This is a genomic window from Heyndrickxia sp. NPDC080065 (assembly GCF_050281185.1).
Lineage (GTDB): Bacteria > Bacillota > Bacilli > Bacillales > Bacillaceae_C > Heyndrickxia.
In genome coordinates, this window is record NZ_JBNNWS010000001.1 from 318,106 (window position 1) to 375,776 (window position 57,671).

Below are 57,671 nucleotides of genomic sequence, written 5' to 3' on the forward strand. Positions count from 1 at the left end.
AAAGTTGGTGCTCCTTCAGTATCAGATAACCGAATTCCGTGGATGTATGTATTCATTCCGTCAAAAGGTTCCTCTGGATCAATCAGTGAATAAACTGTATCTACAATTTTATTCTTTTCTACAAACACCATTCCTACTGCACAAATACTATGTCTATTACGATTGGCTGTTTCGAAATCAATAGCTATGAAATTTTTCATGGATAACTCCTTTCAAAACATACTTAATCTAAGTGGTATTAGGAATCAAATTAATGAAGATATCTAGCAGTTTTACTCGTGGGGATAATATCCCTATTCTAACATATTTCATTCGGATTTTCTGTTACATTATTTCTTTACAACATTCATAATTAATTGGATGACACCAGTTTTAATAGTTAAATTATTTATAGCTATTTAAATATAGGAAATTTGTACTATTTTTTGAAAAAGTGATAGGATATAATGTTTTATGAATACATTAACCAACAATATTTTAAAAAGGATCCTATGAAAATATCAATTGTATTCGGCAATCCATTACTTGTATTCAAGTGATTGCGAATGTAATCCTTATCGATCAGAGTAAATAAAAAAGCACAACTACTCTTATAGGTTCCTTAGTATTATTTTAATTCTAGTAGGAGGATAGTTAATTTAGCCACTATGGAAATCTCAAGTAACTATCATTTACCACTTGTTTTTCTATCAATTATTATTGCGATAATCGATTCTTTTGCAGCATTAGATTTAGCCATTCGAATCGCAAAAGCAAAAAAAGGTATCTCACGCAACATATGGTTGATATGTGGTGCATTTGCTATGGGCATGGGAATTTGGTCGATGCATTTTATCGCGATGCTGGCGTTTCATTTATCCATTAATGTTTCCTATAATTTAGTAGTCGTTATTGTATCCATTGTTCCTGCTATTCTAGCATCATGGTTAGCTTTAAGAATTGTAACCAAGCCTTCATTGAAAACGGCACAAGTTATCATCGGTGCTTTTTTTATGGCTATAGGAATTGTTTCAATGCACTATATCGGGATGGAAGCGATGGTGATGAAAGGGAATATTACCTATAATCCTTTTTTGTGGGGGCTTTCCGCTGTCATTGCTTTTATTACGTCATTAGTAGCTTTATATCTATTATTTTCAATCAGACAAAATTCCGAAAGACCAAGAGTCTGGTTACGAAAAACAATAAGCGCGATTATTATGGGGTTTGCTATATCTGGTATGCACTACACTGGAATGGCAGCCGCTACGTTCAACCACGATTGCAATCAAATGAATATGTCTGGCGTTTCGTTCGATAGTACGTTTTTCGCCTATGTAATAGGTTTAGGGATGTTAATCATTTTAGGTGTAGTGTTTATTAGCGTTATTGTCGACAAACGCTTTGAATCACAAGTTGTAGAGTCGGAAAGGAAATTTCAATCCGTTATAGAGTCAGCCAATGATGCGATTATTATTATGGATAGTGAGGGAACCATTATTTCGTGGAACAACGGTGCACGGAATATTTTCGGCTATGAGGAAAGGGAAATTATCGGTAAAAATCTACAAGTTATTATGCCCAATTCATATAGAGTCACACATCAAGAGGGAATGAAACGCTTTATTTCCACAGGTCAACCTCATGTTATTGGAAAAACAGTCGAACTAGAAGGATTACATAAAGACAGCAGCGTCTTTCCGATTGAACTTTCTCTAGCGACATGGGTAGAGGAAGGAAATACATATTTTAGCAGCATGATAAGAGACATAACAGAGAGAAAAAGAACGGAAGCGAAAATTAACCAAATGGTTTATCTCGACCCTTTGACCGGATTGCCGAACCGCCGTTTATTAAATGACCGGCTCAGTCTAGCATTGGATCAAGCAGAAAAAAATAAACAAACCATAGGTATTATGTTTATCGATTTGGATCGTTTTAAATATATAAATGATACACTAGGACATGCGATTGGTGACAAATTGTTAATAGATGTTGCCAAGCGAATACAAGCATGCGTGAAGAAAACAGATACGGTTTGTCGCCAAGGTGGAGATGAATTTATCATACTTTTCCCAAATACAACTACCGATGAAATAACAAAAAAGGCTCAAAAAATAATCGATTTAGTTGGTCAATCGTTAATGATAAATGAGCATGAAATGTTTGTCACTCCTTCAATCGGTATAAGTTTATATCCGACTGATGGCTGGGATATAGAAACGCTTATTAAACATGCAGATACGGCGATGTACCGTGCAAAGGAACATGGAAAGAATAATTTTCAGTTTTATACACCGGATATGAATGAAGCAGTAACAAAGAAAATGCAACTCGAAATTGGAATGCGTAAAGCATTGGAACGCGGGGAATTTAAGCTTCATTATCAGCCACAAGTAGATGTCAAAACAGGTAATATCATCGGGGTTGAAGCGCTTATCCGTTGGCTGCATCCGGAGTTGGGGCCAATCTCTCCTGCTGAATTTATTCCTCTTGCTGAGGAAACAGGACTAATTATCCCTATCGGAGAATGGGTACTTTATGAAGCATGTCGCCAAAATAAAGCTTGGCAAAACATGGGGTATCCCCCAATAAGAGTAGCTGTTAATATTTCATCACGTCAATTCCAACAACCAAATTTAGTCGATGTCGTAAAGCATACCTTAAATGAGACAGGACTCGATTCTGAGTATCTTGAACTTGAGTTAACGGAAAGCATCATCCAAGATTCAAACTACGCTATTACAACCATGGAAAAATTAAAAGAAATGGGAATTCGTCTATCTATTGATGATTTTGGAACGGGATATTCCTCTTTAAGCTACCTTAAACTTCTACCTATTAACAGCTTAAAGATTGATCAGGCCTTTATAAAAAACATCTTTACAGATGCAAAGGATACTGCTCTAGTTCAAACAATTATCGACATGGCTCATAACTTAGACTTAAAAGTAATCGCCGAAGGGATTGAATCGAGCGAACAGCTTTATTATCTTCAACAAAGACAGTGCAACGAGGGACAAGGATACTTTTTTAGCCGTCCTATACCTGCTGAGGAAATGTTGAGAGTTTTCGATAGACAAGTCTTGATTATTGATTATTAACAAAATCTAACCGGACATTAAAAGGGTGATCCACAAAGTTTTTCAACTTTATGGATCACCCTTTTTTATCGTTTCGGAAATTATAAAATATTCGCACTGTGGATATCTTTATAAAGAGCGAGGATTACGTCTAGCGCAAGCAGCCGTCGGCTAGAGGATTTCTCCGTCTTCTCCCTACGATAAGTCAACATCAGGTGAAATTTGAAGTGCCAATTTCACTAGCTCGTGAACTACCTCACCGTGTTTCCTTTATCTCAGTCGAAGACTACAAAATCCGTACGCCGATGATCAAGGCGCTTCCGCTTTTGTTCCTACTGTACCTTTTTCATTTGTTTGCTTCGCAGTTGTCCACATGCTGCGTCGATATCTGTTCCGTGTTCCTGGCGTACGACACAATTGATTCCATTCTTCTTCAATGTATCATAAAAGGTCATGATGGATTCTTTTGTACTTCTTTCGTATTGAATATGCTCACTAACAGGGTTATACGGAATTAAGTTCACATAGGCTAAATGACGTTTATTTTGCAGAAGTTTTGTAAGCTGCAGAGCTTCCTCTTTATGATCATTAACATCGTTTAGCAAAATATATTCAAATGTGATTCTTCTATTCGTTTTCTCTAGATAATAATCAATTGCCGGCATTAACTTTTCTAATGGGTAGGCACGATTGATTTTCATGATTTGCGTACGTAGTTCATTATTTGGTGCATGTAAGGAAATCGCTAAGTTTACTTGTAAATCCAGGTCAGCGAATTCATAGATTTTAGGGGCAAGGCCACTCGTTGAAACAGTGATATGTCTTGCTCCAATAGCCAAACCTTTTGGAGAATTAATGATTTTTAAGAAGGAAACTAAGTTCGTAAAGTTATCAAATGGTTCACCGATCCCCATGACAACGACATGACTGACTCTTTCACCTTTTCCAACTTCATCTAAATGTAATTGCACGTTCATAATCTGATTAACGATTTCTCCACTCGTTAAATCGCGATTTTTTCTTAATATTCCACTTGCACAGAAAGAGCAGCCAATATTACAGCCTACTTGGGTTGTTACACAAACCGATAGACCATACTTTTGTCTCATTAGGACGGTTTCAATTAGATTTCCATCTGGTAATTTAAATAGAAATTTAACGGTTCCATCCTTTGATTCTTGCTTAATCTGTTGATCTAATACATGGGTATCAAAATGCTCTTCTAATAATTGAATACATTCCTTATTAATATTAGTCATTTCAGAAAAGCTCTTTACCCGTTTCTGATATAACCATTCCCAGACTTGTTGAGCCCGGAATTTCTTTTGACCATGTTCTAAAAACCATTCTGTCAATTGCTCTATTGTTAATCCATAGATGGATTCCTTATTCATTCGTTACCCTCTTTTCAAAGCAGTACTTTTTACACATAATTTATATTTTACATCAATATGTGATGATTTTCTATCACTATCTCTTTGGTACCTTATTGTTCCAATATAATAGAAAGAAAATACATGCTATGCTTCTTCCGATACTTTCTTTGCGAGTTCTGTAATATAATCAAAGAATTCATCACGATTCGCATCATAAACCACATTCACTGGACGTTCTTTCCGCGTGAATTTGACTCCGCTACATCAAGACCACCATTTCCAAATCGATCTATAATTTTCCGACTAGAAAATACGGCCGGTTCTAAATAACAATCTGCAGGAATAACCGATATTCCGGTTAATTCAACTGAGAATAATATAGCAATTATCAGCGATGACAGAGCTATATAAATCTGTTACCTAACATAAATTTTTTATAGTATTTATATCTGAAGTTTAGCCACCACTATTTTATCATGATCATTATCTTAGACAACTTGATTATAGCCATTTTTTACAATCAGGCGTATAATTTTCCTTAGTTGAATAAAGGAGGGAACAATGATGGGGGAACTTTCCCGAACCCGCACAGCGCTTTTAATAACATTTCTCGTACTCGTGTGGGGATTATGCTGGCCCATTTATAAAATTGCTCTAAATTATACACCGCCCATTTTATTTTCAGGAATGAGAACATTATTAGGCGGAATCCTGCTTCTAATCATATCAATTCCTCGCTATAAACATATCCATTTCAAAGAGACTTGGTATATTTATTTAATATCGACTGTTTTCAATGTGATATTATTTTTCGGATTGCAAACGGTAGGACTGCAATACCTGCCATCAGGATTATTTTCAGTCATTGTTTATTTTCAGCCGGTATTAGTCGGAGTTCTAGCTTGGTTATGGCTCGGTGAGAAAATGTCTGGGTTGAAAATTCTTGGCCTTATTCTTGGCTTCCTTGGTGTTATGGTCATTAGTTACAAAAGTTTTAGTGGACAATTATCAATAACAGGAGTGGTAATAGCACTCATTACCGCTTTAAGTTGGGCTATTGGGACTGTTTTTGTGAAAAAAGTCGGAAATAAAGTCGATGCTCTTTGGCTTATCACTATCCAATGTTTCATTGGAGGCATGGTAATGACTGGTATTGGATTTGGTACAGAAAGCTTTGCTGCAATCGAATGGTCAGCACCTTATGTGTCAGGTTTATTATTTGGGGCGATTTTCGGTATCCCTTTAGCATGGCTTGTTTATTTTATCCTAGTCAGATCTGGTGAAGCGAGTAAAATCGCAACGTATACTTTTCTCGTTCCATTAATTGCCCTTGTGCTCGGAACAATCTTTCTCCATGAAGCAGTTACGATCTATTTAATCATTGGACTTATCCTTATTGTTACTAGTATTTACTGTGTTAATCATAAACCGAAACATCAATACGTCTCTGCTTCACACATACATTCGGCAAAATAAATTTAGTAAGGCTCTTTTCTTAAACTTTGTTGCTATTTGTAAATAGAGTAAAAATCGGTAGAGATTTTACACAGTAAATATCTAGTAGGATTTTTACGGTTATTTTCCGCTATCAATATAAAATATAGGATGTAGAAAAGAGCACGACACTATATTTATTCAGGCTTCACCACTATATGCGAAAAGCAACAATCTATGCGGAAACAGCCTTTAATAAAAAACACCCGATTTACCTATTTAGGATAAAATCGGGTATTTTACATATAACTTTTCCATATATATATCAATCAAAAGTAATTTTGCGTTAATATGTTTTGTGTGTACCTGCAGTGGACTTGTCTTTTACTAATAATTGACCAGCAGAAAGCAGCTTGCTTCCATTAATAGCAAGGAATAATGAAATCGCTAAGAAAGCAAGATCTAATTCATAGCCTGCCATTTTGCCATCGCCTAAGAATCCAACAGCTAATTTCACTTTTATTATTGCACCAAGCATTACAAGTACAAACAATACTGAAACAACACGCGTTCCCAATCCAATAATTAACGCGATTCCTCCAACCAGTTCAATACTAGCAACTATATAAGCCATAAATCCTGGTATTCCAATACTATCAAACCAACCGGCTATATTTTCAATTCCTCCTTGAAACTTTACAAATCCATGAACGAAAAAGATTATCCCAATGATGATTCGTAAAATAACTGCACCAACTTCATTTTTAAAATTCATTCATATTCACTCCTATTTAATTGTATTGTTTTCCATATCTCCGAGATAAACAGAGAAATATATATCAGGATTACTTAACGTTTTGTCTTTTACTCATTGGCACACCAGCTATACCCCAATTTTCTTGTGGGACGTCATGTAATAAAACTCTGATTGTTTCAGGTGAATTCCCTAATGTCCTGCTAATTGCCTCCGTAATCTCTGAAATCAATTGATGTTTTAATTCTTTAGATCTTCCTTCAAGCAAGTGTACTTGTACAATTGGCATTTTAATCCCTCTCACTAATTATCTGACAGTTAAATCAATTGTAGCTAATTGATCAAATTCAACTTCAATGAAATCCCCGGTCAAAACATGAATTGCTTCCGTTATTCCTCCAGTTAGTACAATCATTCCAGGCTCAATACAAAGTCCTGAGGAATTTAACATCTTAACCAATTCAACTACCGAACGTACAGGATGTCCCATAACAGCGGACCCTTTTCCTTCTTGAATTACTCTACCATTCAACTTCATTCGGACATTGATGTTTTCCCATTGAAACTGATCAGGCGTATATTTTTGTTTTAGAATCAAAAATTTTGCACTAGAAGCATTATCAGCAACCACATCAATCAGATTAAAAGAAAAATCCCGATAACGACTGTCAATCACTTCAACTGCTGGCATAATGCATTGAGTAGCCTGCCAAACATCTTGCTCAGTGACATTATTTCCTTGGAGTTTTTTATTCATTATAAAAGCAAATTCTGGCTCCACTCGTGGATGAATCAATCCATCTAAAGATAATTCCTCCGTAGAGATCTCCATTGACTTTAATAATCTTCCGTAAATAGGCTGATTGACTCCTACTGATTGCTGCTTTGCAAAACTTGTTAGCCCCATTTTCCAGCCAACAAATTGGACGCCATTTTGTATTTCTTTTTCCATGTTCATTTCTTGAATCTTATAAGCATCCTCAATAGTAATATTAGTATATCGTGATGTGATTTTATCCATTTCTACAGCGTTTTTTTGATGATGATAAATTTCATTAGCAATGCTATTTAGATTCATGTATTCTTTCCCCACTTTTACTAAAATCCTTTTAAATTATCCAAATTGCCAAACACTGTGACTAAGGTTTCCATATCGAAAACTACGATGAAGTAATGTCGATTTTGGATGATTGTCGGCTGCACCCATTGCATAAAAGATTGGAATGAAATGCTCGTTCCCGTATGGTGGAACCGCTAGTGGTGCATTGGGAGCAAGTGAATTATAGTTAAATAGGGTTTGTAAATCCCAGTTTTCAAGGTTTTTTGCTAACCAATCATCAAATTCAAGCGCCCATGGATCAACCTCTCCATTGTCAGCCCACTTTAAAGCTCTTAAATTGTGAACAGTCCCTCCGCTCGCGATGATTAATATATCCTTTTCTCTTAATATCGATATAGCTTTTCCGATCTTATATTGCTGCTCCGGAGTAAGGTTCGGATTCACCGACATGGCGATTACCGGAATTTCCGCATTCGGATACAGCATACGAAGAACGATCCATGCCCCGTGATCCAAACCACGAGTTGTTTCATTCTTAAAGGAAATACCATTCTGGGTGAGTAGCTCCTCTATTTCTTGTGCATGATCAAGATTCCCATGAGCAGGATACTTGATAGAGTATAAGGCAGGATCAAACCCGCCGAAATCATAGATCGTACTATATTGATCAACTCTGCTTACTTGTTGAACCTCGGATTCCCAATGAGCAGAAAACAATACAATAGCTTTTGGGCGAGGTAAACTTTGACCTAATTGATTTAAAAATTTTGTATAATCGTTATTCTCAATTGCAAGTAATGGTGAACCATGAGCAATAAATAATGATGGTAACATCTCTATTTCCCCCCTATTTTCTGTATTTGAGATTGTTTATCTTTGTAAATCATTTAAAATCCATGATTGATAATCTTGAAGATTATTTTCGGATACTGTGTGCCCTACTGGATAAGATTTAAACGTTACAGGAACACCAAGTTTAGTAAAATAATCTACATTTTCTTTTCCCCATTCATATGGCAGGACCTGATCGTATTCACCATGTGATATAAACACTGATAAATGATTGCCAAGGTTTATCTTGTATTCTTCCTTTACAAATTGAGGAATATAACCACTAAGTGCAACCACACCTTTAATTTTGTTACCAAATTTGAGGGCTAATGTCATTGATACAATAGCTCCCTGGCTAAAGCCCATCAAGTATATCTGGTTTAAATCAAGTGGATAGTTTTCGGATGCATAATCAATAAAGGTTGTTAATTTATTGATCCCCTCATCGAATACTTCTCGGTGAGGTTTGCCATAGCCTTGGATTGTAAAATAAGCAAATCCCGGTCCATGTGATAGATGTCCCCTGACACTAAAGATATAGAAGAAGTCCTCTAGACCATTAACTAGTGAAAGAATATTGTGTTCATTACTTCCAATACCATGCATAACAAACAGTGCAGGATACTTTTTCCCAGGAACAATATCCTTGGGACGGCGAATTTCATAAATCATTGGTGTTTCCATGAGTTTAACCTCCTTGTCAATAACAAATGATATATAAAAATAAAAAGTCTAATTTAATGGGATATAAAATGTTTCGATCCACAAAGTTTCTTTATATGAATCTTTGTTCTTTTATAGAATACAAAACTAAATATAGCATGTCAACGATTTTTTTGTTAATATGAAATTAAATTCACTATTAGAAAACATTTGAGGTGATAATTATGGATATCGGTTCTAAAATACGAGCGATTAGAAATAGAAAAAAAATTACGATTGCACAAATGTGTGAAGAGACAGGGCTTTCGAAGGGATTTATAAGCAATGTAGAAAACAACAACACTTCACCATCAATAAGTACATTACAAACTATTGCTGCTTTCTTAAAAGTACCATTACCCTATCTTCTTTTAGAAAAAGATGAACAAATGACGGTAATAAGAAAAAACGAACGTGAAGTAACGACCTCAAAAGAACTCGATTTAAAGGTTGAGCATTTAGCAACTAGAGGAGGATTAAGTGTTAGATTGGTGGAAATCCCATCAGGAGCTTCAACAGGTGAAAAAAATGCACATGAAGGTGAAGAATGCCACTTAGTTCTCAAGGGGAAAATTCTCGCAGAACAAGGAGAAGACTCCTATATATTAGAAGAGGGAGATACATTTAGTTGGTGCGCCAGTGTCCCTCATTACGTTAAAAATATAGGGGATGAGATTGCTTCAATTTTAATTGCTGTATATACCGAAGGATCGGAATAAACAGCAATGAAGGTTAAGTTTGTTTATTTGAATTTTATTTAAAGGCCTTTTTAAGCAATGCTGTTGTTTCTGATAAAGTTCTGGAGGGGATTATACTCCATATAGAAATCGCTCATGTGACTCTCCAGGTAATTTTATCAACAGTAGCCATTGACAATGACAATCAATAGGCACACTCCATTATTCAAAAGCAGGAGAAATTTTTATTTTTCGTAATCTTAAAAAATTCCACTTTCCTTTTGGTAGTTGTCCATATCTTTTTTTCGCATATCACATATCATATTATACGAGCTAACCTCGAAGCACCCATCCATGGAGCTCATACCTGAATCACCTCTACGGAAAGGTAGTGATATCATTATTGCTACCTTTTTTGGTGTTATCTAATTTTTATTTCCTAAACGAGAACAAAGAATTCCCGATTTTTCTTACAACTAATATTGTCAAAAGCAATTACGATAAACACATATTACTTGCTTAAATGGGAATTTTATTAATATCTTTAAAATTAGGAGATTAACAAAATGAACATAAAAATATTTAAGGTAATTAATCAGTTTTCTGGACGCTGTTCTCCAATCGATTTACTGATGATATTGATTTCAAATAAGATTCGTTATGTGTATATTTTTGTATTAATTTTTATGTGGTTTAGAAATGATTTTTATAAAAAAGTGTCTTATAATGCTGTAATATCTTCAGGAATTGCATGGTTTATTTACGCAATGATAAAATTGTTTTATTTTAAACCACGTCCTTTTGTGAAGCATCATGTCGGAATACTTACTCCTTCCAAAAAAGATTCTTCCTTTCCAAGTAAGCATACTATGCTAGTGTTTGCAATATCTACTTCTATCTTTCTTTATAACCGTATTCTAGGTTCAATTATGTTGGCATTATCAGTATTGACGGGCTTCTCTCGTATTTGGGTGGGACACCATTATCCATCTGATATTATTGGAAGTGCATTTGTCGCCTCCACGACCAGCACTATATTGAACTGTTGGAACTTTTTCAACAAAACTAAGGGGAGGCTGAAGAGGCTCCACTAAGTGAAGCCTCACTATATATCTTTGGTATAGGATTTTTTTAGATACTAAATCCTTAGAACATTTTTTAAATTTGATATAAAAAAAACGCATTTTCTATAGGAAAGAATGCGCCTGTATAATGTTATTAGTTTTCTCCTCCCCTTCCTATTCACAATTTCCTCACAATAAATGTATCCGCAAGAAGTTCCCAATTCTGAGGGAAAGGATAGCCGAGTACCCAATAACTAACGCCTCTTAGTCCATAGTTCTTTACCAAATCGAACTTTGCTTCTGCGCTTCTTGCGTCCTCAAACCAAACCTCATGTGTACGTCCTTGGTTGTCCTCGTACCGAAAATATGGTGACTGGGTTGTCTCGTCATATTTAATGTCTGCTTCATGTTGAATAGCACGTCTGATTGCTTCTTGCATGTCGAATGTCTCTGCTTCCTGTCCTTCCTCATGTGGAACAAGCCAGTCTCGTGCGTAGACTTGGAAGCCCATAAAAATTTTGTTTCTTGGAATCACAGTAATTGCATAATCTAGGACACGCTTGATTTGATTAATTGGAGAGATCGCCTGTGGCGGACCCTTACGATACCCCCATTCATATGTCATGAGTACTACAAAGTCGAGGAGCCTTCCGTGAACAGGATAATCATGTGCTTCGACTAACAATCCCTTTTGACCGGAGCTTGTTTTTGGGGCAAGTGAAGAGGAAACAAAATAGCCTTCACGATGCAGCCTATCTACTGCTCTTTCCAGAAAACGATTATAGTGTTCACGATCCTCAGGTGATACATTTTCAAAATCTATGTTTAATCCACGGTAACCTTTATTTTTCATCGTATTGATGATCGTTGTTAATAATTTTTCTACTAAGCCAGAATTAGAAAGAATTGTATGTGCCAGATCAGTTCCTGCTTCTGTAGGGGAAAAATTCGTTATGCACATCATCGGGACAACCCCAGCGGATTGTGCTGCTCGAATAGTCGGGGTGTCATCAATCACTTCAAGAGTGCCATCTTGCTTCATCCTGTAACCAAATGGACTTACATATGTTAAATCATATGCTACTTCACGGACATGCTGTGCACCCGTTTGCCCATATACATTTGTAAAACCGTTCACATCAATGATTGGCTTTGGTCTCTGAGGAATCCTTAAAACTTGACCGATAGTAATACTCGAAGGATCAGTTATTCTATTGGTCTGCATTATTGCTTGAACAGTCGTTCCATATTGTCTTGCAATATTATAAAGGGTATCATGTTCTTTTACTGTATAATAAATAACTGGAAGAGTGAGCCTTTTTCCTGGATAGATGTTGGAAGGACTTGTTAGGTGGTTTGTTTGCATAATTTCCTGTACAGTTGTTCCAAAACGAATAGCGATATTTCCAAGAGTATCTCCTGGACTTACTCTATACTGTAGATACGGTTCAGGAATCAATAGTGCTTGGCCGATTACTAAACTATTCGGATTTTCAAGACCATTAACCTTAACAATTTGGTTGGTACTCACACCATATTGCCGGGAAATCTTCCACAAGATATCCCCCTTACTTACCACATGGATTTTCACATACTAACCCCACTTTCCCTTATTATTCACTTCATTATATTCTACGAAACACCCCTATATGTTTGGCTTTATTATTGATTAAAAACTCGTATATCTTATTTTCCTTGAGCATAAAAAGATTACTAATTAAAATCATCCATACAATTTTCTAAGAATATACAGAAATTTTATTATTACTATGAATTAATAAGAACTCTATTGTAATTTTTTAGATACTTCTGTAATACAAATGTAATATTGTAACTCTTTTGTAACCATTTTGATTGGTAAATAATTTATGATGTTTTTAGTTGATCAAAACCATATTAAAAATCACTTCTCTTTTTTATAAATATTTTACCTAACTAGTCATTTTTCAGGAGGAATCTTTAAATGAAAAAAATCTTTACTGCTATCATAATCGGAGTGATATTTTTATCATCAAGTTTAGCTGCCTATGCTCAAATGTCATCAGAGAGTCTCACAGCAAGTAAAGCCTTATCGATTGCCCAGAATGCTCGTACCCAATATTGGAGTGCATTAAATGGATATGATATTAAAAGCAACAAAACATGTTTTCAAAAAACATTTACATATAAAAAGACAGAATATCGATATTTATGCAAAGAATTTAATACTAAGAAAAAACTAGTCAATTACTTAAATAAAGTTTTTACGCAAAATGCAATTGAAAAAGGCTTAAAGGATTATCGTTTCATTAAATATAAAGGAAAATTAGCACAACCAGTTGGTGATGGTGGAAGTGCATTAAATTGGAATAAAGCGAAAGGAAAAGTCATTTACAAGAAAAAAGGGGTTCGATTATTCGAGTTTTCAGTACCAAATGAAGAAACAGAAAAAACTGTAAAAGTGAAAGTAACCTTTGTTAATGTTAAAAATAAATGGTTAATTAATGCATTGGATAGTGTTAGATAATTAAACAATGGGACAAGGGACCAGGCCCTTTGTCCCTCGATTTTTTCGCGAGAAATCTAATTGATTCAACGAACCCAAGTTTCTTTTCGAAAACTCAGACTCTATCTGCGCGAAACATTGTATGAACTGCACAAATATTAGTTAGAAGTGCTCTAGTTTGGTCCGAACTGCACGAAATAGAACTTTTTCCTATCATGCATTTCGAAAGAAGTTTGATACATATGTTTTTACCAGTTATATTTACAAAAAAAGCTACGAATCAATTTCGTAGCCTTTTTTCCTATTTTTACACAACTAATGCTTCATTTACGATAAATTCAGCTTCTGTATTTGCCTTAACTTTATCTAATGTAACTCCTTCTTGCAATTCGACTAATTCCATACCGCAATCGGTAAATCGGAATACAGCTAGGTCGGTTATTAAACAATGAACAACCCCTTTTCCTGTTAGTGGAAGGGTACAGGTTTTTTTAACTTTTGATTCACCATATTTATTCACATGATCCATAATTACGACGATGCGTTTAGCACCTTGGACAAGGTCCATTGCTCCACCCATGCCTTTTACCATTTTCCCAGGAATCATCCAGTTTGCTAGATCTCCAGTTTCAGACACTTCCATTCCGCCTAAGATAGCGAGATCGATATGTCCACCTCGAATCATCGCAAAGGATTCTACGCTGTCGAAATATGATGCACCTGTTTTAGCGGTAACTGTTTCTTTCCCTGCATTAATGAGATCGGGATCTACTTCATTCGGATGAGGATAATTTCCAATTCCAAGTAAACCATTTTCAGATTGAAGCATGACATTAAAATCACTTGGAATCATATTCGCAATTAAAGTAGGCATTCCAATTCCTAGATTCACACACATTCCATCTTCAATTTCTTTTACTGCACGTTGAAGAATTTTTTCTCTTCCGTTACTCATAAGATCACCTCCAAATTATGCTTCACTCGTTGTAAGTTTTTCAATTCGTTTTTGATACTCTTCTCCTACATAGACGTGTTGAACATACACACCTGGAGTATGAATTTCATCTGGATCTAGTTCTCCCATTCCGACAAGCTCTTCTACTTCAACAATGGTAATTTTCCCTGCCGTTGCAACGATTGGATTAAAATTACGAGCCGTTTTACGGAATACTAGATTACCAAAAGGATCTGCCTTCCACGCTTTCACAAATGCGTAATCTCCTACAATTGCTTTTTCCATAATATAGGTTTTTCCATCAAACTCTTGATGCTGCTTCCCTTTCGCTACTTCTGTTCCAACTCCTGTAGCTGTGTAAAATGCCGGGATACCTGCACCACCTGCACGGAGTCGTTCTGCTAATGTTCCTTGAGGCACAAGTTCAACTTCAAGCTCTCCACTTAAAAATTGCTGTTCAAATAACTTGTTTTCCCCTACATAGGACGCCATCATTTTCTTAATTTGTTTATTCTCAAGCAATAGGCCAAGTCCCCAATCATCCACTCCGCAGTTATTGCTGACAATTGTTAGATCTTTAGCTCCATGATTTCGTAACTTGCTAATTAATTTTTCTGGAATGCCGCATAGTCCAAAGCCCCCAACAACAATGGTTGAGCCATCTTTGATATTAGCCACAATACCATCTAATGACGATATGACTTTTCCCATGTAATCCATCTCCTCAATAATTCAATTGGCTCTTTTCGATTTTCACTTGATTTTACAAAACGAAAAGAGCCCTTCAATTAAATAAATAATGTAGCTGCAAACGCGATAATAAAGACCGTTGCAGTTTTTAAAACGGTTAAAGCAAAAATATCTTTATATGATTGACGATGTGTTAATCCTGTGATCGCTAATAATGTTATAACTGCACCGTTATGCGGTAAGGTATCCATTCCACCTGAAGCCATCGATGCGATTCTGTGTAGCATTTCTGGAGTAATTCCTAGATTACTAGCGATTTCTAAATAGTGTTTTCCCATTACTTCAAGAGCAATCGATAAACCACCCGAAGCAGATCCAGTCACACCCGATAATACGTTAACCGCAACAGCCTCGGACACTAATGGATTACTGCTAGCATTAAACACCCAATCCTTGATTACTGAAAATCCTGGTAGAGTTTTAACAACATTCCCGAAGCCAACCTCTGAAGCTGTATTGAATATAGCAAGTAAAGAACCCATAGCAGCCGCTGTTAACCCAGTAGCTAGGTTCAACTTAATTCTTCTTACATTTAAAAGCATAGCTGCTAAAATCCCAATCGCAAGGGCAACGATTAAAGACCATGAAGATGTTACAGTACTCACATCGGCAATATTGTAATTATCTGCTAGTAATTTTGCATTATACCAATGCTTAACAGACCATCCAGTCCTGCTAAAGACAAAGTTCAAGGCGATGACAACAACGAGTGGCACAATAGAAAGCCAGAAATTTGGAAGACTTTTTTCATCGATTGCATCTGGTTCGTTCTTATGCCCAGTTCCGTACCCTTCCCCTTTTGCTAATGCTTGCTTACGGCGACGTTCAAGCCAGAATAAACCACCAGTAAACACAATAATTGCCCCAATGATTCCGATGACTGGAGCAGCATACGTATCTGTTCCAAAATAGTTTGTAGGAATAATATTTTGAATTTGCGGTGTCCCAGGAAGGGCATCCATTGTGTACGTAAATGCTCCAAGGGCAATCGCTCCTGGAATTAGTCTTTTGGGAATATCTGCTTCCTTAAAAATGGCAGCTGCGAATGGATAAACAGCAAAGGCAACGACAAATAATGAAACACCACCGTAAGTTAATGCCGAACAAGCGATTACAACGGCTAAAATAGCATGCTTAGCACCTAAAGATTTAACAATAGTTCGTGCAATTGAAGCGGCAGCTCCACTCATTTCCATTACTTTTCCGAAAATAGCTCCTAGTAAGAAAATTGGAAAGAAAGATTTAATATAATTTGCTGCATTTGACATATATGTTTCCGTATAACCTGGGAGTAGATGTCCACCTGACATAATAATTGCTAACAATGTTACAATCGGCGCGATAATAATAACTGGATAACCGCGATAAGCTAAAAAGATTAATAAACCAAGTGCTAAAATAATTGCAAAAATTTCAATGAACAAATAAATTCCCCCTGTTTATTTACTAATGGCTTTTTCGCAAAGATTGTCAAAATTCTAGTCGATTTTTACTCATTTTATTAGCAACAAAGTTTACGAAAATGCCCCTGCTACTACAAATCCCATCCACATCTCCCCAGAATTGACGGAACGTAGTATTACTTAATTCCCATATAAGCTATTATTCTAATTCCCTAAATTGAATAATAGCTGAATGATTTCTCCCCATTCTAGTAAACGTTTACAAATTAGTAGAAACTCATTCCTTTACATTCTTAATTGCAACTTTCGCCATAAAGCCATTCCCTTATCTAATAATGCAAGTACTATGCCAACTTTATTAAATTCGACAATTTTTTTCAAAAATGGCTGTTTTAATACATTAGTGACTTTGATATTTACAAAAAATAGATCATATCCGTACGATAATCCCTAAAAATGTTCGGATTTTCTTACAATGATTGCATTACCATTTAAAAAAGTGTTCGAATTTCCTAACACACATGGAAAATCGTCGAATTTTTTGTTCGGTAATTCCTACAAATTTAATTATTAGCAATTTTTTAAAACAAAAAGTGTAATATCGTACACCTAATATTAAGGAGACGAAATTACACTTAGCTGAAGGCTTAAGCAAGTAAACCGTATTTATTCATTTTTTCATAAAGAGTCGTTCTACTTATCCCTAATTGTTTAGCGGTTTCTGATTTATTTCCTTTTGTAGCCTCTAAGCAAGTGAGAATGGTGTTACGTTCAGTTTCTTCCATTACTTCAGCAAGTGAGGGGACCGGAACAGGTTCTACATGTCCTCTAATTTCTACGGGAAGCTGTTCAGGTGTAATCCATTTTCCTGTATCAACAATATTCATTGCCCGTTCAATAATATTTTCCAACTCACGAATATTTCCTGGCCAATCATGCAGCTTTAAAAATCGCATCGCATGATCATTAATTCCTAGGATGGACTTTTTCATAATTTGCTGATATTTTGCTACAAAATATTCAACTAATCGTTCGATATCCTGTTTCCTTTCTCTTAATGAGGGGATAAGGATTTCCATAACTTTTAGACGATAATAAAGATCTAGACGAAATTCACCTTTATCTACCATCTCATCTAAATTTCGATTAGTAGCTGCAATCACGCGTACATCGATGACTCTACTGCTTGAAGCACCGACACGCTCTACTTCTTTTTCTTGTAAAACACGTAATAATTTCACCTGCATATGCATCGGCAGTTCCCCGATTTCATCGAGAAAAATAGTGCCGCCATCCGCTGTTTCGAATTTACCTGCCTTACCCCCTTTTTTCGCACCCGTAAATGAACCTTCCTCATAACCAAAAAGTTCAGATTCAATAAGCTCGGAAGGGATTGCTGCACAGTTTACCTTTACGAAAACACCCATTGCTCGTCTGCTGGCATTATGAATCGCATGAGCAAATAACTCCTTGCCGGTCCCACTTTCACCCAATAGTAAAACATTGGAATCATTTTCTGCTACCTTTATAGCATTAGCCTTAACCTCAATAAAGGAATCACTTTTACCAATTAATTGATCAAATGTATATGAAGCTTTATTGCTTTCGCGAAAGTCCCCTTTATATTTCTTCAGTTCTTTCTCTAGTGATTTTAGACGCTTAAACAAGGCGGTAAACTGACCAACATTTTTAAAAAGAACCTTTCCGACAGCACCAACAACTTTTCCTTGCTTAAACATTGGCGAACGAGTAACAATGATATAGTCTCCATTAACTTCCTGTAGCTCTACTATTTCTTGCCTTCCGGTTTTCACCACCACATGCATCCTCGTATTTTCGATTACTTCTGTCACATGTTTACCAATAGCACTTTGCTGATCAACACCTAGAAAATCGGCATAGGCTTGCGTAAGCATAAGAATATATCCTTCTGTGTCCACAATAACGATACCGTCATATGTAAATTCAATAATATCTTTAAGAAGGATTTCTCCATCTTTATCCTCTTGTAAAAAATCCACTGTTTCCATATTAGAAAAGGAACAAATGTACATACGATATATTTCTTCGAATCCTGAAATTTCTTCTGTTCTGACAATCACTTGCTTTCCATGAATTTGGAGATTAATATTTGTTCCTGGAATAGTATCTTTATCAATCATTTCTATTAAATCATCTATATTACTATCAAAGATGTCTGTTAAAATCCGATTGCACAAAATAACTTCTTTCTTTTGGTTTGTAACCATCACCCCGAATGGCATACTCTCTACTAATGCTTTTAACAGCTCAAGCTGACTAGAGCGATCACCTTTAAACATAAGCATTCTCCTCTACCCTATGTCATCGTTTAATTATATCATAGGAAATGAAAGCGTACGCAAAAGTACCTCTAGGGATAAATCATCCACTAACTATAAAAATAAACACCCAATTAAGAGTGTACGAAAAAAACCATCACGAGTTTAGTTTCCCCGTAATGGCTATATTCTCCTATTATTCTATTATGGTCGTTCTACAATTAGAGCGCTTCCTTGCCCCCCACCAATACAAATTGTAGCTAAGCCTCGCTTTGCATTTGTACGTTTCATTTCATATAACAGTGTTACTAGAATCCGTGCACCAGAGGCACCGACTGGATGTCCTAGTGCAATCGCTCCACCATTTACATTAACCTTTTCACTATCAAGTTCTAAATCTTGAAGAACGGCCAGTGATTGAGCAGCGAATGCCTCATTCACTTCAGCTAGATCGATATCAGCTACCGTTAATCCCGCCTTAGCTAAAGCTTTTTTTGTCGCCGGCACAGGGCCGTATCCCATAATTTTCGGATCAAGTGCTGCATTTGCGTATGAGGTAATCTTCGCAAGAATTTCTAATCCTAACTCTTCAGCCTTTTCTTTTGCCATAAGGACAAGCATTGCTCCGCCGTCATTAATGCCTGAAGCATTTCCAGCAGTAACCGATCCTCCTTCTTTGAAGGCAGGACGAAGCTTAACTAATTGCTCGATCGTCATCCCATGACGCGGATGCTCATCTTGATTAATTACAATTGTTTTCCTTTTTTTAGTAAGTTCAATGGGAACAATTTCTTCCTCAAATTTCCCCGTAAGCTGAGCTTTTTCCGCTTTTTTCTGGCTGGCTAGCGCAAACTCATCCTGTTGCTCACGGCTAATACCCCACTTTTCCGCAATATTCTCAGCAGTTATCCCCATATGATAATGATTGAATGCATCTGTTAGAGCATCTTGAATCATCGTATCTACTGCTTCGGCATTGCCCATTTTTTGTCCAAACCGATAATTTGGTAGAACATATGGAGCATTACTCATACTCTCAATCCCACCAGCTAATATCACATCTGCATCTCCAAGTGCAATAAATTGCGCACCCATAATGACCGTGCGGAGTCCGGAACCACATAGCTTATTAACCGTTAATGCAGCTGTCGTTTCAGGTAGACCAGCATGAATAGCAACTTGTCTAGCGACGTTTTGACCTAACCCAGCTGAAAGAATATTCCCGATTAAAACCTCATCTACTAAATCTGGTTGAATACCTGCACGCTTCATTGCCTCTTTTGCTGCCACTACTCCTAAATCAACAGCAGAAACACCTGCTAAGCTTCCTCCAAATGAACCAACCGGGGTTCTTGCTGCCCCAACAATAACAACTTCTCTCATCGTGTCATCTCTCCTTTGTTTTTAATTTTTCCTAGTTGAATAAAATAACGGTCACGCTCGTTTAATTTCTCTGAAACAGTGGAAGCCTCATATTTAAAAATTCCTTCTCCTATCTTCGTACCAAGTTTGTTCTCAGCTACTAAATCGGTAATGACTTCTGGTGCTGTTATACTTTGGTCAAGATCTGGAGCAACATTTTCAAATACCCGTTGCCATGTGTCTAGTCCACCAAAATCAGCAATCTCAATTGGTCCTGTAAAAGCCCATCGAAATCCTGGTCCTGCCGTAATTGCGGTATCGATATCTTCAGCACTCGCAATCCCCTCTTTTAATAGAAAGAAAGCTTCTCTCATTAGAGCTGTTTGCAGTCGATTCGCAATAAATCCAGAAATCTCTTTATTTAGTAGAACTGGAGACTTTCCAATACTGCGCATTAACTCTAGAGTTGCTTCTATTACTTCGCCTTCAGTTTGTTCGTGCTTCACTATTTCTACTAATGGAACTAAATGTCCAGGATTAAAGAAATGTGTTATCACCATCTTTTGTGCAAATGAAGCATGTTCAACTAATTTTGTTATCGGAAATGTTGATGTATTCGACGCTACAATTGTATCCGCTTTCTTTAAGTTTTCAATCTTGCGATATAGATCCCACTTCATTTCTATGACTTCAGGGATCGCTTCAATAATAAAATCAGCAGCTTGAATTGCTTCACTTAAATCTGTTTTATACGTAATAGCTTGTACTGCTTTTTGCTTGCCTGTAGATGTGAGAACGCCTTCCTCAACAAGTAATTCTAAATTTTCCTTTATTCGATTTTCAGCCCTAATTAAATATTCTTCTGTTAAATCATTTAAAACTACAGAATATCCATGAATGGCAAAGGATTGTGCAATCCCACTTCCCATCACCCCTGAGCCAATAATGGTTACATTTTTTATCATGATGATCTCTCCTTTTTGTATTAATTCAATTTGATGTATTCGCTCATTCATAATTACATGCATATTTCATGCCAACAGAATTAAGAAAAGCGCAAGCGCCTTGCTTATTAGCGTACGGATTTCGTAGTCTTCGACTGAGATAAAGGAGACACGACGAGGGACGAGTCGATGTTGACTTATCGTAGGGAGAAGACGGAGAAATCCGCTAGCCAATAGGCGCTGGAGCTAGACACAACAGACACTTTTCTTGTCTTATATCCTTAGTAAATCTTATTCTTTCTTACCTTTAAAGAAATTGATCTCTAAATATTATTTCTTTGCATGTAATAAAATTTATGCTAAACTTTTTTCATTACCTTAAAACTCCCCATTCCCTATACTTACATTCCATAAATTTTTTCTAAATTTTCTTATAGCACCTAGACATCACTCCATAAGCCATTACTTGATTTTTGGAGGTATGAACAATGGTTACAAATAAAGTAGCAATTATTACAGGCTCAGCAAGAGGCATTGGTTTTGAAATCGGAAAAATCTTTGCTGAAAATGGTGCGAAAGTTGTACTATCTGATCTTAATGAACAAGCGGTAAAAGAAGCGGCTGAACAATTAAAAGATCAGGGGCTAGAGGCTTTTGGTTTAAAAGCAGACGTTACAAAAGAAGAAGAGATTATTCATCTCATTCATGAGACAAAGCAACAATTTGGACGTGTGGATATCTTTATTAACAATGCAGGGTTACAGCATGTCGCTCCTATTGAAGAATTTCCTACAGAAAAATTCGAATTAATGATTAAGATCATGCTAACTGCTCCATTTATCGCCATTAAAAATGTGTTACCTATCATGAAAGAACAAGGCTTTGGAAGAATTATTAATATTTCCTCTATTAATGGTTTAATTGGCTTCGCAAACAAAGCTGCCTATAATAGTGCCAAGCACGGTGTTATCGGCTTAACAAAAGTCGCTGCTCTAGAAAGCGCTTCTTATGGTGTTACTGTAAATGCTTTATGTCCTGGATATGTGGATACACCACTTGTTCGAGGTCAACTAGAGGATCTTTCTAAAACGAGAGGCGTTCCTTTAGAAAGAGTTCTTGAGGATGTCATCTACCCACTTGTCCCTCAACGCCGTCTATTAGATGTGAAAGAGATTGCTGATTATGCGATTTTCTTAGCTAGCGACAAAGCTGGCGGTGTGACTGGGCAGGCGGTTGTTCTTGATGGTGGGTATACGGCTCAATAAGAGAAATGCGGCGTTTTTTTAAAAGTAAAAGATTAATTGGAAGAAATCGGCGCTATAGCCGATTTCCCTTTTTATCTGGTACAATTCTAATCTATTGCTTTCAAAACCTTAAAATTAAGAAAAAAGCTTTTGTTTTATTAGTTCTTTATTCCGTTTTTTAAAGATTTCATTATGGGAAGATACCATCGCAATTTCATCCGCATCTGGTTGAATGAATTGCTTTGCTTTATTGACTGCATTTGCAGCATCTTGAAATGCACCTGCAATTAAATGCAGTTTTCCATCATGCTTCAAAATATCTCCCGCAGCATAAAGACCTGGTATTGACGATTCACTAGTACTTTTTCCGGCAATATAAAAATCATCAATCATTTTAATATCTATGAGACTATTTTCAAGTAAAGTGGAGTCACGTTCATATCCATGACTAATTATCACTTCATCTATATACAATGTGGAAATGTCCCCTGTTTCATGATTGGTCAATTCCACATATTCAATTGTTTCATGATTTTCACAAGCAATGAGCTTCGTTATGGACGTATGGAAGAAACATTCTACAGAGCTTTCCAGCAATTGTGTCACTTGTGCTTCATGTCCAGTCAAATTCTCTTTCCTATATGTTAAATAAACCTTTTTCGCTATAGGCTCTAACTCATTAGCCCAATCGATTGCGGCATTTCCTCCACCAGAAATAATCACAGTCTTATCTTTGAAATTTGCTAATGACTTCACTGTGTAATTCAGATTCGTCACTTCAAATCGTTCCGCACCTTCTATCTCTAACTTTTGTGGATTCAGTATTCCACTACCTACTGCACAAATCACCGTTTTTGAATAATGCTTTTGTCCGGATGCTGTATGTAATATAAAAATCCCATTATTATCTCGATCAATGGATACCACTTTCTCATTTAACACAACTGTTGGCTGAAAGGTTAATCCTTGCTCCACGAGCTGTTCGATTAATTTTGCTCCAGAGATGGGAGTAATCCCTCCAACATCCCAAATCATTTTTTCTGGATATACATGAATTTTTCCACCTAATTGTGGCTGAAACTCGATAATTTTCGTTTTCATTTCTCTAAGTCCACTATAAAACGTGGAGAAAAGTCCTGCTGGCCCTCCCCCAATGACGGTCACATCAAACAATTCCTGATGTTCCATTTCCATCACTCCTCAGATTTATTTGCAATTGATTATCATTCTCATTTGACTATACATTAAATTTTTTGTTTTAGCAATGTCATTATTTTTTAATCTGAACAAACAATACTCACCATTCTCTATACAAAAACTGTTGTCACGAAGAGTTCTATTTTACGTTACCGAATCTTTTATGGACGTATATTCCAAATAGAAAACCTTTAGAACCTTAGATTTCGATTTATAAAAAAATACTAAAAAATCGTTGACAACAATGAAATATCAAATTATAGTAACTTATGACATTGATAATGATTATCATTTTCATCAATCCATTACTCAAATGAATTGGAGGTTAATAATGGTTCGCCTATATACAGATGGCTTAAGCATAGGATATGGAGATCGCTTAATTGTCAAAGATTTAAGTGTAAAAATCCCTGATAAAAAAATTACAACGATTATCGGTTCAAATGGTTGTGGGAAATCTACACTTTTAAAAGCAATAACCCGTATTATTTCCCATCAATCTGGATCAGTCATTTTAGATGGAGAAAATATTGCGAAAGAAAACACAAAGCTACTCGCTAAAAAAATGGCGATTCTTCCGCAAACACCCGAGAGCGCAAGTGGATTAACAGTTGGAGAACTAGTGTCCTTTGGACGCTTTCCTTATCAAAAAGGATTTGGACGGTTAACTAAAAAGGATATCGAGGTAATTGATTGGGCTCTTGAGAAAACGGGAACGATAGATTTTAAATACCGCCCCGTCGATGCCTTATCTGGCGGCCAGAGACAACGTGTATGGATTGCCATGGCACTGGCCCAAGAAACAGAAATTATTTTCTTAGATGAACCGACTACCTACTTAGATATGGCCCATCAGCTGGAAGTACTTGAACTGTTGCAAAAACTAAATATTGAACAGGAACGAACAATTGTAATGGTGTTACATGATTTAAACCAAGCTGCACGATTCGCTGACTATATTATTGCCTTAAAAGATGGGGAGATTGTAAAGGCTGGGGATTGTGAAGATGTTATTACTCATGACGTACTAAAAAAAGTATTTCAAATCGATACGGAAATCGGCCGAGATCCACGGACCAATAAACCTATGTGTATCACATATAACTTACTAAAGGGAGTTTAAAAAATGAAAAAACTAATTATTCCATTTTTATTATTAATTGCTCTTGTAGTTAGTGGCTGCGGAAATAACTCAACAAATAAAACAAACAACACAAAGAATGAAGAGAATAAATCTGGAACGATTACATACCAATCTGAAAATGGACCAGTTAAAGTGCCAGCGAATCCGAAACGAGTGGTCGTCCTTTCTTCTTTTGCTGGAAACGTAATGGCTCTTGGTGTTCATCTAGTTGGTGTGGATTCATGGTCTAAAATGAATCCCCGTTTTGCAGATCAACTAAAAGATGCTCAAGAAGTATCAGATGAAAATCTTGAAAAAATTATTGAACTAAACCCAGATTTAATAATTGCACTTTCAACAGTAAAAAACGTCGATAAACTAAAGCAAATTGCACCTACAGTTACATTTACTTACGGAAAGGTTGACTATTTAACACAACATTTAGAAATTGGAAAACTATTAAATAAAGAAAAAGAAGCAAAAGAATGGGTCGATGACTTCAAAAAGCGTGCTACTGAAGCCGGCAACGACATTAAAGCGAAAATTGGCGAGAATTCAACAGTGTCAGTTATCGAAAATTTTAATAAACAGCTTTATGTGTATGGAGATAACTGGGGACGTGGAACAGAAATTCTTTATCAAGCAATGCACCTAAAAATGCCTGATAAAGTAAAAGAAACGGCACTAAAAAATGGTTACTATGCAATTTCAACAGAGGTTCTTCCACAATTTGCAGGAGACTATGTCATTTTAAGTAAAAGTCAAAATCAAGACAATTCATTCCAAAAAACGGATACTTACAAAAACCTACCAGCTGTAAAAAATCATCATGTATTTGAAGCGAATATGGAAGAATTCTATTTTAATGACCCGCTTACATTAGATTATCAGCTAGACTTCTTTATTAAACATTTTCTCGGTAACTAGTATTCTTGTTCCCAGAATACTAGACTCATAGGCAAATGTGAGGTGATTATACATTCTAAAATCACCTCACGTGCAAATTTATCAACAATAACCATTTCAATAAAAGAAAAGATGAGTGACAGATGATAAAAAAAAATCAACGTTTAATTCCATTCACCTATAAACTCATAATTGGGTTACTTATATTTGTTATCATGTTTGGTATTGCAATGGTACTTGGTGCGGCAAACACATCTATAAAAGACGTATGGCTAGCCATGACTTCGAATGCAAAAAATGAGACTTTATCGATCATTCGTGAAATCCGCTTGCCTCGTGAAATTGCAGGAATTTTTGTCGGAGCGGCACTTGCCGTTTCAGGATCCATCATGCAAGGGATGACGCGCAATCCTCTTGCCGATCCGGGATTACTTGGATTAACTGCTGGTGCTAATACTGCTCTTGCCATTACAATCGCACTTATTCCTTCTACTAATTATATTGGTATTATGATTGCATGCTTTATTGGAGCTGCTTTTGGAGCAATTTTGGTATTTGGGATGGGAGCAATGAGAAAAGGCGGCTTTTCTCCTCTTCGAATTGTATTAGCTGGAGCAGCTGTTTCCGCCTTTTTGACTGCGGTAGCAGAAGGTATTGCCATATTCTTCAAAATATCAAAGGATGTTTCAATGTGGACAGCAGGTGGACTGATTGGTACTTCCTGGAGTCAGCTTCAAATCATTATTCCATTTATAACGATTGGTATTCTTGTTGCTATTCTCCTCTCTAGACAGCTGACTATTCTTAGCTTAAACGAAGAGGTTGCTGTTGGATTAGGTCAAAAAATTACACGGGTAAAAGGAATTCTCTTTGTTATCAATATTTTACTAGCTGGGGCATCAGTTGCACTTGTTGGAAATATGGCTTTTATCGGTTTAATGATCCCCCATATCGTACGTGCAATTGTTGGTACAGATTATCGTTTCATTTTACCGATGTCAGCTATTTTCGGTGCCACGTTCATGCTTTTTGCAGATACCCTTGGTCGAATCGTTCATGCTCCTTATGAAACACCTGTCGCAGCCATTGTTGCGATGATGGGCCTTCCTTTTTTCCTAATTATTGTACATAAAGGAGGCAAAACATTCTCATGATTCAACCCGCTTTAATTAGAAAACAACGCATTATTTTTTCTATATTACTTGGTCTTATTATTTTGACATTTGTTATTGGGATGGGAATGGGGTACTCTTCACTTTCTTATGATCGATTGCTTCCAACCATTCTCGGTCAAGGTACTTTTAAGGAAAACTTTATTTTATTCTCTATTCGCTTACCAAGAATCATTATTACCTTGCTAGCAGGGATGGCACTTGCTTTATCTGGCGCTATTTTACAAGGAATTACACGAAATGATCTAGCAGACCCAGGTACTATTGGAATAAATTCTGGAGCAGGGGTTGCTATTGCTATTTTCTTTTTATTTTTTCCAATTGATGTAGGGTCGTTTGTTTATTTTCTGCCTCTTGTTGCATTTCTTGGTGCTTTACTAACTGCTTGCATCATTTACTTGCTTTCGTATAAAAAAGGGGTTGGTCTCCAGCCAGTAAGATTAGTATTAGTAGGGGTTGGATTCTCAATGGCACTTTCAGGTATTATGATAGTCCTTATATCCTCTGCTGAACGGCAAAAAGTAGATTTCATCTCCAAGTGGTTAGCTGGTAACATATGGGGAGCGGATTGGCCATTTATTTGGGCTATGCTTCCTTGGCTCGTAATACTTCTTCCTTTTACTCTATATAAAGCAAACCGCTTGAACCTTTTAGGATTAAGTGAACCAGTTGCCATTGGTGTTGGTGTTTCAATTGAAAAGGAACGGATCGTCTTACTATTGACCGCGGTTGCCTTAGCCGCCTCTGCCGTTTCTGTTACAGGTGGAATTGCCTTTATCGGATTAATGGCACCACATATCGCAAAAGCTTTAGTAGGACCTAGAAATCAATTATTTATCCCCCTCTCTATACTTATTGGTGGATGGCTCTTATTACTGGCTGACACGATCGGACGCAATATCGCTGACCCGGACGGAATTCCTGCAGGGATTATGGTCTCATTAATTGGGGCACCTTACTTTATGTATTTGTTGTTGAAGAAATAAGAAAAAGGAATTAAATGGATTTAATTTAAATTGGGACGACTTTCATTTATTTGGGGTCGTTTCTTTGTTTTTTGGGATTGTTTTTCATCTTTTTTAGGACGTTACTTTAATATTTTGGTGCGTTTTATCTAAAAAAATGGCACCCGTCGTGGATCCGACGGATGCCTATTTTATTTATCATTAACAAGAATATAAGCTGCTTTTACAGGACCATGAACACCTACAACGAGATTCATTTCAATGTCAGCAGAGTTGCTTGGGCCTGTAATAAAGTTAATACAGGAAGGAAGAGCTTCACCTTGTTGAATTTTTTTACGAATTTGGATAGCTGCTTGTGTCATTCTTGGAACGAGTGAGCTTTTTGGAATAATAGCGATGTATGTTCTTGGTAGCAGACTCACTGATCGTCCTTTATTTTTATCATTAAATAAAATAACTGTTCCAGATTCGGCCAATGTAATGTCACTAAACGTAATACCGACATTTGCTTTTTCACAACGTTCGATATTTTCTTCACCCTTAACAGGATCCCAAATATGGATATCGTATTGTTTATTCTCGATAAAGGGCTGCAATCCATATTGGGCAAACCGCTCATCATTCCATACTGAAACAGGACCGCCCCCGTATTGATTGACAACCTTATCGACTGTAGATGGTAATTCATCCAAATTCGTTTCTAAATAATCAACATGAATATTGACACATTGGTCTTTTAGCACTTGCTTTAATTCGTCATGGCTAGCTCCTTGTAAAATTTGATGTTGAGGTTGAAATTGGTAGGTTGGAGGCTCTACCCTATCTATTTTCTTATCTCTCCCCAGGTTTTTAGCTATTTTATTTAAAAATGCTTCACGATTTTGAATTGTTCCTGTCATGGTGATCCTCTCCTTCATTAAGATTATTGAACCAATCTCGGAACCGCTCTTTATTCGGTGCTGGAAAATCGCGAATTTCCGTCCAGGCTTTTAAAGGGCCAGGACCTTTTGTAATCCGATGATCCTTCACAAATGGTTTAACCGCTGTCTGAGCAATTTTTGAACCGACCCCATATAAACCACTAGATGCAGCACCTAACCCAAAGGCTTTCATCATTAATTTTTCTGATATAGGTGCTCTTCCTTCACGTTCAACAATCACTTGCCTATGTTTATGCAACAGCTCATGAAGCGGAATTTTAACCGGACAAGCATCTGTACAAGCTCCGCATAATGATGATGCATATGGGAGTTCTTTGTAATCATCATATCCGCCTAAAAGTGGGGTTAATACTGCACCAATTGGACCTGGATAAATTGAACCGTATGAGTGTCCACCAATATGGCGATAGACAGGGCAGACATTGATACATGCCGCACAGCGAATACATTGCAATACTGGCTGAAACTCTGTCCCTAAAATTTCGGACCGGCCATTATCAACAATGACCAGATGGAATTCTTCTGGACCATCTACTTCCCCGTCTTCTCTTGGACCTGTTAATGCAGTAACATAACTCGTAAGCCGTTGTCCTACCGCACTTCTTGTTAAAAGACTAACCAGTACTTCAAATTCCTCATAAGTAGGAACTATCCTTTCCATTCCCATGACCGTAATTTGTGTTTTCGGAAGCGTCGTTACCATCCGGGCATTTCCTTCATTCGTCACAAGACCGAAGGAGCCACTTTCTGCAATCGCGAAGTTACAGCCAGTGATTCCAACATCAGCGGATAAAAATTCCTTGCGCAGCATTTTCCGTGCATGAGCAGCTAGTTCTTCGGGCTTCTCTGTTTTTGTATAGCCAATTTTTTCTTTAAACACGTCTCGGATTTGTTCCTTGTTTTTATGTAAGGCAGGTGCAACAATATGGGATGGAGGATCATGGTCATCAATTTGCAGAATATATTCTCCTAAATCGGTTTCCACTACTTCACATCCAGCCTCTTCAAGACATTCGTTTAAACTAATTTCCTCGGTCACCATCGATTTCGATTTAACAACTTTTTTTCCATTCCTTTTGATGACAACATCTTTTATATACTCACGTGCTTCTTCGGCCGTTTCCGCAAAAAAGACATACCCGCCGCGTTTGGCGATTTTTTCACTTAATTGATATAAATAATAATCGAGATTAGCGAGAACATGTTGGCGAATCTCTTCACCAAGAGATCTCCATTCCTCCCAATTTCCAAGTTGATCAGCAGCATTTAATCGATTATTTTGTAATCGTTGTTGGGCACTACGAACAGCCCCCCGCATAAAATCGTTTTGCAGTCCATCATTCATTCGGTTTTTAAATTTTTCTTCGCTAATTTTTATTCCCAATTTTTCCACCTCATTTCTCTTGATGATTTAATACTTCAGCAATATGCAAAACCTTAATTGATTTTCCTTTTCGGTCGATACGACCGCCAATATTCATTAAGCAGCCACAGTCCGCTCCGACTAAATATTCACTTTCTGTTTCTTCTACATGATGAACTTTTTCGTCCACCATTTGTTCAGATATTGGACCCATTTTTATCGAAAAAGTTCCACCAAAACCGCAACAAGTATAAGCATTTGGTAATGGAACTACTTCAAGTCCTTTTACATGTTTTAATAGTTTCATAGGGGCATCTTTCACACCTAGAAGCCGTGTCATATGACAAGATGGATGGTAGGTCGCCTTGCCATTTAGGCTTGCACCTACATCTTCCACTTTTAACACATCGACAATAAACTGCGTTAGTTCATATGTTTTATCAGCAAGTTTCTTTGCTTTAGGCTCCCATTCTGGATCTCCTGCAAAGATTTTCGGATATTCTTTAAACATAAATGCACAGGATCCGGATGGAGCTACGACATAATCGGCATCCTGAAATGCGGTAATCATTTTTTTCATGGCCGGTTTTGTATCTTCTACATACCCACTATTGTATGATGGCTGTCCACAACAAATTTGACCTTCAGGAAAATCGACTTCACATCCAAGCCTTTCTAATAATTGAACCATCGACTTGCCGACATTCGTTTTAAACATATCGACAAGACAAGTAATAAATAAACTTACTTTCAAGATTGCCACCTTCTTTTAAGTATAGGGAATCGAATATTCATAAGGTCATCAGATGACCTGTTAATATTATACTACCATTTTACAATTAATAGTGAATGAATACAGTCTTTTTGAGACTAATACACTATTATATTATAAAAATTCTGTTTATTTTAAAACATTGATAACGAAATTAGTTGAAAACTTTTAAATAATATTTATTGAATGGGATGTATATAAACATCCTCTTATAAAAAATCCTCGTTCATTTACGAGGATTTCCATCTTTATTTTAAATAATCTTCTAGCATTTCTTCTACATTGTTCAAATGATCTAACATGGCAGATCTTGCATGTTCCGAATCGCCTTTGTCTATGCAATCCCAAATTCGTGCATGTTGTTCATAAAGCTTTTCAAGTGTGGAAACTTCTGAATATAACCAAATTCTTCGCGTTTCTTCCATTGCTTTAACCATTAAATCGGAAACATGGCTCATTAAACTGATTAGTAATGGGTTATGTGAAGCGTTTACAATGGCCAAATGAAAATCTAAATCCGCTTTTTCACCTAATTCTTCATTTATGGCTGCATTCTTCATTCCCAACAAAGCCCTTTTCATATTTTCTAAATCCTCTTCGGTACGGCGCTCCGCCGCTGCAATAACTGCACCTGTCTCTAATATTTTACGGACTTCTAAGAGGTTGACAATATCTTCTTTATTCATTAAGATCGCTTGAACAATGGGATAAGTTATATCACTTGCTTCAAATTTTTTTACAAAGGTTCCTTCCCCCTGCTTCAATTCAATAAGTCCCATTGCTCTTAAAGAAGTTAGTGCTTCACGAATGGCAGATCTTCCAACTGAGAAATTTTCTGCTAATTGTTGAACAGAATCTAATTTTTCGCCTGGCTTTAATTGGCCACTGCGTATCATATCAACTAGTTCACTAGCCACTTGTTCATAAATCTTTTTAGGTTGAATCTTTTTATACTCCATTCTTTCACTCCTGAATTTATACAATCTTGTTTCTTCTATTGATGTATATGTTAGTGAGAAAAATTTTTCTTTCCACCCAAAATACTAGATCATATTGTTTTACGTGAATACTTTCTAGTGCTCTCTCTTTTTCAAACACACATTATACTAATGCTTGCCCATTTATTTTACTATAATACATAAAGGAAGGAGCAGCTTCCTTTTGAAAAATTCCCTTTTGGCCAAAAATATTCACTCATTCCTAAAAAACTCTTCCATTATGGCAATTAGTTGAAAGATAGCAGGAGAAAGATAACGTTCTTTTAAGTAAGCAAGATATACGCTTCGGACTAGAAAATCAGAATGAATCGTATGGGTCGCTATGTTTGGATTGTGGTTGTATTTAATATAACTTTCTGGCAATATGGTAACCCCTAGTCCTTGTTCAACTAGACTGCATGCTGTTTCAAATCTTTCTATTTCATACATGATATTGGGATTTATATTTTCGTTTTTAAATGCTTGTAGCACATTCTCTCTAGTTTGAAATCCGGTTGTACAAATAATGAAATCCTTTTCAGCCAGGTCACGGATGGTGATAGAATCTTTTTCATTAAGAGTATCTTCAACAGGGGTCAGAAGAATTAATTTTTCCTTGTATAGAGGAGCAAGAATAATCTCTTCATCGTAAATTAGTTGATTCGTAACAGCAAAATGGACATCATGATGAATAAGTGAATTGATTACTTGATCATAACCTAGAATTTCTTTCAATTGAAAATGAACATTTGGATAAATTAATTTAAAATCCTTAACTACTTTTGGAAACCAAAATTTAGAGGATTCGATTAACCCAACACTGATCTTACCATTGCCAATTTCTTTCATTTCATCTAACTCTTTAAGAGTATTATCAAATTTTCTTAATAAGTCCTTGGATTTCAAATAATATATTTTTCCCGCTTCCGTTAATGAAAGACCTCGTGTATTTCTTTCTAAAAGCTTCATACCGGCTTCATGCTCTAGTTTCATAATGGCATTACTTAAAGACGGTTGGGATATATGGAGGATTTTTGCCGCTTTTGAATAATTTTTTTCTTGAACAACTGTAACAAAATATCTAAGTTTGCGCAGATCCATCTCTAATCCCCCTACTCTTATAGTCTAAAACTATTAATTTATTGAAATTTAGTATTAGTAATTATATATTAACTCATCTAAAATTTTAATAAATAAGTTTTTTATAGGAGGGGCTTATGTACGTTCAACCATCAAAAGAGAACTGGAGCGGGAGAATTGATAGTCATAATGATCCTTTAAGCTTCCGTTTTCATCAAAATGTTCTAATAGCCGATTTATCTAATGTTCAAATTAATAGTAATAAAAGCCAAACCTTTGGAATCTTAGGATACCAATGTGATGCCGGGGTGAAACGAAATCAAGGTAGGCCAGGGGCAGCGGAGGCACCGGATAAAATAAAGCAGACTTTGGCAAAGCTATCGTGGCACTTACCAACTAATACTGATGTGTTCGATATGGGAAATATCAAGTGTGAAGGAGATCAGCTAGAAGAAGCACAAACAAAATTAGGAGAAGCAATAACCTTTTTATTTAATAAAGGAGTAACTCCAATTATTCTTGGTGGAGGACACGAAACATTCTATGGGCACTATCTAGGGGTAAGAGAGTTTATCGGCCCTGATGCTAAATTAGGAATCATTAATATTGATGCCCACTTTGATATGAGACCATATGATGAAAAAACCTCCTCTGGTACTATGTTTAAGCAAATATTGGATCAAGATCTACATTGTCATTATCTTTGTGCAGGAATTCAAAGGCAAGGAAATACGATGTCCTTGTTTGAGACTGCAAAGCAATATCAGGTTAAATATATTTTAGAAGAAGATTTATCACGTTTGGAAATAAATCATGCATTGAACGAGATTGACCATTTTATCGAACAGCATGATTACATCATCCTGACATTATGTACAGATGTTATCAATTCAGCGTATGCACCAGGTGTTAGTGCTCCTTCCCCTTTTGGCCTTGATCCAAAAGCAGTACGTACACTAATCAGGCATATAGTTGCGAAGGAAAAGCTCCTTTCCTTTGATATTTCAGAAGTAAACCCAGCCGTTGACGAAAATAATAAAACAGTTGTATTAGCGGCACAATTAATCAATGAAGTACTAATGAATTTTCATTCATATAAAAATGGAGGGTTAAAATGAACCTAGAATTAAACCAAGTTACAACTGTTTTTCTTGCAGTTGCCCTTCTTATGATCGGCGGATTGTTGATAAAGAAAATAAATTTATTAAAACGTTTTTGTATTCCAGCTCCCGTTATAGGAGGATTATTATTTGCAATCCTTGTAACAATCTTTAAACAAACAGGACTTATAAACATTACATTAGATACTTCCTTACAGAGCCTTTTCATGCTGGTCTTTTTTACAACAGTAGGTCTAGGAGCAAGCTTTAAACTTGTTAAACTTGGTGGGAAATTACTTATCATTTACTGGCTCGCCTGCGGCGTATTAGCCTTATGTCAAAATCTAATCGGAATATCGTTAGCAAAAGTGCTAGGATTAGAACCTTTATTAGGAATTATGGTCGGAGCAGTTTCTATGGAAGGTGGCCATGGAGCAGCAACTGCCTTTGGTGGAACAATAGAAGGTCTTGGCGTCAATTCAGCATTATCTGTAGGTCTTGCTGCAGCAACGTTTGGTCTGATTGCTGGTGGTCTAGTAGGTGGTCCGACAGTAAAATACTTAATCTCTAAATATAAATTACAGCCGACTGAAGTGGATGTAATGGATGAAGTAGCTGCTACCAGCGAGACAGAGAAAAATTCTTTTGGGATTTCCTCTCAAAAATTCATGACTCAAATCCTTATTATTACATTCTGCATGGCGTCCGGTTCTTACTTAGGAGAGCTTTTCTCAAATGCTACAGGCTTTGTCTTACCTAGCTATGTAGGAGCAATGTTTGTTGCCGTTATCGTCAGAAACATCTTGGATAGCATTAATAAAGAAACAGTAGATATGACAAGCATCAATCTAATTGGGGATGTTACACTTGGGATTTTCCTTTCAATGGCTCTAATGAGCATAAAACTATGGGAAGTTGCCGGTTTAGCTTTGCCGATGTTAGTGATTGTCTTAGTCCAAGTTATTTTCATTGTTTTATTAGGCATCTTTGTTTTATTTAAGTTATTAGGTAAAAACTATGATTCAGCCGTTATGGTCGGAGGATTTTTAGGTCACGGTTTAGGAGCTACTCCAAATGCGATGGCTAACATGTCAGCCATTACAGATCAATTTGGGCCATCTAGAAAAGCTTTTCTTGTAGTTCCAATTGTAGGCGCTTTCCTTATTGATGTATTTGCCATGCCAATTATTATTACAAGTATTAATTTATTTAAATAGGCGGGACAGAGGGACGGGTCCCTCGTCCCAACCGATTCTGGAATATTTTCGTGGAAAGCGTATGATACAGTGCTAAAATATCCTATCTTTTAATAGTTTTACAAATAAATAGATCAATCCCCCAATAACTAAAAGTTATGGGGGGACTGAAGCCAATTCCTAAAGAATAAATGGTGTCAGGCACCGTAATTATTCTAGAATACGTTTTGCGCCAACATAGCTATCTTTCCAATATTTCGTTGTCAATGATTGGGTTTTAACTCCTTTTGAAGTGGCAGCAATGAATTGGTTTTCACCTACATAAATACCGACAAATGATACTTTTTTTCCATCTGCTTTAAAGAAAACTAGATCACCGGCTTTTAAATTTTTCTTATCGATAGATGTTCCTTTTTTATATTGATCGACTGTGGTACGAGACATAGAAACCTTTACTGATTTTTTGAATACATATTGTGTATAACCAGAAGCGTCGAATCCTTTAGGTGTTGTGCCTCCATATTTATAAGGCTTCCCTTCCAGTGTTTTAGCATAAGTAACTACCTGGTTACCTTTACTTGCTTTGGCAGCAGATGCAGAACTACCAAAAGGTGCCAAAATCAGAGAAATTGCTAGTACAAAAGATGATAAGATAACTGCTAAAATATGAGACTTACGAATTGTAAAATTCATACGAAATTCCTCCAAGTTTCATTGTTATATCGTTGATCAACTACAATTATCATAATGCAATGCCTAAGAAAAATCGTTACAAAAAAGTTACAATGTTACATTACTGTTACAATGTTACTTAAATATTTCAAGAAGTAGGGTTTGTCCCACTTCCTTGACTCCGTTTATTCGAAATTAACTTGCTTGGTATTACTAGAAAAAGAGAAAAAAGGTAGGTTTCACTTTCGTAATGCCCACTGAACAGCAATTTCTTATTTCAGTTTTTTCCTCGATAATGATACTGCTCTACTAAACTATATCTGTAAATAATGGAGTATAAGCTCGAACATAAACTAGTCCACATCCACTGAAAATGTCCCGTAAAAAAGAAGTTTGGCAATCTACTAAATTTAGATGCCAAACTTCTTTTAATTTCTAAACATTTATGAAAGTAGTTATTGCTTATTCAAGTGAACACTTTTTTAGCAATCCTTGAATTATCTACTTGTTGAACCGAAAATCTTGAAATTGAAGTGGGACACGGGACCTGACCCCGCGACCTTATTCCCATTGATAAGGTGTTTCTTGGTAGACGTAATAATTAAGCCAGTTTGAAAATAGGAGATGTGCGTGGGAGCGCCATTTATGTATTGGCTTTTCTTCTGGGTTGTCATTTGGAAAATAGTGTTTTGGCATACAAGCTTCTATGCCTTTCTTTTTATCACGGGCATATTCCTCTGCAAGTGTTCCTACTTCATACTCTAGATGACCTGAAACCATAATCTGCTTTTCATCTTTGGATATCATCAAAAATGGACCTGCCTCATCTGACTCGGAAAGCAATAAAATATCCTCACAAGCTGTAATTAGCTCTTTTAAATTACCTGTATATCGGGAATGGGGTGCCAAAAATTCCTCATCAAATCCGCGAACAAGTTTCACTGTAGGATCCATAATCTGATGCTTAAATACACCAGTGCATTTTTGCCCAAGTTCAAATTTATCTATTCCAAAGTGATAATAAAGAGCGGCTTGTGCCCCCCAACAAATATGTAGGGTAGAAGTAACATTCGTTTTCGACCACTCCATAATTTCCATCATTTCCGGCCAATAATCAACTTCTTCAAATGGTAAAAGCTCTACAGGAGCTCCCGTTATAATCATTCCATCAAATCGACGATTTTTCACATTTGTAAATGTTGTATAAAACTGTTCAAGATGAGACTTGCTTACATTTTTTGATTCATGAGTCGCCATATGGAGAAACATAATATTTAATTGAAGCGGCGAATTTCCTAACAATCGTAACAGTTCCGCCTCTGTTCTTTCTTTTTCCGGCATTAAATTTAATATAATTATATTTAAAGGACGAATGTCCTGACTATTCGCTCTTTCGTCATCCATCACAAAGATATTTTCTTTCTCTAAAATTTCTCGTGCAGGTAATTGTTTGGGGATTTTAATCGGCAATGCGGCCCCTCCTATATCTGAATTTTTTTATTATTTAATTATAAATGGGGACCTTATATTTGTCATCACTTAGTGATTTTGAGTATTCTATAAATTCATTAGGGGTAACCGAATAAAAAGAAATAAGCTAAGAAAAATATGATGCCGGATTGCCAAATGAGTTTTTCGTTACTGCTAAGATTTGTTACTTTGCTCCCTAAAGATCTACAAAGTCTGGGACATTGGACCAGACCCTGCGTCCCAAATTAAAAAGCCAAAGAACCATTTTGTGATTATCATCAGGTTCTTTGGCTTTCAAATTGTTTATTACTTGGTTACAGGTTTATGTGTAAGCTCAATATTAATTAATTGTACATCGGGATCATCAATGTTCTCTTCGAGAGCAAGAATGGTCCAGTTTTTAGAAATCATATCTCGAAGGGTTTGTAGATTATCTTTCGTTATTTTCACTTGTTCAAGAGATTCCCCTGTATCGAAGAACTCTTCGCCTTCCTTCATCTCGAACTTTATGGATAATAATGATTTTAACGCACCTTTTGTTAAGAAGGCGATTTCGTACCCTTCTTTTATTGCTTGGTAAAATTTAGATTTATTTTTATGATAAAAATCAATCATGGTTCCCCAAGAAGGAATCCCCTCTCCAATGCTTTCAAGTAATTCTTCCTTCTTCTCTTCCAACAATGCAACAATAGTTGTGTGATTATAACCCTTCGCCCTCATCATTTCAAACATAAGTGCAAAATTTTGTGCTAAAATAACCTTTTCCATTAGAATCCACCCCCGGGACAGAGGGACGTTTCTCTCGTCCCACTGTCTTTTTCCTTTTTACTCGGTTATTTACCTCGAATCATCATATGTTTCTTCATATATACACTTTTTTCCGTACATGAAAATAGCTTTACACAGTGACTCTACACTATATAGAAATTGTACAGTTGGATATGGGACGGAAGAACCGTCCCTGCGTCCCAAAGCGGGACAAGGGACCTGACCCCTCGTCCCTATAGAACTTCGCGTCCCTAGTAAAGATGGCAGGCGACTGAGTGATTGTTGTCTATTTGCTTCATTTGTGGTTCTGCTTCTGCGCATATTGCTTTGGCGAATGGGCATCTTGAGCGAAATGGGCATCCTTTTTCCATTTCGATTGGGCTTGGGAGCTCGCCTGTTATGATTTCACGGTTATTGTTCTTTGCCTTGATAGGGTCTGGTATTGGGATCGCCGATAATAGTGCTTGAGTGTATGGATGCAAAGGTTTATTATATAATTCATCACTTTTTGATATTTCTACCATTTTCCCAAGATACATGACGCCTATTCTATCTGAAATATGGCGTACCATAGATAAATCATGTGCCACAAACAAATAGGTTAGATTCAGCTCACTCTGTAAATCTTCTAACATATTAATTACTTGTGCTTGTATAGAAACGTCTAAAGCAGAAATTGCTTCGTCACAAAGAATGAAATCAGGATTAATGGCAAGTGCCCTCGCAATTCCGATTCTTTGACGTTGGCCGCCACTAAATTCATGCGGGAATTTTTCCATATCCTCTTTCTTCAACCCTACTTTCTCAAGTATATCAATAATGATTTCTCTTCGCTCATTTTTTGATAGTTTCGTATGAATTTCAAGTGGTTCATCAATAATTTCCTCAACGTTCATGTATGGGTTAAGTGAAGAATATGGGTCTTGAAAAATCATTTGCATTCTTTTTTGATAAGGTTGAAGCTCTTTGTTATTTAATGAAGCAATATCATGTCCATCAAAAATGATTTCTCCTGCTGTCGGTTCATACAAGCGATTCAATGTACGTCCTAATGTCGATTTACCACAGCCTGACTCACCGACAAGGCCAAATGTTTCACCTTTAAAAATATGAAAAGAAACATCATCAACTGCTTTGACCACTTGTTTTTCTTTTTTGAACATAGATGATTTTAATGGAAAGTATTTTTTTAGATTTTTTATTTCAATGAGTTTTTCACGAGTCTCTGTCATTTTGATGATCTCCTTCCCCTGCTAAAAAGCATCTGCTTTTCTGAGTGGTTGAGAAGCTTTTATATTCAGGAACCTCAGAGTAACATTTATCCATAACCATTTCACATCGATCAGCAAACGGACATCCTTTCGCCAAATTTTTCAATGAAGGTGCCGATCCTTTAATTGGCTTTAAACGTTCTTTTTTTCCATCTACTCGAGGGATTGAGTTCAATAATGCTTTTGTATAGGGATGTTTTGGTGAATAGAAAATCTCTTCTGCCAGCCCCTCTTCCATCACCATTCCCGAATACATCACCACAATCCTACTGCAAATCGTCGCTACGACACCGAGGTCATGCGTAATGAACACGACCGACATATCGTTTTCTTTTTGTAGCTTTTTCAGCAACTCCAAAATTTGAGCTTGAATTGTTACGTCAAGAGCCGTGGTTGGTTCATCAGCAATTAAAAGCTTTGGTTGGCACGCTAACGCCATCGCAATCAGAACTCTTTGCCGCATCCCTCCACTAAATTCATGCGGGTATTGATCGACCCTTTTTTCTGGTGAAGGAATCCCAACCATTTTCAATAGCTCGATGGCTTCAAGTTTCGCTTCCTTTTTTTTCATGCCTCTTACTCTTATTAAAATCTCTATTAAATGATCTCCGGATTTTTTTAACGGATTTAGAGCTGTCATCGGATCTTGAAAGATCATCGCGATATCCCGGCCGCGAATCCCTCTTTTTTCTTTCTTCGATAAGTTTTCAATATGTTTTCCATCTAAAATGATTTCATCGGCATCCACTTTCGCATGCTCCGGAAGAATGCCAAGAATCGATTTCACCATGACACTTTTTCCGCTTCCTGATTCACCGACAATCCCTAAAATTTCACCTTTTTGAACGGTTAAATCGATTCCACGTACCGCTTCCAATTTAGAATCTCCATCATGAAAGAGAGTTCGAAGATTTTTTACATCTAGCAAATGATCCATTTCACAGATAACCTCCTTCCTATTTTCCTCCCATTTTTGGCTCAACAACAGCCCTGAGAATATCTCCTAATCTATTAAACGAATAAACCGTAAGTACAATGAAAAGACCTGGTAAAATCGCCATATATGGTGCATTTCCTAGATTTCCTTGCGCATTTTGAAGCATGCTTCCCCATGAGGATAATGGCTGCTGAATCCCGATGCCTAGGAAACTTAAGGCTGATTCCATTAATATTGCATTAGCAATACTTACCGTTGAGGCAACAATAATTGTTGGAAAAATAGCTGGAATAATATGTTTCCAAATGATTTTTTTCAACGATTGCCCCGACGATCTCGCATATAAAACATATTCTCTTTCTTTAATCGAAAGGGTCTCGGCACGAACCAACCTTGCCGTACTCATCCATGTGAAAAGACCAATAACAAGGATAATTGCCTTTAGCCCTGGAGTAAGGTAAATACTTATGACAGTGACAAGGATCATCCATGGGATGGAAGATATCACATCCACTACTCTCATGAGAAAATTGTCAATTCGCCCTCCAAAATAACCGCTTATCGTTCCTATTAAAACACCGATACAAGTGGAAATGAGCATCGCCAGAATCCCAACAGTTAAGGAAATTCGACCGCCGTATAGTGCTCTCGTTAAATAATCCCGGCCAAGCTCGTCCGTACCAAATAGGTGTTTGCCGTTTGGCGGCTGAAGAACATTCGTTACATCCACCTTATTAGGAGGATATGGCGATAGAAAAGCGAAAATGGATAATAATATGATTAGAACAAGGAATAGAAGTGCAAAAGCAGCCGTTTTATTTCGTTTTAGTTCTGTTTTAAATTTTTCTATTCTTCTATTTTTATTTCCAGCCAACTTTTATTCCCCCATTCCTTTAATTCTTGGGTCTACGATGCTGTATAAAATATCAGAAGCCAAATTACCAAGAATCACAAGACTGGACGATAGAAGCATAATAGCCATAACAATTGGGTAATCAAACCCTTGAATCGCTTTAATAAAATACGTTCCGATACCCGGCCAGCCAAACACCGTTTCCGTTACCACTGTTCCAGTTACCAACATCGGAAGACTCATTCCAACAATCGTGATTATTGGTAATAAGACATTTCGAAGTACGTGCTTAAACATGATCCATCCAGAGGAAGCTCCATAAGCTTGCTGGACCATAACGTAGTCTTCAGACAGCTGCCCAATGGTTGATGATCGTACATATCGAACAAGCTCCGGCATGAATGAAAGTGTTAACACAGTACAAGGCAATACAAGGTGGATCATTAAATCAGAAAACGAATCTTCGTTTCCAATTGTATGCATTCCTAGAATAGGGAAAATATTAAGTCGATGACCAAAGAGAAATACTAAGATCATCGCCATCCAAAAGCTTGGAATCGCAATTCCAAATGAACTTAAACCATCAACAATTTTATCCGCAAGCTTTCCTTTTTTTGATCCGGCAAAAAGTCCTAATATAATAGATAAAATTAATGCAAGAATATAGGCAGGAAGAACGAGCATAATCGTATTCGGAATTCTAGCAGATAAATCCTTTGAAATACTTTCATGAGTGACAATAGAATAGCCCCATTCACCGCTCAAAATTCCCTTTACCCAATAAAAATATTGAACATAAGCAGGTTTGTCTAATCCATATCTTGCTTTTATGAGTTCAACCGTTTTTTCCGACATATTTGGTGTCGTCATCGTATCCACAGCATCATATGGAGCTAATTGGATAAGTCCAAAGCAAATAATCGAAATTATAATCAGCAAAGGAATTGCCTGCAAAATTCGTTTAAAAATATATTTTAGCAAAAGTAATCCCACTCCTTCCGTTTCCATGCATGGGGGACTGCACTTCCTAATAAACAATCATTCTGTAACTTTTAACTTTAATATAAATAAAGATAAACAGAACGAGCTGTTTATCTTTATCTACTATTCTCAAATAGGTTTCAAAAAGGAGGACAAAAAGAGCCGAGAAATTCGACAGCTATATTCCCCGGACTTTTTGAACAACTTTTAATAAGAAAGTTTTGACATATCCTCAAACGTATAAACAGGTACTAATCCAGCTTCATCAATGCCTTTGATTCTTGAATCAATCGCAAGGATACGTTTGTTTTCTGTAAGAGGATAGAATGCTGCGTCATCGATAATGATTTTTTGAATTTCTTCATAAATCGCTTGACGCTTCGCATCATCTTTCTCTACACGACCTTGATTAAATAGTTCATCAACTTTTTTGTTGCTGTAATGCATATAGTTTGCATTGCTATTTGTCACAAATAAGGAATTAAATGTATCTGGGTCTATTCCCATAATGTACCCGCCTAGATACATATCAAAGTCCGTTTGCACGCTTTGCATTTTTTTACTTAATGCCGTTGCGTCCATTCCCACAAGCTCAACATTAATGCCAGCGTCTTTTAAATTTTGCTGAATAACAGCTGCTTGCTTCTGCTGAATCGGATTATTAGAAGTAAACGCAAGCTTTAATTTTAAGTTAGGAACCCCTGCTTTTGCTAATAGGTCTTTTGCTTTCTTTGTATCAAAAGAATATTTCTCTACATTATCAGTAAAGTAAGTTGCTTTTTTAGGTAATATAGAATAAGCAGGCTCAGAAAACTCTTTGGAAACATAACTTGCTGTATTGATTTCATCACGATTCATTGCATAGGCAATCGCCTGTCTTACCTCTTTTGATTGAACAGCTTTTGAACTTAGATTAAAGGCTAAATAACCAATTCTGCCTTCGTCATATGGCATAATCTTAATATTAGAATTGTTTTTGAACTTGCTTGCTTCTGAAGGCTGAATCGCAAAAGCATTAATTTCACCTTTTTGAAGAGCCATTGTAGCTGTATTTGCATCCATAATAATTCGGTAAACTACTTTTGAAATTTTCGGTGCCCCTAGGAAATAATCATCATTCTTTTCAAAGGTAACGCTTTCCCCAGCTTTATATTCTTTAAACTTATATGGTCCAGTACCTACCGGAGTAGCATTTTTAGGGCTATTCGCAATGTTGGATTCTCCTTCGTAAATATGTTTAGGCATAATGAAGATGTTCCCTAAAGCTTCCATTGCCCCCATACTTACCTCTGGAAGAGTGAATTTTACTGTATAGTCATCTACTTTTTCAACTTTAACCGGCTTATTATTAAAGATAAGCTGACTTCTTGCCCATCCGCCATTTTCTTCTTTTAACATTTGATCATAAGTAAAGACTACATCATCTGCAGTAAATGGCTTTCCATCGTGCCATTTAACCCCTTTTCTTAATTTAGCTGTGTACGTTAAGAAATCAGATGATGGTGTCATACTTTCTGCAAGGAAGTATTTAATATCGTCTTTCCCGTTATACATATATAATGGAGAATAAATTGTTTTGATCTCCATTAATCCGTATCGATCCCCTGTTGTGATAACGTTTACTGCGTTCCCCGGATCCCCGTCAATCCCATAAACAAAAGTATCAGGTTTACTTGATCCATTATTTGAGCTTGCATTATCTGATGATTTTGATGAACAACCTGCTAACACAAGAAAAATACTTAGCAAAACTGCTGCAAGCATATTTACATGTTTACGACCCATTTGATTATTCCCCCTAGATGTTATTTTGTAAAATAAAAGGATGGTAGATTTTATGTAATTAAATCCTACTATTCTTATATGTTTTACAAGATATTATTCTACACGATAAAAATTAATAGGTAAATAAAAAAATTCAGCCAAAAATCACCATAATTCCTTGCATAGTCTGCTTATACTAACATTGTTTCTCTATTCCTTTTAATTCCTTAAGCTTGGTTCAATTTCCATTTGATTTTTCCTAGTTATAATATATTTACATCATTTTATTAATGAAACTGACAACCTGTACTTATAACTTATATCTTTCTTCCGTTGCACGACAAAAAAGCTTTTTCCATAAGATGTATTAAAAAAATGCGAAGGAACATAATTGTGAGAAAGATGTGGTGAGCAATATGACACTTTATCCCGTTTTTAACTATCCTTTTCAAAACCTGCAAGAAAATAATATGTCGTTTGAAGATGTATTTACACATATTGTGAATTTCATGGAATTAAATCCAAGTGGCAACTACCGATTAATGGTGGGGACCGATTCCCAAGTTCATAGTACTCATACCGTTTTTATTACCGGGATTGTAATTCAACAAGTAGGAAATGGTGTATGGGCATGTATAAGAAAAAAGATTATCCCAAGAAAGATGACTCAATTGCATGAACGTATTTCTTATGAACTTTCTTTAACTGAAGAGATTGTTTCCATGTTTACAGAAGATAGAAAAAATCAGTTAATTAATATTGTTCTTCCTTATGTGTATCAAAGAGCAACATTCACAATGGAAGGACATATTGATATCGGTGCTGGCAAACGCAACAAAACTAGCGAGTTTGCAAAAGAAATGGTAGCTAGGATTGAATCTATAGGGGTTGAACCAAAAATTAAACCGAATGCATTCGTTGCTTCAAGTTATGCAAATAAGTATACAAAGTAGAAACTGGTTTATATAAAAGGAATGCTTCTGGAAAATAGATAGAGATTCCGTTTTTAACGTTTGTAGGTGCCACTAACTAGAAATGATAGATAGGTATAATACTTTTCTATCCTCCTTCTCGTATCTTGAAAATATCCTCTTTCCGAACACCCCCGTCATCCTCAAGCGATTTTTTAGATATTCTAATATAATAGGAAAAGAGATAAAACGTATGCTATGAATAGATGTACATAATGTTCGAGCTTGAACTTATCTCAAGACTAGGGATAGCTGGATATTTGTAGGTTTTGAACGAGAAAAACGGTTTAAAGGAGCAGGCTTAGGTACACATTTAGTTGCCGTTTGCAGGTTACTTAAAAATCTATTTTAAAGCGGAAAAAGATGTACAAATAGCACTTTAAATATACTCATAAATACCAATCAAATCACAGATAGTAAAAATTTATCCCATTCTTTTCAACGAAATGGGATTTTTAATGTTTACCTTTATGTACTCCGTGTTAAATATTAATCAGCAGATTAAACGTAATATTATTTTAATATTTTATAAATGATAGTATTTTTGTACTAGATAAAAAGGGAATATATGAAGAAAAAAATATTTATTATATGTTATGCATTGAATGGAGGTAAACAAAATGGCTGATGAAAAAGTTGTTATAGGTTCCGAAACAAAGTACCCGCTTAATGGAATATTGACCACTCCTAATGAAACTAAAAAATTGTTTCCTGCGGTTGTATTAGTTCACGGCTCTGGTCCAAATAATATGGATGAAAAAATAGGCAATAATTATCCTTTTAAAGACCTTGCTGAAGGTTTGTCAGAAAAAGGAATTGCCGTGCTGCGATATGACAAGAGAACATTCGTATATGGTAAAGAAATGAGAAAGGATACTGGAATATCAGTTAAAGAAGAAACCATTGAAGATGCCATCCTTGCTGCCGATTTCTTACGAAAAGATTCACGTATTGATTCAAATAAAATCTTTATTGTAGGTCATAGTTTAGGAGGGATGTTAGCTCCACGAATTGATTCAGAAGGTGGAAATTTTGCTGGAATTATCATTTTAGGCGGTTCTCCACGTAAATTAGAGGAAATTATGATGGACCAAAATAACGATGTTTTAAACTCGTTAAATAAATTTTTGAAAATGATTGCTAAAAAACAAATAGCAGCATTATCATCCAAGTTTGGCAACATCTATAACCTGAGTGATGAAGAAGCTAAATCGACCTTAGTTTTAGGGAAATATGTTAGAGCATACTACTTCAAAGAAATGGGTGAACATCCATCTATTCAATATCTCAAAGAAATGGATAAACCTGTATTCATTTTGCAAGGTGATAAAGATTTCCAAGTATCTGTACAAAAAGATTATAATGGTTACAAAAATTTATTAGGTGATATGCCAAATGTAACATTTAAACTATATCCGAACTTAAATCATTTGTTTATGCCTTCTGTTTATGGCGAGATACTAAAAGCGAAAAAAGAGTATAAGGTGGCACAACGAGTAGACAAACAAGTTATCAATGACATTTCAGACTGGATTCTTTCAATTTAGGAAATATTCAACTGAAGTTTTAGAAAACTCACAGTAACGTAAAAAAAGAGACCAAATCGCTATGCGAAGTGGTCATCTATTTTATTTGCTAAATGTATTGTTTCTTCCAGTCAACTGAACCCTTTAGGAATGAACTGCTACTTTTTTATTTATTCGGTTTAGTAAAAGCAGTTAATGGGATTTTGAACTCGGGAATACCTGCAGCGTATGGTGTATATTCATATAAATCGAAATAAACGACTATTTGATCCCCTTGTAAATAGAACTTTTGGTTTTTGCTAATTGATTTAAAAGGTTCAATTAAATCTATTTTTCTTTCCTTAATTTGTTTTTTAATTACTTTATTAATTATTTCTTTATAATTTGAATCACCTTTGGCAGCATCCTTTAGAGTAAGTTGCTTTCCAGTTTTCATATTGATTGTATAAGCAATTTGGTCAGTCATACCGTGTGCTCCACCTGTATAGGAGTAATTTGTAAAAGCGACACTTAGTATATCATTTTTATTATGTTTGACCTTGTAATCAGATGTATAAGTATTTTTTACTTTTTCCGCCTTTTTTAAGCCCTTCGAATCCTTTTTTGCTTGCTCGTGAAGTAGTTTTGCATTTTTTAAGAACAATTCATTGATCTTCGATTCCACTTTTACATTTTTTATATCTTTCAATTGAGGATAGCTAGCTTTTACCGTAGCACCGTAATAGCTTTTATTCCATTTACTGCGAATAATCGTAAAAGATTCTTTTTGTTTGGTAACATGTGTAACCTGTTGTTGACTGCTTTTTTGGTTAGAAGCATAAGTTGACACACCTGCAAAAAGTGAAGTTGCTAAAACAGCAGAAGCAATTGTAGTTTTAATTACAGTACCCTTATTCATTAAAATCTTCCTCTCTAACATTTAAGTAATTTCTACATTTTATTTATATTACATTTGCATATCTAAGTCGTTACAAAACAGTTACAATATTTGGTTCTACTTATGTAAGAAAAGCGGATTAGTCCTCCAACCTGACGAAACTGTGGGGGACTAATCCCTACTGACTATATTAATTTAATATTTTTAAATGCTTCTTGCCTATTAACTCAAATGAATATCCGTACCATATTGAATCAATTGCAGTTTCTTCGCCACAGACTGAGATGAAAAATTGTCCCATGAAGTGCTATACAATGCCAATCTTCCTTGTTTTTGCACCTCTCTTGCCCATGCATTTGAAACATCTACACCATACCCTTTTCCCCGAAACTCTTCAAGTGTGTATAAACTTGCCTCATCGCCTTTAGATGTCTGTCTTGCACTGCAGCATAAAGAAACAGCCATATCGTTTTGAACAATAGCAAAACACGGCTCCTTATATTCGAATTCATCATATGTATAGGGAAAGTGAGGCAATAAGAGTTTTTTATTTGACTGAGTGACCTGTATCGCCTTCGTTGATCTATTTCTCACTTCCGGAAAGATAAATGCTGGTCCTATCCAAACACTACGAATCGGTTGGACTTGGCTTAAAATATAGATTATTTCCGCCAAGCGTGAACTTGGATCTGTTCCAATAACTTCTTCTAATTTTTTTACAACATCATCACTAAGACCTTTATGATATCTAACTATAGGACCTTTCCTTGTACCACCGATAAAAAATCTTGGTGCAGCATCATATGGGGGTTCGTTTATATGTGTTATTCGCCCTTGCTCATCAGAATTAAACAAAACATTTACATGAATCTCCATAAGCTCCAAATCGGAAAACAATAAGCATTCCTCCTAAAATACTGTACACATTCTCTCACATAATCATCTTCCCATAATTCAGGAGCCCATGCCCCCATTAAAGATACCTCCGAATTGAAAAAAATAAATTTATTAAAGTAATTATACATTCTTTAGAAAAATATGACTTCCCTCTCTCAGTAGAATTCGAATACTTCACAAAATATTCATACTATTTCATTCAATTAGTGGTTTTATCAGGTATAATGATAAGAAGAAAGGATGTGTCATTTATGAGAAAAACTTTTTCTTTAAAAGAACTCGTTGATAAAAATAAATTAGAAATAAAAAAAGATCAGAAAGCTTTAGAAAAAATAGAGAGAAAAATCGACAAAAAATACAGTGTTCAACAATAATATAGATTTTAAGTGAAAAGGGGTCCTATGAGTAGGATTCCTTTTTTATATCCTTTGGTGTCAGGCACCGCTTGTGGACTTTTCGTTAATTTTTCCACCTCATATGGACACTTTTTTATTTTGGTGGAATTTTTCCCCTTTCTGTCCACCGTGGATGGAAAAAAGCTTAAAATGTCCACGGATGGTGTCAGGCACCATCATATGGCACTATCATTTCTTTGGAAAGATTTCGTTTTTCTTGTATACTGTTTCACGAGGTGACAGAAATGAAATGGATTCGGTTATTTTTGGCTGCATTATTTACAGCTGTAATACTTATGGGATGTAGTCTATCTGTTGAAAAACAGAATGAAAATTCTAAGACTCAACAAGTAAGTGACACCATTCTTGATGAGATGGAAGGTCCTCCAAAGAATGGACATACTTTGGAAAGGCATGTAGGCAAGTCAGATCGTGAACTAGAAGAACGGATTAAAAGGGACCATGTGACAGCTGCCAGTACATACTATGACAAAGAAACGGCGATTAAGGCAGTCCGAGAGAGCTTAAGTATTCATGATAATGAAATCAAAAAATGGCTTGATGAATCAAATCGAGACCGTATTGTGCTAAATACCCATCATTCTTTTCCAGTGGGAAAAACAGTGCTCAAATCAGACATGAGTGTACATGAAGATATACATGATACAATCACAGTCCTAGCAAAAGATCCATCTAGTCAACTAAAATATAAGATTATCACTTCTTATCCAAATTTAAAGCGAGGAAAATAAATGTATCCGGAATTTCAATATTTTTTAGAAGCGTATTGTACACTTGGCCTAGAGACGGAAGAGGTATGGGAGGCAATCGAGCAATTTAAAAAAAGCGAAAATCCAACGGTTCAAAAGTCGTTGCTGGTTGAACTGCAAAAAGTCTTGAATGATGGGGATTTGGCAATAGCAATAGAGATGATTCCAGAACACGGATATAGACAATTTTCCGCTGAGGAAACAGCGATGTTTTTAAAACATATTGTAAAACAACTTCAAACAGAGTGAAAGTAAATCATTACGTTTTCAGCTTGTCGAGAAGGGGTATTTTTTCTCGACAAGCTTATTTATTTTGTTCTTGTAACACGATACTTTTTATAGGAATTATTCGTCACGATAAGGGTAGAAAAACTCATATGTTATCGTTTTTCCTTCCCTGGTGATTGTGACTACCTCGTTTCCGTCCCTAGATACAAAAGTATCAGAGCCATTTTTTGTAGATTTTTTCTTCCAATTTCCTAGCCCCTCTGTGATTTTTTCTAAATATGAATTGTATAACTCAGAAGATACATTTTCCCAATGATATACTTCTTTATTTGAAGAAATAGAAATTGGCTGTATGCCTACAGGAAAAATCATTTTCCCATAACCGTGGGTAACATATAGCTGGTTATGATAAATATAAGGTTCCATACCTTTGATTCGCAATGTTGAAATCGCTGTAAAAATATCAGCATACTCCAGTTTAGGATAATCGAATGTAAAATGAAGGTACTTTCCTTCCGGTAGTGTGATAAAAAAATGGTACCGTATAACTACATCCATCATTTTTACATGCTCGATATACATCGATGTCGGATAAGGAAAATGTTCAAGTTTTTCCTCTACAAACATTGGCAAACTATTAATGATCTCATTCATTTCTTTTTCCGTTACTTCATTAACAGAACCAACTTGCATAGATTTATTTATTTGAAATAGAGCCAAGCCGCCTTCTGATTTCTTACTATATACATCACTTAATTTCCAACTGAACTGAGTAAATTCAATTGTCGACTCGTTTCCTGAATGCTGCACCTTACTTTCCTGCTGAAAGAACAACCAAAATCCTCCACATATAAAAAAGAACAAACAAGTTGCTAATATACTTTTCCATAGAAAAAATGGTGTGTTGGAAGCGGAACTCTCAGGAGAATCTTGCATTGATTTCCAAATCCTTGATCTTGTTACTTCTTTTTCTTCGATCGTTGGCTTAAGGTGTTGCAGCAGTTTCCATTGGTTATCATAATGTTTGCTCAACATGTTCACCACCTTCTATCGCATTCTTTTTTCTAAGTGATTGCAGTGCTCTTGATAATGTTTTTCGAACCTTTGCTTCAGACCAGTCAAGAATTCTCGCAATTTCCTTTGTTGAACATTCCTCAACCTTTTTCAATATTATGACTAGGCGGTAATTAGGCTTTAGTTTTTGAATAGCTGTAAATAGTTGGTTGACACTTTCTTTGTTTTCTATATACTGTTCGAGGTTAAAGGAAGATGATATCTCACGATCAAATGAAATGAATCTGTTTCTTTTTCGTTTTCGAATTTCGTCTAAGACTAAGTGCTTCGCAATACTAAACAGCCATGTTTTGATGCTGGATCGGTGATCAAATCGATCATATGCTGTGTACGCTCGGACAAATGTATCATGGACAAAATCCTCACAGCACTGTTTATCGCCGATCATAAATAAAATAAATCGATAAATGTCTTCATAGTACAGCTCATACCACTCCATAACGAGTTGCCTTTTATCTATATTCAAATTCCTCCCCACCTACTTTCCCTCTTTAACTAATCAGTCGTATGAAACGCAAATTTGTGACACCCATTTTTTTAAAATCTTATGAACATTTCATTATGTAAATATTCAGATTCGTAGTTTAGACTTTGCAATTTTTACGCTAAAATGATAGTAATATAGAATTTACTTAGCTTCGATGATCATTATCATACGTTTTTGTTAGTTATACTCATACATAGACTAACGGATATTTTTAATTTGAGGGTGAGACAAAGTGAATGAAGGTGTGAATTATAAATTCTGGACTGTCTGTATGGTCCAAGACGGAGATAAAGTACTATTATTAGATCGGCAACACGACAATTTTAAAGGATTTATTCCTCCTGGCGGGAAAGTTGAGTTTCCCGAAAGTTTTGTCGAAGGAGCCATTAGGGAGGTTAAGGAAGAAACAGGATTAGAAGTAAGCAACCTCAATTATAAAGGGCTTTATGAATATGTGAATCCCGAAAAAAATGACAGATATATGATTTTTAACTATATCACTAAAGACTTTAAAGGAACGCTTTTGGAAGATTCTCAAGAAGGGAAACCTGTTTGGGTTCATATTGATGAAGTCCACAATCTTCCTATGCAAAAGTCCATACGAAGAAGATTCCCTTTGTTTTTTGAGGAAGGAACTTTTGAAATTCAAGTTGAATGGGATAATGAAAAAAATCAAGAGGGGAAAGTTACCATTAGGAAAACATGATTAGTATTTACAAAGGAGCAAATTTCTACTCCTTTGTAAATACTTATTATCTATGGGCTTCTCTTCTCCTACTACTCTAGCTATAGAATGATCATAGTTTCCGAAATCGCAAAATGATCACAGGTGGGATCTCATACCAATCGAATTTATGATCCTCTTTTTCCTTTTTGAAACTAGGCTCCTCTATTCCATCCAATACAAAGTTTGATGAGAAAAATAGATCTAAATAAAAGGATAAAGACCGGTGAAACATAAGGTGTGGAGTTGGTTGGCCTTTGATGCCAATTGCTTTATAAGGTTTAGGAGTTAAGTAGCTGGAAATTTGTATACTATTCCTAGTGATTACTTCGCCATTCATGTCCTCGGTTTCATGTATTTTTCTAATTCCAGGTGTTTGAAAGCAGGGGTGTACGATGGAAAAAACAAAAGAACCATTGGGCTTTAACAGCTTTTGAAGAGCTTTAATTAATGGAGTTATTTCAGCAACATCCATTAAAGCCATATTTGCTACAGCACTATCAAATTTTTCATTCCCAAGTTCAATTAATGAATGATAATTTGTAGCATCCATTACTTTATAATCGATACAATTTAAGTATTCTTCAGATCTTAGTTTTGCTCTTTCAATCATCTTAGGACTATAATCAAAAGCGGTAACCATAGCACCTAATTCTGCAAGTCTCCTTGAAAAATTCCCATTGCCACAAGCAATATCTAAAATCATTTGACCTTTTTTAACGTCTAATAATTTTTCGGTATATGGTCTTATCAATTCACGATGAAATCGGTTACTGCTTTCGCCCATATAATCATCCCAAAATTCGGCATTTTCTTGCCATTTAGATTGAGAATCTTTTACCAATTCCTTTCATTCACTCAAGTCGATGTTCTCCTTTCAAAAAAATGATTTTCATTGCGAAAGTTCATTTATAGAAGTTAAACTTTGATACCAAGCCATTGCTTTTTGTTCTATCTCAATAGCTAAATGCTCCTTCCCTTTAATGTATGATTGAATATCAAACGGATATCTATTAGACAGCACTTCTTTTAAGTTACCATATTTTTTCACTGCATCGGGATGTGCTCTCAAGTAATCTCTAAAGGCAAGGTGGCGTTTAATATGAGGATTTTTGAATTCATAAATATGGATATGATGAGTTCGAGAATCTCCCCCTTTTTTGAAATACCGACGTCCGGATATCCCATTTTCCCCCTTCGGTTCATACCCCAAAGCTTCCATTTCTTTGTTGAACTTATCTATCAAACTAATATTCTTAACTACAGGCATTATATCAATAATTGGCTTTGCTTTTAGTCCTTTTACTGAAGTGCTGCCAATGTGATGAATATGGATAATTTCGGGGCCAAAGACTTTTTTTAATTTTTCGGCTTCTTCTTCAAATAATGAAACCCATTGTTCATTATATGGTGTTACTTCTACTATTCTCACTCCAACTCCCCCTCGTTATGTAAAATTCTAGTTGATTCCTAAAAGTTCCTGCAAAATAAAATAATATTAAGAAGCATAGATATCACTATTTGGTAAACACTAAGTTTAATGTCAAATATTGGGGTTTGCTAATATAGTAACAATTAAAAATACGTTGTTGTATTCAGTATTGTCCGGGGGTTTTACAATGCAGGCAGTGCCAGAAAACCGAAAAATATCACCATCGCTCGTTTTTTTCACTGTGCATGGGATACAATTCGGTGTCGGTGTTTTAGGTTTTCAGCGAACAATAGCACAAACCGCTGGATATGATTCTTGGATTTCTGTAATCATTGCAGGGATAGGAACCGCAATGATTATGTGGATTATTTATAAAATAGTAGAAATTGGAAAACAAGATCTTTTTGAAACACATCGATTTGTATTTGGAAAATGGATTGGTGCACTTTTCAATACTGCTTTTATCCTTTATTTTACAATTCATATAATTACCTATATCCGCTCTTATATAGAAATCGTTCAAGTTTGGATGTTTGAAGATATAAATATTATTTGGTTCAGTTTATTCCTTTTACTCCTTTGTCTTTATATCGTTAACGGAGGATTTAGAACGGTTACCGGGATGATGTTTTTTAGTGTCGTTCTCCCAGCATATTTTGTGATACTATTTGGTTTTGCGCTGCCTTATGCCGACTTTAGACACTTATTACCTCTTTTTGATCATTCGACTAAAGATATCATGAAGGCCTCACATCAAATGATTTTTACGTATAGTGGATATTCAACATTTCTTGTTTACTATCCTTTTATTAAAGATCCGAAAAAATCTAAAAAATGGGCTTTTTTGGCCATAGCAGTATCATGCCTTCTCTTCTTATATATAGCAGTTATTTCATTTGCCTATTATAGTGAGGAAGAAATTCATCAACTTATTTGGGCTACCTTAACAACATGGAAAATTGTACAACTTCCTGTTGTTGAACGTTTTGAATATATCGGAATTTCCAATTGGTTCCTAGTCGTCATACCGAATGTTGCTCTTGCCCTTTGGTGTGGAAGCCGAATAATAAAACAAACCTTTCATATTTCCCAAAGAAATGGTGCTTTATTAATAAGTGTTATTGCATTAATGGCAGTACCTTTTTTTAAAAGCCGTAACCAAATTAATACATTAGGCAATTTAGTAGGAAATCTATCCTTTCTTGTTGCTTATATTTATATTCCCTCACTATTAATTCTTGTATGGCTTGTAAAGAAGGTGAAGAAAAAAGCATGAAATCATTTTTTCTTCACTTCTTCTTTTGTTATAACTATTTAAAGATATGTGCAAAATCAACTTATCGCTTTGAAACATTCTGACCAGCCGCTTTCTTATAAAAGAAAAGCGCACTATAATTGAACAATAGATTTATACAGTGACTATTCTCCCGCTTCAGTATAAGAAAATGAATGATTACCACAGATAGGAAGAATGACCTCAACTTTCGTTCCTTTATCCAATTCACTTTCAATAAATAATTTCCCTTGATGAGCTTCAATAATTTTGTAACAGATCATTAATCCTAAGCCGATTCCTTCTTCTTTAATACTATAAAATGGTTCTCCTAGATATGGTAAGCGATCCTTTGGAATCCCACATCCTTGATCGATAATGCTAATACAAACTTCTTGATCATTAGATTTATTGACTTGAATCAAAATTTCTCCCCCCAGCGGCATCGCTTCAAAGGAATTTTTCAAGATATTAATAAACACTTGGTTTAATTGGTTCCTTTCAAGAGGGATCAATGGAATACCCGATTCAAACTTAGTTCTAATCTGGACATTATTCATCGTAGCTTGATGCTCAAATAAAAGTGTAGCCTGCTCTACTAACTTATATATGTCACTGGGTTGAACCTTTACCGCCTGTGGTTTGGCAACCGCCATAAATTCATTAGTAATCCCTTCTATACGACCAATCTCTGATAACACGAGATCTATATAACGATTTTTATTCTCATTTTCTGCTGACCCCAATAATTGGATAAATCCTTTCATTGTGGTTAAAGGATTGTTAACTTCATGGGAAATTGCAGTGGCTAAATGTCCAACTACAGCAAGTTTCTCCGATTTCCGTAACAATTCTTCTGTTTTTAAACGTTCAGTGATATCTCGAGAGATAGCCAATAACATGTCCTTTCCACCCAAGTTAAAAACTTGGAGACTAAATTCAACATCTATTCTTTGGCCTGTTTTAAAAACATATTCGTCTTGTAAAGTGAATAAACGTTCTCCTTGTCGAATTTTCTCCATCATTTTTATATAAATTGTCGAATCTTTGGGAACAATTTCGGTAAAAGGCATTGAGAGAAATTCATCCCTGCTGCACTCAAATCTTTCACACCCAACCGGATTTACTTCAATAAATCGAGTGGGAAGTCGCTCTGCATTCAATTCTACTAAGTATACCGCATCAGCTGCCTGTTCAAATAGAAGACGATATTTCATTTCACTTTCTTTTAATGCTTTTTCCATTTGTTTATGTTCTGTAATGTCTCTTAAGATGCTGACAATTGCCGTAACATTTCCCTTCTCATTTACAATTGGGGAAACAAAACTGTTTACATCTACGAGACTTCCATCTTTACGCTGCTTAATCGTTTCAAACGACATCACATGCTTACTATTCTTTACTTGTTGAAGGATCTTTGTACACTCCTCAACTAAAAAATCGGGAATAATCGGAATTGGTCTTCCTATCACTTCTTGTTCAGTCCAGCCAAATACTTCTTCAAATGCTTTATTCACTTTTATGATATGTTGTAAATCAAATATGATAATAGAATCCACTGTGTTTTTAAGAAATAGGTCCAATTGTTGTTTAGTCGATTGCAGATCTTTTTCCATTTTCCTATTTTCAGAAATATCTTTTACAATTCCATATTCCCCAACTATTTCATTATCTATATATATCGGGAAATTTTTTACTTTTACATCTACTCGGTATCCATATTTGTGGATAACCGCCGCCTCATATTCCTGAGGCTTTCCTTTTATTGTTTTCTCAAAATATTTCATTGCAATTTCTAGATATCCTGGATAAAAGAGTAATGGTAGATCTAAATTTTGCAGCTCTTCAGCCGTATATCCAACCATTCTCTCTAAAGCAGGATTCACATCCAATAAATTTCCCTTCAAGTCACAAGAGTAGATTCCGTCAGGATTATGATCAAAAAAGGATTTATAAAAATCATCACATTTAACCATGTTTTTCACCAAAGCATGCTTCTTTTCGTTAACATTGCGAGCTGAATCTACGTTATTGCTCTTTGTTAAGGACTGATCTTTTACACTTGAAAAAATACATTCAGAGGTAATGGAAATTTTATTAAAACTTGGTAAATTTGGAGGAATAACGTGAATAATGGAGCCTATCGGCATTCCTCCATAGATATAAGGTGTTAACTCAAAACGCCAAATTCCTTTTACATATTCAAATTCCCATTGTGTTCTTGAAGTTAAAGATAACGATAATGATGGCATGCCCACCAAAAAATGATTTGAATCAATCAATTTTTGCTCATACAGTATTGGTGATGCTTTAACTACTTTCCATCCTCGATCTAAGACGACTAGAAAGGAATTTGACTGCAGAGAAATATTTTGACTTTGGAAATATTCAAGCAGCTTAAAGCGTTCTAACTTAAGTTGATTTAGCAGTATCCCGGTTACATCTTGTGCTGCTGAAGTTACTGCTGACAAAAAATAGGGATGGTTCAAAGCCCATAGCCCTGTCATATCAATGATTCCTATAATTTTATCAGTAGCAGGATCCCGGATAGGAGCAGCTGCACATGTCCAATTTTGTACCTCTTGGCAAAAGTGTTCCCCGGCAAACACTTGAATTGGAGAACCTGTAGCTATAGCAGTTCCAATTGCATTTGTCCCTGCACTATTTTCTGCCCAAGATGAGCCAGCGACAAAATTCATATCCTCAGCTTTAAGCATGATTGACAGATCTCCTTCTAAATGAACGATTTCACCGGAAGGATTGCTAAACGTTACCAGCTGGCCCGCATCCATATATTTATCTTTTAATTGAGATAATACTGGTTTTGCGATACGAAATAATGGATCCATAGATACATAGTCTTTAATTTGTTCTTCATCGAGGTTGATAGAAGTCCTGCTTTGAAGCGGACTGATTCCTTGATCCAAACAACGTTTCCATGAATCATACATTAAACCACGGATTGTTGGTGCAGTATTATTACCAGAAATGAAATTTTCCCACTCACGTTCAAGCTTTATTTTTTCTAACTTTGGACTAGTATACTTATCTAGAGCATTTAAATTATTTATCATAGCTATTCCTCCAAATAAATAAATGTAGTTGT

The 57,671-nt window shown here is 35.9% G+C and carries 54 protein-coding genes and 1 pseudogene (1 of these 55 running past the window's edge); 19 read left to right on the top strand and 36 right to left on the bottom strand.

All coding sequences use genetic code 11. The annotated features are described in order from the left end of the window. Nucleotides 1–200: the beginning of a 3'-5' exonuclease gene (locus ACQKP0_RS01435; protein ID WP_427404023.1), read on the bottom strand. 418 nt of this gene lie to the left of the window's left edge; the window shows 200 of its 618 coding nt (coding positions 1–200); the start codon lies at nt 198–200; the stop codon falls past the left edge of the window. Between the two features lie 447 nt (nt 201–647). Here ACQKP0_RS01435 and ACQKP0_RS01440 point away from each other — a divergent pair, with 447 nt between their 5' ends. After that, nucleotides 648–3,083 (top strand): EAL domain-containing protein, encoded by a 2,436-nt coding sequence (locus ACQKP0_RS01440; RefSeq protein ID WP_427404024.1) that lies wholly within the window; start codon nt 648–650, stop codon nt 3,081–3,083. 311 nt (nt 3,084–3,394) lie between these two features. On the opposite strand, the gene rlmN is transcribed toward ACQKP0_RS01440, so the two are convergent. Together rlmN and ACQKP0_RS01450 are read right to left on the bottom strand one after the other, a co-directional pair. Then, on the bottom strand, nt 3,395–4,456 hold the full coding sequence (rlmN, locus tag ACQKP0_RS01445) for a 23S rRNA (adenine(2503)-C(2))-methyltransferase RlmN (protein WP_427404025.1): 1,062 nt from the start codon (nt 4,454–4,456) through the stop codon (nt 3,395–3,397). Nucleotides 4,457–4,671: 215 nt separating this feature from the next. After that, nucleotides 4,672–4,809: pseudogene (locus tag ACQKP0_RS01450) on the bottom strand (nucleoside hydrolase); the annotation flags it as partial. A 193-nt stretch (nt 4,810–5,002) separates the two neighbouring features. Here ACQKP0_RS01450 and ACQKP0_RS01455 point away from each other — a divergent pair. Beyond that, complete coding sequence (locus ACQKP0_RS01455; protein ID WP_427404026.1) at nt 5,003–5,914, top strand: DMT family transporter; 912 nt, start codon at nt 5,003–5,005, stop codon at nt 5,912–5,914. A gap of 304 nt (nt 5,915–6,218) precedes the next feature. On the opposite strand, the gene ACQKP0_RS01460 is transcribed toward ACQKP0_RS01455, so the two are convergent. The 5 genes from ACQKP0_RS01460 to ACQKP0_RS01480 form a co-directional block, all read right to left on the bottom strand. Continuing rightward, nucleotides 6,219–6,647 (bottom strand): DoxX family protein, encoded by a 429-nt coding sequence (locus tag ACQKP0_RS01460; RefSeq protein ID WP_427404027.1) that lies wholly within the window; start codon nt 6,645–6,647, stop codon nt 6,219–6,221. Between the two features lie 70 nt (nt 6,648–6,717). Continuing rightward, entirely contained in the window at nt 6,718–6,915 is a 198-nt protein-coding gene (locus tag ACQKP0_RS01465; protein WP_427404028.1) for a tautomerase family protein, read from the bottom strand. Nucleotides 6,916–6,933: 18 nt separating this feature from the next. Then, the gene (locus tag ACQKP0_RS01470; protein ID WP_427404029.1) at nt 6,934–7,704 is read right to left on the bottom strand and encodes a 2-keto-4-pentenoate hydratase; all 771 of its coding nucleotides are present in this window, start codon (nt 7,702–7,704) and stop codon (nt 6,934–6,936) included. A gap of 36 nt (nt 7,705–7,740) precedes the next feature. Beyond that, nucleotides 7,741–8,520: a DODA-type extradiol aromatic ring-opening family dioxygenase gene (locus ACQKP0_RS01475; RefSeq protein ID WP_427404030.1), complete on the bottom strand. Its 780-nt coding sequence runs from the start codon at nt 8,518–8,520 to the stop codon at nt 7,741–7,743. A gap of 36 nt (nt 8,521–8,556) precedes the next feature. Continuing rightward, on the bottom strand, nt 8,557–9,201 hold the full coding sequence (locus ACQKP0_RS01480; protein ID WP_427404031.1) for an alpha/beta hydrolase: 645 nt from the start codon (nt 9,199–9,201) through the stop codon (nt 8,557–8,559). 203 nt (nt 9,202–9,404) lie between these two features. On the opposite strand from ACQKP0_RS01480, the gene ACQKP0_RS01485 reads away from it, so the two are divergent. Both ACQKP0_RS01485 and ACQKP0_RS01490 read left to right on the top strand, forming a co-directional pair. Next, complete coding sequence (locus tag ACQKP0_RS01485; protein WP_427404032.1) at nt 9,405–9,938, top strand: helix-turn-helix domain-containing protein; 534 nt, start codon at nt 9,405–9,407, stop codon at nt 9,936–9,938. 524 nt (nt 9,939–10,462) lie between these two features. Continuing rightward, the gene (locus tag ACQKP0_RS01490; RefSeq protein WP_427404033.1) at nt 10,463–10,990 is read left to right on the top strand and encodes an undecaprenyl-diphosphatase; all 528 of its coding nucleotides are present in this window, start codon (nt 10,463–10,465) and stop codon (nt 10,988–10,990) included. Nucleotides 10,991–11,138: 148 nt separating this feature from the next. Here the strand turns inward: ACQKP0_RS01490 and ACQKP0_RS01495 are convergent, their stop codons facing one another. Then, a complete protein-coding gene (locus ACQKP0_RS01495; protein ID WP_427404034.1) occupies nt 11,139–12,551 on the bottom strand; it encodes a LysM peptidoglycan-binding domain-containing protein in 1,413 nt (470 codons plus the stop codon). A 372-nt stretch (nt 12,552–12,923) separates the two neighbouring features. On the opposite strand from ACQKP0_RS01495, the gene ACQKP0_RS01500 reads away from it, so the two are divergent. Next, nucleotides 12,924–13,466, top strand: a complete 543-nt coding sequence (locus ACQKP0_RS01500; protein ID WP_427404035.1) for an IseA DL-endopeptidase inhibitor family protein — start codon at nt 12,924–12,926, stop codon at nt 13,464–13,466. 286 nt (nt 13,467–13,752) lie between these two features. Here ACQKP0_RS01500 and ACQKP0_RS01505 read toward each other — a convergent pair whose 3' ends face one another. The 6 genes from ACQKP0_RS01505 to ACQKP0_RS01530 all read right to left on the bottom strand — a co-directional run bounded on the left by ACQKP0_RS01505 (nt 13,753) and on the right by ACQKP0_RS01530 (nt 21,180). Then, entirely contained in the window at nt 13,753–14,400 is a 648-nt protein-coding gene (locus ACQKP0_RS01505; RefSeq protein ID WP_427404036.1) for a 3-oxoacid CoA-transferase subunit B, read from the bottom strand. Between the two features lie 15 nt (nt 14,401–14,415). Next, nucleotides 14,416–15,111, bottom strand: coding sequence for a CoA transferase subunit A (locus ACQKP0_RS01510; RefSeq protein WP_427404037.1), 696 nt, complete (start codon nt 15,109–15,111; stop codon nt 14,416–14,418). A gap of 77 nt (nt 15,112–15,188) precedes the next feature. Further along, entirely contained in the window at nt 15,189–16,574 is a 1,386-nt protein-coding gene (locus ACQKP0_RS01515) for a GntP family permease (protein WP_427404038.1), read from the bottom strand. Between the two features lie 626 nt (nt 16,575–17,200). After that, on the bottom strand, nt 17,201–18,874 hold the full coding sequence (locus ACQKP0_RS01520) for a sigma-54 interaction domain-containing protein (protein WP_427404039.1): 1,674 nt from the start codon (nt 18,872–18,874) through the stop codon (nt 17,201–17,203). 183 nt (nt 18,875–19,057) lie between these two features. Further along, complete coding sequence (locus tag ACQKP0_RS01525; protein ID WP_427404040.1) at nt 19,058–20,236, bottom strand: acetyl-CoA C-acetyltransferase; 1,179 nt, start codon at nt 20,234–20,236, stop codon at nt 19,058–19,060. Continuing rightward, nucleotides 20,233–21,180, bottom strand: a complete 948-nt coding sequence (locus ACQKP0_RS01530) for a 3-hydroxyacyl-CoA dehydrogenase family protein (RefSeq protein WP_427404041.1) — start codon at nt 21,178–21,180, stop codon at nt 20,233–20,235. Before ACQKP0_RS01530 ends, ACQKP0_RS01525 begins: the two co-directional genes overlap by 4 nt. A gap of 467 nt (nt 21,181–21,647) precedes the next feature. Here ACQKP0_RS01530 and ACQKP0_RS01535 point away from each other — a divergent pair, with 467 nt between their 5' ends. Beyond that, nucleotides 21,648–22,424, top strand: coding sequence for a 3-hydroxybutyrate dehydrogenase (locus ACQKP0_RS01535; RefSeq protein WP_427404042.1), 777 nt, complete (start codon nt 21,648–21,650; stop codon nt 22,422–22,424). A gap of 114 nt (nt 22,425–22,538) precedes the next feature. Here ACQKP0_RS01535 and ACQKP0_RS01540 read toward each other — a convergent pair whose 3' ends face one another. Continuing rightward, nucleotides 22,539–23,591 carry an NAD(P)/FAD-dependent oxidoreductase gene (locus tag ACQKP0_RS01540; protein ID WP_427404043.1) on the bottom strand — a complete coding sequence of 351 codons (1,053 nt, stop codon included), beginning with the start codon at nt 23,589–23,591 and terminating at the stop codon, nt 22,539–22,541. 340 nt (nt 23,592–23,931) lie between these two features. Between ACQKP0_RS01540 and ACQKP0_RS01545 the strand changes: the two genes are divergently transcribed. The 4 genes from ACQKP0_RS01545 to ACQKP0_RS01560 all read left to right on the top strand — a co-directional run bounded on the left by ACQKP0_RS01545 (nt 23,932) and on the right by ACQKP0_RS01560 (nt 27,787). Continuing rightward, nucleotides 23,932–24,723, top strand: a complete 792-nt coding sequence (locus tag ACQKP0_RS01545) for an ABC transporter ATP-binding protein (RefSeq protein ID WP_427404167.1) — start codon at nt 23,932–23,934, stop codon at nt 24,721–24,723. 3 nt (nt 24,724–24,726) lie between these two features. Further along, nucleotides 24,727–25,650 carry an iron-hydroxamate ABC transporter substrate-binding protein gene (locus ACQKP0_RS01550; protein ID WP_427404044.1) on the top strand — a complete coding sequence of 308 codons (924 nt, stop codon included), beginning with the start codon at nt 24,727–24,729 and terminating at the stop codon, nt 25,648–25,650. A gap of 122 nt (nt 25,651–25,772) precedes the next feature. Then, nucleotides 25,773–26,783: a FecCD family ABC transporter permease gene (locus ACQKP0_RS01555; protein WP_427404045.1), complete on the top strand. Its 1,011-nt coding sequence runs from the start codon at nt 25,773–25,775 to the stop codon at nt 26,781–26,783. Continuing rightward, complete coding sequence (locus tag ACQKP0_RS01560) at nt 26,780–27,787, top strand: FecCD family ABC transporter permease (RefSeq protein WP_427404046.1); 1,008 nt, start codon at nt 26,780–26,782, stop codon at nt 27,785–27,787. The genes ACQKP0_RS01555 and ACQKP0_RS01560 overlap by 4 nt, the downstream gene beginning before the upstream one ends. Before the next feature lie 170 nt (nt 27,788–27,957). On the opposite strand, the gene ACQKP0_RS01565 is transcribed toward ACQKP0_RS01560, so the two are convergent. From ACQKP0_RS01565 to ACQKP0_RS01585, 5 genes are all read right to left on the bottom strand, one after another. Further along, nucleotides 27,958–28,665: a LutC/YkgG family protein gene (locus ACQKP0_RS01565; protein WP_427404047.1), complete on the bottom strand. Its 708-nt coding sequence runs from the start codon at nt 28,663–28,665 to the stop codon at nt 27,958–27,960. After that, the gene (locus tag ACQKP0_RS01570; protein ID WP_427404048.1) at nt 28,640–30,091 is read right to left on the bottom strand and encodes a LutB/LldF family L-lactate oxidation iron-sulfur protein; all 1,452 of its coding nucleotides are present in this window, start codon (nt 30,089–30,091) and stop codon (nt 28,640–28,642) included. Before ACQKP0_RS01570 ends, ACQKP0_RS01565 begins: the two co-directional genes overlap by 26 nt. Before the next feature lie 10 nt (nt 30,092–30,101). Further along, on the bottom strand, nt 30,102–30,824 hold the full coding sequence (locus ACQKP0_RS01575) for a (Fe-S)-binding protein (protein ID WP_427404049.1): 723 nt from the start codon (nt 30,822–30,824) through the stop codon (nt 30,102–30,104). Nucleotides 30,825–31,090: 266 nt separating this feature from the next. Next, nucleotides 31,091–31,801, bottom strand: a complete 711-nt coding sequence (locus tag ACQKP0_RS01580) for a FadR/GntR family transcriptional regulator (RefSeq protein ID WP_427404050.1) — start codon at nt 31,799–31,801, stop codon at nt 31,091–31,093. A 231-nt stretch (nt 31,802–32,032) separates the two neighbouring features. After that, on the bottom strand, nt 32,033–32,920 hold the full coding sequence (locus ACQKP0_RS01585) for a LysR family transcriptional regulator (protein ID WP_427404051.1): 888 nt from the start codon (nt 32,918–32,920) through the stop codon (nt 32,033–32,035). A gap of 116 nt (nt 32,921–33,036) precedes the next feature. Here ACQKP0_RS01585 and hutG point away from each other — a divergent pair, with 116 nt between their 5' ends. Both hutG and gltS read left to right on the top strand, forming a co-directional pair. Next, complete coding sequence (gene hutG, locus ACQKP0_RS01590) at nt 33,037–34,017, top strand: formimidoylglutamase (protein WP_427404052.1); 981 nt, start codon at nt 33,037–33,039, stop codon at nt 34,015–34,017. After that, a complete protein-coding gene (gene gltS, locus ACQKP0_RS01595; RefSeq protein ID WP_427404053.1) occupies nt 34,014–35,216 on the top strand; it encodes a sodium/glutamate symporter in 1,203 nt (400 codons plus the stop codon). Before hutG ends, gltS begins: the two co-directional genes overlap by 4 nt. A gap of 189 nt (nt 35,217–35,405) precedes the next feature. Here the strand turns inward: gltS and ACQKP0_RS01600 are convergent, their stop codons facing one another. From ACQKP0_RS01600 to ACQKP0_RS01635, 8 genes are all read right to left on the bottom strand, one after another. Next, nucleotides 35,406–35,888, bottom strand: a complete 483-nt coding sequence (locus ACQKP0_RS01600) for a C40 family peptidase (protein WP_427404054.1) — start codon at nt 35,886–35,888, stop codon at nt 35,406–35,408. Nucleotides 35,889–36,428: 540 nt separating this feature from the next. Then, nucleotides 36,429–37,337, bottom strand: a complete 909-nt coding sequence (gene metA, locus ACQKP0_RS01605; RefSeq protein ID WP_427404055.1) for a homoserine O-acetyltransferase MetA — start codon at nt 37,335–37,337, stop codon at nt 36,429–36,431. A 306-nt stretch (nt 37,338–37,643) separates the two neighbouring features. Then, on the bottom strand, nt 37,644–38,105 hold the full coding sequence (locus ACQKP0_RS01610) for a hypothetical protein (protein WP_427404056.1): 462 nt from the start codon (nt 38,103–38,105) through the stop codon (nt 37,644–37,646). A gap of 251 nt (nt 38,106–38,356) precedes the next feature. After that, nucleotides 38,357–39,337, bottom strand: a complete 981-nt coding sequence (locus tag ACQKP0_RS01615; protein WP_427404057.1) for an ABC transporter ATP-binding protein — start codon at nt 39,335–39,337, stop codon at nt 38,357–38,359. Next, entirely contained in the window at nt 39,321–40,313 is a 993-nt protein-coding gene (locus ACQKP0_RS01620) for an ABC transporter ATP-binding protein (RefSeq protein ID WP_427404058.1), read from the bottom strand. Before ACQKP0_RS01620 ends, ACQKP0_RS01615 begins: the two co-directional genes overlap by 17 nt. A gap of 19 nt (nt 40,314–40,332) precedes the next feature. Beyond that, nucleotides 40,333–41,187 carry an ABC transporter permease gene (locus ACQKP0_RS01625; protein ID WP_427404059.1) on the bottom strand — a complete coding sequence of 285 codons (855 nt, stop codon included), beginning with the start codon at nt 41,185–41,187 and terminating at the stop codon, nt 40,333–40,335. Nucleotides 41,188–41,190: 3 nt separating this feature from the next. Next, nucleotides 41,191–42,147 (bottom strand): ABC transporter permease, encoded by a 957-nt coding sequence (locus ACQKP0_RS01630; RefSeq protein ID WP_427404060.1) that lies wholly within the window; start codon nt 42,145–42,147, stop codon nt 41,191–41,193. Nucleotides 42,148–42,354: 207 nt separating this feature from the next. Further along, nucleotides 42,355–43,932 (bottom strand): ABC transporter substrate-binding protein, encoded by a 1,578-nt coding sequence (locus tag ACQKP0_RS01635; protein ID WP_427404061.1) that lies wholly within the window; start codon nt 43,930–43,932, stop codon nt 42,355–42,357. Nucleotides 43,933–44,327: 395 nt separating this feature from the next. Between ACQKP0_RS01635 and ACQKP0_RS01640 the strand changes: the two genes are divergently transcribed. Further along, a complete protein-coding gene (locus ACQKP0_RS01640; RefSeq protein WP_427404062.1) occupies nt 44,328–44,864 on the top strand; it encodes a ribonuclease H-like YkuK family protein in 537 nt (178 codons plus the stop codon). A gap of 638 nt (nt 44,865–45,502) precedes the next feature. Further along, complete coding sequence (locus ACQKP0_RS01645; RefSeq protein ID WP_427404063.1) at nt 45,503–46,429, top strand: alpha/beta hydrolase family protein; 927 nt, start codon at nt 45,503–45,505, stop codon at nt 46,427–46,429. A gap of 145 nt (nt 46,430–46,574) precedes the next feature. On the opposite strand, the gene ACQKP0_RS01650 is transcribed toward ACQKP0_RS01645, so the two are convergent. Then, a complete protein-coding gene (locus ACQKP0_RS01650; protein ID WP_427404064.1) occupies nt 46,575–47,306 on the bottom strand; it encodes a DUF3298 and DUF4163 domain-containing protein in 732 nt (243 codons plus the stop codon). A 201-nt stretch (nt 47,307–47,507) separates the two neighbouring features. Beyond that, nucleotides 47,508–48,182: a GNAT family N-acetyltransferase gene (locus tag ACQKP0_RS01655; protein WP_427404065.1), complete on the bottom strand. Its 675-nt coding sequence runs from the start codon at nt 48,180–48,182 to the stop codon at nt 47,508–47,510. A gap of 251 nt (nt 48,183–48,433) precedes the next feature. On the opposite strand from ACQKP0_RS01655, the gene ACQKP0_RS01660 reads away from it, so the two are divergent. From ACQKP0_RS01660 to ACQKP0_RS01670, 3 genes are all read left to right on the top strand, one after another. Next, nucleotides 48,434–48,556 (top strand): FbpB family small basic protein, encoded by a 123-nt coding sequence (locus ACQKP0_RS01660; protein WP_427404066.1) that lies wholly within the window; start codon nt 48,434–48,436, stop codon nt 48,554–48,556. Nucleotides 48,557–48,822: 266 nt separating this feature from the next. After that, nucleotides 48,823–49,329 carry an RNase A-like domain-containing lipoprotein gene (locus ACQKP0_RS01665; RefSeq protein ID WP_427404067.1) on the top strand — a complete coding sequence of 169 codons (507 nt, stop codon included), beginning with the start codon at nt 48,823–48,825 and terminating at the stop codon, nt 49,327–49,329. Then, entirely contained in the window at nt 49,330–49,596 is a 267-nt protein-coding gene (locus ACQKP0_RS01670; RefSeq protein ID WP_427404068.1) for a hypothetical protein, read from the top strand. Between the two features lie 96 nt (nt 49,597–49,692). Here the strand turns inward: ACQKP0_RS01670 and ACQKP0_RS01675 are convergent, their stop codons facing one another. Next, nucleotides 49,693–50,607: a hypothetical protein gene (locus tag ACQKP0_RS01675; RefSeq protein WP_427404069.1), complete on the bottom strand. Its 915-nt coding sequence runs from the start codon at nt 50,605–50,607 to the stop codon at nt 49,693–49,695. Continuing rightward, the gene (locus ACQKP0_RS01680) at nt 50,591–51,115 is read right to left on the bottom strand and encodes an RNA polymerase sigma factor (RefSeq protein ID WP_427404070.1); all 525 of its coding nucleotides are present in this window, start codon (nt 51,113–51,115) and stop codon (nt 50,591–50,593) included. The genes ACQKP0_RS01675 and ACQKP0_RS01680 overlap by 17 nt, the downstream gene beginning before the upstream one ends. Before the next feature lie 253 nt (nt 51,116–51,368). On the opposite strand from ACQKP0_RS01680, the gene ACQKP0_RS01685 reads away from it, so the two are divergent. Further along, on the top strand, nt 51,369–51,842 hold the full coding sequence (locus ACQKP0_RS01685; protein WP_427404071.1) for an 8-oxo-dGTP diphosphatase: 474 nt from the start codon (nt 51,369–51,371) through the stop codon (nt 51,840–51,842). Between the two features lie 91 nt (nt 51,843–51,933). Here the strand turns inward: ACQKP0_RS01685 and ACQKP0_RS01690 are convergent, their stop codons facing one another. After that, nucleotides 51,934–52,704, bottom strand: coding sequence for a class I SAM-dependent methyltransferase (locus tag ACQKP0_RS01690; RefSeq protein ID WP_427404072.1), 771 nt, complete (start codon nt 52,702–52,704; stop codon nt 51,934–51,936). Nucleotides 52,705–52,752: 48 nt separating this feature from the next. Then, nucleotides 52,753–53,292 carry a GrpB family protein gene (locus ACQKP0_RS01695; RefSeq protein WP_427404073.1) on the bottom strand — a complete coding sequence of 180 codons (540 nt, stop codon included), beginning with the start codon at nt 53,290–53,292 and terminating at the stop codon, nt 52,753–52,755. Between the two features lie 187 nt (nt 53,293–53,479). On the opposite strand from ACQKP0_RS01695, the gene ACQKP0_RS01700 reads away from it, so the two are divergent. Then, nucleotides 53,480–54,568 carry a GerAB/ArcD/ProY family transporter gene (locus ACQKP0_RS01700; RefSeq protein ID WP_427404074.1) on the top strand — a complete coding sequence of 363 codons (1,089 nt, stop codon included), beginning with the start codon at nt 53,480–53,482 and terminating at the stop codon, nt 54,566–54,568. 143 nt (nt 54,569–54,711) lie between these two features. Here the strand turns inward: ACQKP0_RS01700 and ACQKP0_RS01705 are convergent, their stop codons facing one another. Continuing rightward, entirely contained in the window at nt 54,712–57,639 is a 2,928-nt protein-coding gene (locus ACQKP0_RS01705) for a PAS domain S-box protein (RefSeq protein WP_427404075.1), read from the bottom strand. Nucleotides 57,640–57,671 lie beyond the last annotated feature (32 nt).

Coding starts and splice junctions, on each gene's coding strand:
- ACQKP0_RS01465 (WP_427404028.1), bottom strand. CDS start 6,915: ATGCCAATTGTACAAGTACACTTGCTTGAAGGAAGATCTAAAGAATTA.
- ACQKP0_RS01525 (WP_427404040.1), bottom strand. CDS start 20,236: ATGAGAGAAGTTGTTATTGTTGGGGCAGCAAGAACCCCGGTTGGTTCA.
- ACQKP0_RS01705 (WP_427404075.1), bottom strand. CDS start 57,639: ATGATAAATAATTTAAATGCTCTAGATAAGTATACTAGTCCAAAGTTA.
- ACQKP0_RS01540 (WP_427404043.1), bottom strand. CDS start 23,591: ATGGAACATCAGGAATTGTTTGATGTGACCGTCATTGGGGGAGGGCCA.
- ACQKP0_RS01565 (WP_427404047.1), bottom strand. CDS start 28,665: ATGACAGGAACAATTCAAAATCGTGAAGCATTTTTAAATAAAATAGCT.
- ACQKP0_RS01610 (WP_427404056.1), bottom strand. CDS start 38,105: ATGGAAAAGGTTATTTTAGCACAAAATTTTGCACTTATGTTTGAAATG.
- ACQKP0_RS01480 (WP_427404031.1), bottom strand. CDS start 9,201: ATGGAAACACCAATGATTTATGAAATTCGCCGTCCCAAGGATATTGTT.
- ACQKP0_RS01560 (WP_427404046.1), top strand. CDS start 26,780: ATGATTCAACCCGCTTTAATTAGAAAACAACGCATTATTTTTTCTATA.
- rlmN (WP_427404025.1), bottom strand. CDS start 4,456: ATGAATAAGGAATCCATCTATGGATTAACAATAGAGCAATTGACAGAA.
- ACQKP0_RS01440 (WP_427404024.1), top strand. CDS start 648: ATGGAAATCTCAAGTAACTATCATTTACCACTTGTTTTTCTATCAATT.
- ACQKP0_RS01455 (WP_427404026.1), top strand. CDS start 5,003: ATGGGGGAACTTTCCCGAACCCGCACAGCGCTTTTAATAACATTTCTC.
- ACQKP0_RS01670 (WP_427404068.1), top strand. CDS start 49,330: ATGTATCCGGAATTTCAATATTTTTTAGAAGCGTATTGTACACTTGGC.
- ACQKP0_RS01640 (WP_427404062.1), top strand. CDS start 44,328: ATGACACTTTATCCCGTTTTTAACTATCCTTTTCAAAACCTGCAAGAA.
- ACQKP0_RS01555 (WP_427404045.1), top strand. CDS start 25,773: ATGATAAAAAAAAATCAACGTTTAATTCCATTCACCTATAAACTCATA.
- ACQKP0_RS01535 (WP_427404042.1), top strand. CDS start 21,648: ATGGTTACAAATAAAGTAGCAATTATTACAGGCTCAGCAAGAGGCATT.
- ACQKP0_RS01635 (WP_427404061.1), bottom strand. CDS start 43,932: ATGGGTCGTAAACATGTAAATATGCTTGCAGCAGTTTTGCTAAGTATT.
- hutG (WP_427404052.1), top strand. CDS start 33,037: ATGTACGTTCAACCATCAAAAGAGAACTGGAGCGGGAGAATTGATAGT.
- ACQKP0_RS01470 (WP_427404029.1), bottom strand. CDS start 7,704: ATGAATCTAAATAGCATTGCTAATGAAATTTATCATCATCAAAAAAAC.
- ACQKP0_RS01485 (WP_427404032.1), top strand. CDS start 9,405: ATGGATATCGGTTCTAAAATACGAGCGATTAGAAATAGAAAAAAAATT.
- ACQKP0_RS01615 (WP_427404057.1), bottom strand. CDS start 39,337: ATGACAGAGACTCGTGAAAAACTCATTGAAATAAAAAATCTAAAAAAA.
- ACQKP0_RS01505 (WP_427404036.1), bottom strand. CDS start 14,400: ATGAGTAACGGAAGAGAAAAAATTCTTCAACGTGCAGTAAAAGAAATT.
- ACQKP0_RS01600 (WP_427404054.1), bottom strand. CDS start 35,888: ATGAATTTTACAATTCGTAAGTCTCATATTTTAGCAGTTATCTTATCA.
- ACQKP0_RS01545 (WP_427404167.1), top strand. CDS start 23,932: ATGGTTCGCCTATATACAGATGGCTTAAGCATAGGATATGGAGATCGC.
- ACQKP0_RS01580 (WP_427404050.1), bottom strand. CDS start 31,801: ATGGAGTATAAAAAGATTCAACCTAAAAAGATTTATGAACAAGTGGCT.
- ACQKP0_RS01510 (WP_427404037.1), bottom strand. CDS start 15,111: ATGGGAAAAGTCATATCGTCATTAGATGGTATTGTGGCTAATATCAAA.
- ACQKP0_RS01660 (WP_427404066.1), top strand. CDS start 48,434: ATGAGAAAAACTTTTTCTTTAAAAGAACTCGTTGATAAAAATAAATTA.
- ACQKP0_RS01700 (WP_427404074.1), top strand. CDS start 53,480: ATGCAGGCAGTGCCAGAAAACCGAAAAATATCACCATCGCTCGTTTTT.
- ACQKP0_RS01475 (WP_427404030.1), bottom strand. CDS start 8,520: ATGTTACCATCATTATTTATTGCTCATGGTTCACCATTACTTGCAATT.
- ACQKP0_RS01665 (WP_427404067.1), top strand. CDS start 48,823: ATGAAATGGATTCGGTTATTTTTGGCTGCATTATTTACAGCTGTAATA.
- ACQKP0_RS01500 (WP_427404035.1), top strand. CDS start 12,924: ATGAAAAAAATCTTTACTGCTATCATAATCGGAGTGATATTTTTATCA.
- ACQKP0_RS01550 (WP_427404044.1), top strand. CDS start 24,727: ATGAAAAAACTAATTATTCCATTTTTATTATTAATTGCTCTTGTAGTT.
- ACQKP0_RS01520 (WP_427404039.1), bottom strand. CDS start 18,874: ATGTTTAAAGGTGATCGCTCTAGTCAGCTTGAGCTGTTAAAAGCATTA.
- ACQKP0_RS01460 (WP_427404027.1), bottom strand. CDS start 6,647: ATGAATTTTAAAAATGAAGTTGGTGCAGTTATTTTACGAATCATCATT.
- ACQKP0_RS01530 (WP_427404041.1), bottom strand. CDS start 21,180: ATGATAAAAAATGTAACCATTATTGGCTCAGGGGTGATGGGAAGTGGG.
- ACQKP0_RS01490 (WP_427404033.1), top strand. CDS start 10,463: ATGAACATAAAAATATTTAAGGTAATTAATCAGTTTTCTGGACGCTGT.
- gltS (WP_427404053.1), top strand. CDS start 34,014: ATGAACCTAGAATTAAACCAAGTTACAACTGTTTTTCTTGCAGTTGCC.
- ACQKP0_RS01585 (WP_427404051.1), bottom strand. CDS start 32,920: ATGGATCTGCGCAAACTTAGATATTTTGTTACAGTTGTTCAAGAAAAA.
- ACQKP0_RS01650 (WP_427404064.1), bottom strand. CDS start 47,306: ATGAATAAGGGTACTGTAATTAAAACTACAATTGCTTCTGCTGTTTTA.
- ACQKP0_RS01645 (WP_427404063.1), top strand. CDS start 45,503: ATGGCTGATGAAAAAGTTGTTATAGGTTCCGAAACAAAGTACCCGCTT.
- ACQKP0_RS01620 (WP_427404058.1), bottom strand. CDS start 40,313: ATGGATCATTTGCTAGATGTAAAAAATCTTCGAACTCTCTTTCATGAT.